The sequence below is a fragment of the Phaeobacter italicus genome (assembly GCF_001258055.1).
In the GTDB taxonomy this organism is placed as follows: Bacteria; Pseudomonadota; Alphaproteobacteria; order Rhodobacterales; family Rhodobacteraceae; genus Phaeobacter; species Phaeobacter italicus.
This window is the reverse complement of sequence record NZ_CVRM01000022.1, coordinates 115344-171408: the sequence shown is the minus strand read 5'-3', so window position 1 is coordinate 171408 and position 56065 is coordinate 115344. Positions and strand designations below refer to the sequence as shown.

57 protein-coding genes, 2 tRNA genes and 1 riboswitch (1 of these 60 running past the window's edge) are annotated in these 56065 nt (G+C 58.7%); of the genes, 30 read left to right on the top strand and 29 right to left on the bottom strand.

Annotated features, from left to right (window positions below; genetic code table 11):
* The 4 genes from NIT7645_RS09460 to NIT7645_RS09445 all read right to left on the bottom strand — a co-directional run.
* Positions 1-442 carry the start of a DMT family transporter gene (locus NIT7645_RS09460; RefSeq protein WP_050686849.1) on the bottom strand. Its footprint begins 455 nt before the window's first position, so 442 of the gene's 897 nt are visible here — the first part of the coding sequence; the start codon lies at positions 440-442; the stop codon falls past the left edge of the window.
* Positions 439-1317, bottom strand: a complete 879-nt coding sequence (locus NIT7645_RS09455) for a LysR family transcriptional regulator (RefSeq protein WP_046211581.1) — start codon at positions 1315-1317, stop codon at positions 439-441. The genes NIT7645_RS09460 and NIT7645_RS09455 overlap by 4 nt, the downstream gene beginning before the upstream one ends.
* Before the next feature lie 91 nt (positions 1318-1408).
* Positions 1409-1936 (bottom strand): prolyl-tRNA synthetase associated domain-containing protein, encoded by a 528-nt coding sequence (locus NIT7645_RS09450; RefSeq protein WP_050686847.1) that lies wholly within the window; start codon positions 1934-1936, stop codon positions 1409-1411.
* Positions 1937-2086: 150 nt separating this feature from the next.
* Complete coding sequence (locus NIT7645_RS09445) at positions 2087-3985, bottom strand: elongation factor G (protein WP_050686845.1); 1899 nt, start codon at positions 3983-3985, stop codon at positions 2087-2089.
* A 412-nt stretch (positions 3986-4397) separates the two neighbouring features.
* On the opposite strand from NIT7645_RS09445, the gene ffh reads away from it, so the two are divergent.
* The 8 genes from ffh (at position 4398) to rimM (ending at position 10026) form a co-directional block, all read left to right on the top strand.
* Positions 4398-5921, top strand: coding sequence for a signal recognition particle protein (gene ffh / locus NIT7645_RS09440; RefSeq protein WP_050674065.1), 1524 nt, complete (start codon positions 4398-4400; stop codon positions 5919-5921).
* A complete protein-coding gene (locus NIT7645_RS09435) occupies positions 5922-6530 on the top strand; it encodes a GNAT family N-acetyltransferase (RefSeq protein WP_050686843.1) in 609 nt (202 codons plus the stop codon). It begins immediately after the preceding gene.
* Between the two features lie 149 nt (positions 6531-6679).
* Positions 6680-7246, top strand: coding sequence for a GNAT family N-acetyltransferase (locus tag NIT7645_RS09430; RefSeq protein ID WP_037303045.1), 567 nt, complete (start codon positions 6680-6682; stop codon positions 7244-7246).
* A gap of 37 nt (positions 7247-7283) precedes the next feature.
* Positions 7284-7886, top strand: a complete 603-nt coding sequence (locus NIT7645_RS09425; RefSeq protein WP_008563122.1) for a GNAT family N-acetyltransferase — start codon at positions 7284-7286, stop codon at positions 7884-7886.
* Positions 7887-8009: 123 nt separating this feature from the next.
* Entirely contained in the window at positions 8010-8318 is a 309-nt protein-coding gene (locus NIT7645_RS09420) for a chorismate mutase (RefSeq protein ID WP_037303044.1), read from the top strand.
* Between the two features lie 41 nt (positions 8319-8359).
* Positions 8360-8728: a 30S ribosomal protein S16 gene (gene rpsP / locus NIT7645_RS09415; protein WP_008558971.1), complete on the top strand. Its 369-nt coding sequence runs from the start codon at positions 8360-8362 to the stop codon at positions 8726-8728.
* A 4-nt stretch (positions 8729-8732) separates the two neighbouring features.
* On the top strand, positions 8733-9374 hold the full coding sequence (gene bluB / locus NIT7645_RS09410; protein ID WP_008559503.1) for a 5,6-dimethylbenzimidazole synthase: 642 nt from the start codon (positions 8733-8735) through the stop codon (positions 9372-9374).
* Positions 9375-9522: 148 nt separating this feature from the next.
* Entirely contained in the window at positions 9523-10026 is a 504-nt protein-coding gene (gene rimM / locus NIT7645_RS09405; protein WP_046211587.1) for a ribosome maturation factor RimM, read from the top strand.
* Positions 10027-10038: 12 nt separating this feature from the next.
* Here rimM and NIT7645_RS09400 read toward each other — a convergent pair whose 3' ends face one another.
* Complete coding sequence (locus NIT7645_RS09400) at positions 10039-11121, bottom strand: phosphotransferase family protein (protein WP_242656126.1); 1083 nt, start codon at positions 11119-11121, stop codon at positions 10039-10041.
* A 13-nt stretch (positions 11122-11134) separates the two neighbouring features.
* On the opposite strand from NIT7645_RS09400, the gene trmD reads away from it, so the two are divergent.
* The 5 genes from trmD to xrtE all read left to right on the top strand — a co-directional run bounded on the left by trmD (position 11135) and on the right by xrtE (position 15489).
* On the top strand, positions 11135-11947 hold the full coding sequence (trmD, locus tag NIT7645_RS09395; protein ID WP_050686837.1) for a tRNA (guanosine(37)-N1)-methyltransferase TrmD: 813 nt from the start codon (positions 11135-11137) through the stop codon (positions 11945-11947).
* A 301-nt stretch (positions 11948-12248) separates the two neighbouring features.
* The gene (gene rplS / locus NIT7645_RS09390; protein WP_008561639.1) at positions 12249-12623 is read left to right on the top strand and encodes a 50S ribosomal protein L19; all 375 of its coding nucleotides are present in this window, start codon (positions 12249-12251) and stop codon (positions 12621-12623) included.
* Positions 12624-12634: 11 nt separating this feature from the next.
* Positions 12635-12856 (top strand): 50S ribosomal protein L31, encoded by a 222-nt coding sequence (gene rpmE, locus NIT7645_RS09385; RefSeq protein WP_008560160.1) that lies wholly within the window; start codon positions 12635-12637, stop codon positions 12854-12856.
* 202 nt (positions 12857-13058) lie between these two features.
* Positions 13059-13868, top strand: a complete 810-nt coding sequence (locus tag NIT7645_RS09380) for a division plane positioning ATPase MipZ (RefSeq protein WP_037303043.1) — start codon at positions 13059-13061, stop codon at positions 13866-13868.
* 4 nt (positions 13869-13872) lie between these two features.
* Positions 13873-15489 (top strand): exosortase E/protease, VPEID-CTERM system, encoded by a 1617-nt coding sequence (gene xrtE, locus NIT7645_RS09375; RefSeq protein ID WP_110732334.1) that lies wholly within the window; start codon positions 13873-13875, stop codon positions 15487-15489.
* A 38-nt stretch (positions 15490-15527) separates the two neighbouring features.
* On the opposite strand, the gene NIT7645_RS09370 is transcribed toward xrtE, so the two are convergent.
* From NIT7645_RS09370 to NIT7645_RS09360, 3 genes are all read right to left on the bottom strand, one after another.
* Positions 15528-15824 carry a VPEID-CTERM sorting domain-containing protein gene (locus NIT7645_RS09370; protein ID WP_046211591.1) on the bottom strand — a complete coding sequence of 99 codons (297 nt, stop codon included), beginning with the start codon at positions 15822-15824 and terminating at the stop codon, positions 15528-15530.
* Positions 15825-15969: 145 nt separating this feature from the next.
* Positions 15970-17196 carry an adenylate/guanylate cyclase domain-containing protein gene (locus tag NIT7645_RS09365; protein WP_046211592.1) on the bottom strand — a complete coding sequence of 409 codons (1227 nt, stop codon included), beginning with the start codon at positions 17194-17196 and terminating at the stop codon, positions 15970-15972.
* Positions 17197-17252: 56 nt separating this feature from the next.
* Positions 17253-17693, bottom strand: coding sequence for a MarR family winged helix-turn-helix transcriptional regulator (locus NIT7645_RS09360; RefSeq protein WP_050686833.1), 441 nt, complete (start codon positions 17691-17693; stop codon positions 17253-17255).
* A 72-nt stretch (positions 17694-17765) separates the two neighbouring features.
* On the opposite strand from NIT7645_RS09360, the gene hmgA reads away from it, so the two are divergent.
* The 10 genes from hmgA (at position 17766) to NIT7645_RS09310 (ending at position 28676) form a co-directional block, all read left to right on the top strand.
* Entirely contained in the window at positions 17766-19127 is a 1362-nt protein-coding gene (gene hmgA / locus NIT7645_RS09355; RefSeq protein WP_046211593.1) for a homogentisate 1,2-dioxygenase, read from the top strand.
* Between the two features lie 107 nt (positions 19128-19234).
* Positions 19235-20491: a fumarylacetoacetase gene (gene fahA / locus NIT7645_RS09350; protein ID WP_050686831.1), complete on the top strand. Its 1257-nt coding sequence runs from the start codon at positions 19235-19237 to the stop codon at positions 20489-20491.
* 84 nt (positions 20492-20575) lie between these two features.
* On the top strand, positions 20576-21526 hold the full coding sequence (locus NIT7645_RS09345; protein WP_046211594.1) for an MBL fold metallo-hydrolase: 951 nt from the start codon (positions 20576-20578) through the stop codon (positions 21524-21526).
* 151 nt (positions 21527-21677) lie between these two features.
* Positions 21678-23297, top strand: coding sequence for an FAD-dependent oxidoreductase (locus NIT7645_RS09340; protein WP_050686830.1), 1620 nt, complete (start codon positions 21678-21680; stop codon positions 23295-23297).
* A complete protein-coding gene (locus NIT7645_RS09335; protein WP_008562327.1) occupies positions 23294-23503 on the top strand; it encodes a DUF2783 domain-containing protein in 210 nt (69 codons plus the stop codon). Before NIT7645_RS09340 ends, NIT7645_RS09335 begins: the two co-directional genes overlap by 4 nt.
* Before the next feature lie 5 nt (positions 23504-23508).
* The gene (locus tag NIT7645_RS09330) at positions 23509-24051 is read left to right on the top strand and encodes a VOC family protein (RefSeq protein ID WP_046211597.1); all 543 of its coding nucleotides are present in this window, start codon (positions 23509-23511) and stop codon (positions 24049-24051) included.
* 67 nt (positions 24052-24118) lie between these two features.
* Positions 24119-24760, top strand: coding sequence for a maleylacetoacetate isomerase (maiA, locus tag NIT7645_RS09325; RefSeq protein ID WP_050686828.1), 642 nt, complete (start codon positions 24119-24121; stop codon positions 24758-24760).
* Positions 24761-24779: 19 nt separating this feature from the next.
* The gene (locus NIT7645_RS09320; protein ID WP_050687092.1) at positions 24780-25478 is read left to right on the top strand and encodes an NnrU family protein; all 699 of its coding nucleotides are present in this window, start codon (positions 24780-24782) and stop codon (positions 25476-25478) included.
* A 92-nt stretch (positions 25479-25570) separates the two neighbouring features.
* On the top strand, positions 25571-26926 hold the full coding sequence (hemN, locus tag NIT7645_RS09315) for an oxygen-independent coproporphyrinogen III oxidase (RefSeq protein WP_050686825.1): 1356 nt from the start codon (positions 25571-25573) through the stop codon (positions 26924-26926).
* A gap of 199 nt (positions 26927-27125) precedes the next feature.
* Positions 27126-28676 carry a cryptochrome/photolyase family protein gene (locus NIT7645_RS09310; RefSeq protein WP_050686823.1) on the top strand — a complete coding sequence of 517 codons (1551 nt, stop codon included), beginning with the start codon at positions 27126-27128 and terminating at the stop codon, positions 28674-28676.
* On the opposite strand, the gene NIT7645_RS09305 is transcribed toward NIT7645_RS09310, so the two are convergent.
* From NIT7645_RS09305 to NIT7645_RS09290, 5 genes are all read right to left on the bottom strand, one after another.
* Positions 28677-29876: an FAD-binding domain-containing protein gene (locus NIT7645_RS09305; protein ID WP_050686821.1), complete on the bottom strand. Its 1200-nt coding sequence runs from the start codon at positions 29874-29876 to the stop codon at positions 28677-28679. It abuts the gene before it with no gap.
* Positions 29876-30013, bottom strand: coding sequence for a DUF2256 domain-containing protein (locus NIT7645_RS19260; RefSeq protein WP_008560759.1), 138 nt, complete (start codon positions 30011-30013; stop codon positions 29876-29878). Before NIT7645_RS19260 ends, NIT7645_RS09305 begins: the two co-directional genes overlap by 1 nt.
* A gap of 25 nt (positions 30014-30038) precedes the next feature.
* Complete coding sequence (locus tag NIT7645_RS09300; RefSeq protein ID WP_050686811.1) at positions 30039-30560, bottom strand: glutathione peroxidase; 522 nt, start codon at positions 30558-30560, stop codon at positions 30039-30041.
* Between the two features lie 127 nt (positions 30561-30687).
* Positions 30688-31764: an FAD-binding oxidoreductase gene (locus NIT7645_RS09295; protein WP_008560746.1), complete on the bottom strand. Its 1077-nt coding sequence runs from the start codon at positions 31762-31764 to the stop codon at positions 30688-30690.
* A gap of 4 nt (positions 31765-31768) precedes the next feature.
* On the bottom strand, positions 31769-32995 hold the full coding sequence (locus NIT7645_RS09290; protein WP_050674050.1) for an aromatic ring-hydroxylating oxygenase subunit alpha: 1227 nt from the start codon (positions 32993-32995) through the stop codon (positions 31769-31771).
* Between the two features lie 117 nt (positions 32996-33112).
* Positions 33113-33320, bottom strand: a riboswitch (cobalamin riboswitch).
* Between the two features lie 283 nt (positions 33321-33603).
* Here NIT7645_RS09290 and NIT7645_RS09285 point away from each other — a divergent pair.
* From NIT7645_RS09285 to NIT7645_RS09265, 5 genes are all read left to right on the top strand, one after another.
* The gene (locus NIT7645_RS09285) at positions 33604-34098 is read left to right on the top strand and encodes a hypothetical protein (RefSeq protein ID WP_050686809.1); all 495 of its coding nucleotides are present in this window, start codon (positions 33604-33606) and stop codon (positions 34096-34098) included.
* A 181-nt stretch (positions 34099-34279) separates the two neighbouring features.
* On the top strand, positions 34280-36460 hold the full coding sequence (gene katG, locus NIT7645_RS09280; protein WP_050686797.1) for a catalase/peroxidase HPI: 2181 nt from the start codon (positions 34280-34282) through the stop codon (positions 36458-36460).
* Positions 36461-36725: 265 nt separating this feature from the next.
* Positions 36726-38150, top strand: coding sequence for a cytochrome ubiquinol oxidase subunit I (locus NIT7645_RS09275; RefSeq protein WP_050686796.1), 1425 nt, complete (start codon positions 36726-36728; stop codon positions 38148-38150).
* A 6-nt stretch (positions 38151-38156) separates the two neighbouring features.
* Complete coding sequence (locus NIT7645_RS09270; protein WP_008559668.1) at positions 38157-39167, top strand: cytochrome d ubiquinol oxidase subunit II; 1011 nt, start codon at positions 38157-38159, stop codon at positions 39165-39167.
* A 128-nt stretch (positions 39168-39295) separates the two neighbouring features.
* Positions 39296-41179, top strand: a complete 1884-nt coding sequence (locus NIT7645_RS09265; RefSeq protein ID WP_050686794.1) for a methyl-accepting chemotaxis protein — start codon at positions 39296-39298, stop codon at positions 41177-41179.
* Between the two features lie 65 nt (positions 41180-41244).
* On the opposite strand, the gene NIT7645_RS09260 is transcribed toward NIT7645_RS09265, so the two are convergent.
* The 15 genes from NIT7645_RS09260 to NIT7645_RS19510 all read right to left on the bottom strand — a co-directional run bounded on the left by NIT7645_RS09260 (position 41245) and on the right by NIT7645_RS19510 (position 51619).
* Positions 41245-42651, bottom strand: a complete 1407-nt coding sequence (locus NIT7645_RS09260; RefSeq protein ID WP_242656125.1) for an alkaline phosphatase D family protein — start codon at positions 42649-42651, stop codon at positions 41245-41247.
* A 199-nt stretch (positions 42652-42850) separates the two neighbouring features.
* A tRNA-Phe gene (locus tag NIT7645_RS09255) sits at positions 42851-42925 on the bottom strand.
* Positions 42926-43006: 81 nt separating this feature from the next.
* Entirely contained in the window at positions 43007-43189 is a 183-nt protein-coding gene (locus NIT7645_RS09250) for a DNA gyrase inhibitor YacG (RefSeq protein ID WP_008561858.1), read from the bottom strand.
* Positions 43186-44208, bottom strand: a complete 1023-nt coding sequence (locus NIT7645_RS09245; protein WP_050686790.1) for a ribonuclease E/G — start codon at positions 44206-44208, stop codon at positions 43186-43188. The genes NIT7645_RS09250 and NIT7645_RS09245 overlap by 4 nt, the downstream gene beginning before the upstream one ends.
* The gene (locus tag NIT7645_RS09240; RefSeq protein WP_050686788.1) at positions 44205-44786 is read right to left on the bottom strand and encodes a Maf family protein; all 582 of its coding nucleotides are present in this window, start codon (positions 44784-44786) and stop codon (positions 44205-44207) included. The genes NIT7645_RS09245 and NIT7645_RS09240 overlap by 4 nt, the downstream gene beginning before the upstream one ends.
* Positions 44787-44964: 178 nt before the next feature.
* Complete coding sequence (gene infA / locus NIT7645_RS09235; protein WP_005978431.1) at positions 44965-45183, bottom strand: translation initiation factor IF-1; 219 nt, start codon at positions 45181-45183, stop codon at positions 44965-44967.
* 84 nt (positions 45184-45267) lie between these two features.
* Entirely contained in the window at positions 45268-46146 is an 879-nt protein-coding gene (locus NIT7645_RS09230; RefSeq protein WP_050686786.1) for a carbon-nitrogen hydrolase family protein, read from the bottom strand.
* Between the two features lie 58 nt (positions 46147-46204).
* Positions 46205-46795 carry a GNAT family N-acetyltransferase gene (locus tag NIT7645_RS09225; protein ID WP_050686784.1) on the bottom strand — a complete coding sequence of 197 codons (591 nt, stop codon included), beginning with the start codon at positions 46793-46795 and terminating at the stop codon, positions 46205-46207.
* The gene (locus NIT7645_RS09220; protein ID WP_050686782.1) at positions 46795-47190 is read right to left on the bottom strand and encodes a ketosteroid isomerase-related protein; all 396 of its coding nucleotides are present in this window, start codon (positions 47188-47190) and stop codon (positions 46795-46797) included. The genes NIT7645_RS09225 and NIT7645_RS09220 overlap by 1 nt, the downstream gene beginning before the upstream one ends.
* The gene (locus tag NIT7645_RS09215; protein WP_008560536.1) at positions 47187-47645 is read right to left on the bottom strand and encodes an arsenate-mycothiol transferase ArsC; all 459 of its coding nucleotides are present in this window, start codon (positions 47643-47645) and stop codon (positions 47187-47189) included. The genes NIT7645_RS09220 and NIT7645_RS09215 overlap by 4 nt, the downstream gene beginning before the upstream one ends.
* Before the next feature lie 3 nt (positions 47646-47648).
* On the bottom strand, positions 47649-48128 hold the full coding sequence (locus tag NIT7645_RS09210) for a UPF0262 family protein (protein WP_008559312.1): 480 nt from the start codon (positions 48126-48128) through the stop codon (positions 47649-47651).
* A gap of 176 nt (positions 48129-48304) precedes the next feature.
* Positions 48305-49606: a histidinol dehydrogenase gene (gene hisD, locus NIT7645_RS09205; RefSeq protein WP_046211615.1), complete on the bottom strand. Its 1302-nt coding sequence runs from the start codon at positions 49604-49606 to the stop codon at positions 48305-48307.
* Positions 49607-49702: 96 nt separating this feature from the next.
* On the bottom strand, positions 49703-50179 hold the full coding sequence (locus tag NIT7645_RS09200; RefSeq protein ID WP_008559235.1) for a DUF2948 family protein: 477 nt from the start codon (positions 50177-50179) through the stop codon (positions 49703-49705).
* Positions 50179-51447, bottom strand: coding sequence for a UDP-N-acetylglucosamine 1-carboxyvinyltransferase (gene murA / locus NIT7645_RS09195; RefSeq protein WP_008560870.1), 1269 nt, complete (start codon positions 51445-51447; stop codon positions 50179-50181). The genes NIT7645_RS09200 and murA overlap by 1 nt, the downstream gene beginning before the upstream one ends.
* 7 nt (positions 51448-51454) lie before the next feature.
* Entirely contained in the window at positions 51455-51619 is a 165-nt protein-coding gene (locus NIT7645_RS19510) for a hypothetical protein (protein WP_165589500.1), read from the bottom strand.
* 85 nt (positions 51620-51704) lie between these two features.
* Between NIT7645_RS19510 and NIT7645_RS09190 the strand changes: the two genes are divergently transcribed.
* Together NIT7645_RS09190 and NIT7645_RS09185 are read left to right on the top strand one after the other, a co-directional pair.
* Positions 51705-51779 (top strand) — tRNA-Thr (locus NIT7645_RS09190).
* Between the two features lie 1118 nt (positions 51780-52897).
* A complete protein-coding gene (locus tag NIT7645_RS09185) occupies positions 52898-53518 on the top strand; it encodes a hypothetical protein (protein ID WP_050687090.1) in 621 nt (206 codons plus the stop codon).
* A gap of 89 nt (positions 53519-53607) precedes the next feature.
* Here NIT7645_RS09185 and NIT7645_RS09180 read toward each other — a convergent pair whose 3' ends face one another.
* On the bottom strand, positions 53608-55998 hold the full coding sequence (locus NIT7645_RS09180) for a DUF3131 domain-containing protein (protein WP_050686781.1): 2391 nt from the start codon (positions 55996-55998) through the stop codon (positions 53608-53610).
* Between the last annotated feature and the right edge of the window lie 67 nt (positions 55999-56065).

Below are 56065 nucleotides of genomic sequence, written 5' to 3'. Positions count from 1 at the left end.
CCCGCATCGCCGAAAGATCCCCACGAAAGATCACCCAGATCGCGCCTGCCCCGCCAATGGCCAAGGCAAGGGCCATCGGCAGCGTTGTAATTTGGCGCAACAGAAGAAAGCCGAAAACTGCGCTCAGTACCGGCGTCAGCGTGAATACCGCAGCAGCGCTGACAGGCGGGGCAGTTTGCAACCCATAGAACATGAGGACGAAGTAAACGGCAAACAAACCACCAAGCACAGCAAACCGCCACGGGGCACGAAAGTGCGCAGGCTTCAGCCCGTGGGTCAGATGGGCCGCAACACCAATCACCACCCCTGCAATGACAAACCGGATCGCATTCAGTGCCATCGGCGCGATATCGTTGGCCACCATTGATCCAAGTGAAAATGACCCGGCCACAAGGGCCGAGAACAAGAGCATCGCAAGATGGCCGCGGTAATAGGGGCTCATGCAGTCCAGGCCTTGGCTTCGGCTTTCAGAAATTTAAGGAATGTCTGAACCTTGGGTGTGCGGTGCAGGTCGACATGGGTGACAAGCCACAGATCACTGGTCCATTCCGGTAGCGGGTCCATCATGCGCACCAGATGCGGATAGCGGGCAGCCTCCCATTGTGTGAGAAAACCAATCCCGGCACCGGCGATCAACGCATCCTGCATGGACACGCCCGCAACACAGCGGAACGACAGGGCGCTTTCGGGCGCATGGGCCCGCAGCCACTTGCTATAGGGAGCACGGCTTTCGACGTCATCATTGGCGACAAACCTGTGGTTGGCCATGTCGTCCAGCCCCTTCAGCGGGCCATATTTGTCGATGTAGCCTTGGCTTGCATATAGATTGTGCTGCTGCGTCATGAATGGCTGCACAACATTGTCAGGCTGTTCCGGCGGTGCCCCTGCGCGGATTGCCACATGCGCTTCACCGTATTCCAGACGGAACAAGCGACTGCCGGTCAGGAAACGGATAATCAGATCAGGGTGCTGGTTCTGGAACTCGGTCAAGGCAGGTACCAGCAACGCGGACATCGCAGACAGGGATGTCACCACCAACTCCCCCGACACTGCATCGCCGTGCCCCTTCAACCGTCCAACCAATTGCCCGAACTGGTCGTCAGTGGCCTGCGCAACGCGAAGCAGATCTTGCCCGGCCTCGGTGGGGGTGTAACCACGCGCATGGCGTTGGAACAGTTTGACCCCCAACCGCGCCTCAAGCGCGTCTACGTGGCGGATGACCGTTGCATGGTGAACGCCCAACACTTCCGCAGCGCCACTGACAGTTCCCATTTTGGCGACCTGATAAGCGGTCCGCACCTCATCCCAGTTCTCCATGACGCAATCTCCCGTCGCATGCTTACTTGCAAACATGCACATTCCTGCACATCAGGCCAGAGAACTGTTCATTTTTGCAAGCGCGAATTGGTCAGACCCACTGGATCTCGACACCCAGACGCTCCATCACGGCCAAAAATGCATCACGGGTCAGCCCGATGGTGCGGTCATTCACCAGAGGGTGCATGTAAATGCTGTCAGCATTCTGCGCCGCCTTGTCCATGTAAAACCGCACATTATGGTCGCGACCATTGATCATGGCGAGCGGCGTCACCGCACCTGGGCGCACGCCCAGGTTCTCAAGAAGCCGATCCGCTGATCCAAACGACAGATTGCCAAGCCCGAGCTCGGCTCCGAGCGCCTTAAGATCAACATCGCGGTCTTGCTCCAGACTGATCAGATGGTTGCGCTTTTTCTTGTCACGCAGGTAGAGGTTTTTCAGCCGCAGCGCCACTTCGCCTTCTGCCATGAATGCATCCTCAACACCTTTTGCATCCTCAACCGTGCGCAACGGCACGTGCTCGTGCAGGCGATAGTCAATGCCCCAATCGTCCAGTTGCGCCAGCAACGCGTCAGAGGAAACGGGGAGACTGTCTTGATAGGCGGAGGAGGCATCCATTGTTGCGGGCTCTTTCACTGCTGAATTTGATCTGGGGGCAGATCAATCCGAAACCGCACCGGATGCAAGCCAGCTTCAGCGCCATTTGGCAACCAGATGCGACATTGTCCACACAATCGGGTGGCACGCTGATCCACTTGGCAAAATCAATCAGGCCCGCATCTCCTCATAGTGATCAAAGTCACTGGAAAACCAAGCGGTTCCCCGCGTTGCGCTGGCAAGGGAGGCCGACAGCTGATCCTGGGCCGCCACTGGCAGCAGCGTTTCGAACACATCCCAGCCTGCCGCCTCAGGGTGTGACATGAACCCAAGGATCTGGCCCTTCATCCCGCTCACCACTGGCACCAGTCCACCGGTAAAGACGGCAGGAACGTGGATCGCGACTTTCATGATGGGATGCAGGACCACGGCTCCCGCGTCCTCCAGCGCCGCTTTCACAGCAGCCTTTCCCGCTGTACGGAATGCATGATCAGAACTGTCAACCGAGTGATGTTTACCATCCTGAAGAACCACCTGCACGTCCACGACAGGGTGGCCATTCACCCCAGCTTGCAAAGCCTCTCGGACACCGGCTTCCACCGCCGGGATATAGCCTTTCGGAATTGCGCCGCCCTTGATCTCCTCACGGAAGGAAAATCCGCTGCCGCGCAAGCTTGGGGAGATACTCAGAACCACATCAGCGAATTGTCCCGCCCCTCCTGATTGCTTTCGGTGCCGGTGATGGATTGTCGCCGGACGCGTGATGGTCTCACGCAGTGCCAGGGGCACCGGCGCGTCGCTCACGTCAACTCCGAAGGAGGTTGCAAGCTGTGCAAGTATGCGCCGCAGATGTAATGGCCCCTGCACCCCCACAAGCGCATGCCCCGTCACGTCATCCTGTGCGAGACTAAGGCCCGGATCGACCTCTGCAAGGCGTTCCAAAGCAGTCGAAAGACGCGCATCGTCCCGCTCATGCAGTGGGGTGATAATCCGCTGGAAGGTCGAAGGCCGCGGCTGCGCCCAGTCCGGCAGGCCAATCTGGCCAGTGCTGTCATAGGCAAATCCCAGGTCGAGATGGTCAGATTTGACAACAGCACCGATCTGGCCCGCCGCCAAGCTCCGGCCATCCGCGCGCAGCGGCGTCAGCGTGCCAAGGGTCGTGCCGCAGACCTGCGTCCCGGTGCCAACATCATCCGTCATCGCACGCAGGACGATGGTCTTGCCAAGGTGTTTCACCACATCGGCGGCACAGCCAACAGCGATGACGCCATTCTCCGCCGTTGCGCCATCATCCAATCGGCGGACAGCCGCATCAACCGTCGGGGCTTCGTGGCGCAGCGACTTCATGAGACGCAAAATCCCGTTGCGGTGCAATGCAGAACCAAGAAGAGCTGGTATCATGTCGTTGTGGCGCAGCACGCGGGTCGCCACCTCATACACATCTTCAGCGATCGGTTTGCGGTCCTCGATGAGCTGCTCCAGCAGATCATCATCGTAGTCGGCCAGCGCCTCCAGCATTTCTCCCCTGGCTTGCCGCTCCCGCACGTGGGCGCTGTCAGGAAAGGCGACCAGCGCGGAAGGCTGCCCTTCGCGGTATTGCCAGGCCCGTTCGGAAATCAGATCCACCGCGCCAACCACGCGCCCACCCTCACGGATCGGGATCTGGCGCAGAATGATATTGTGGCGGCAATAGGTCTGCAAAGCCGCAACAATGTCGGCCACCCGCCCGTCAGCCTGATCCATCTTGTTGATAAAAAGAAAGGCGGGAATGCCCGCCTCTTCAACCATCCGCAAATAGGGGGCCGCTAGAACGCCCGATGCATCATCCGCTGGCACGCAGACGACCGCTGCATCGCTCGCTGCAAGGGCAGGACCAGCTGACGCGAGATTTTCAACGCCACCTGCTATGTCAATCACCCCCCATTCCTCTCCCTTAAAGGCAAAGGTATGAATTTGAGCGATATCGGTGGTCTTGCCCGGTGGCTGATTGTTGCCCTCCAGCGTGGCGAGCGCTGTTGCCAGCTCGCTCTTTCCCGAATGTGAGGGGCCCAGAATAGTGATGACACGCATTTTCCCTGTCCTTCTCTTGGCTCATGATGCCCGATGAAGGAATGCAGAAGGTGCCACGCACCCATTACCCGAATGTCACCGCCTCTTGGCTCTGCGCTGTTCTGACCGTTATCCCCCGACAGTGGCCAATGACGCAGGAGTATGTTCGCGCCCCGCTGCGGGCCAGTCAAGCGTTGTCGAACAGAGACAGCCAGCTCTGGATACCCCTCGGAACGGGCCGTGGGTTGACTCATCCAGGCAGAGGGCGTAACGCAGGGCCATATCCGGAAGCCAAGTTGAGTCTTCCGGTCCCTGCCCGTGCCAGGGATCGCCCCCCACCAGCGTGTTACGCCCGTGGGGGCAATTGCGCATGGGTCATTTGCTCCCTAGATGTGGGGCGCACGCGTTGAAACCGGCATAGGAGGCCGCAGGCATGTTTGAAAATCTATCCGAACGCCTTTCCGGCGTCTTTGATCGGCTCACTAAACAGGGCTCCCTGTCTGAGGAAGACGTCAAAACTGCCCTGCGCGAAGTCCGCGTCGCCCTGCTTGAAGCCGACGTCTCGCTGCCGGTTGCGCGCGACTTTATCAAGAAGGTGCAGGATCAGGCGACCGGCCAGGCCGTTACCAAATCGGTGACCCCCGGCCAGCAGGTCGTGAAGATCGTTCATGACGCACTGGTCGACACCCTGCGCGGCGAAGGCGACCCCGGCCAGTTGAAGATCGACAGCCCGCCTGCCCCGATCCTGATGGTGGGTCTGCAAGGTTCTGGTAAGACAACCACAACCGGTAAGCTGGCAAAACGCCTGAAGGAAAAAGAAGGCAAGAAGGTTCTGATGGCCTCGCTCGACGTCTACCGCCCCGCTGCGATGGATCAGCTGGCCGTGCTCGGGACCCAGATTGGCGTGGACACCCTGCCGATCGTGCCTGGCCAAAAACCTGTCGACATTGCCAAACGCGCGAAACAGCAGGCTGTCCTGGGTGGGTATGACGTCTACATGCTCGACACGGCCGGGCGTCTGCAAATCGACGAAGTGCTCATGCAAGAGGTCGAAGACGTCCGCGATGTCGTCTCCCCGCGTGAGACACTGTTGGTCGTCGATGGTCTGACCGGTCAGGTCGCCGTCGAAGTCGCCGAGGAATTCGACGCCAAGATCGGCATCTCCGGTGTGGTGCTGACCCGGATGGACGGCGACGGCCGCGGTGGTGCCGCACTGTCGATGCGCGCAGTCACCGGCAAGCCCATCCGATTTGTCGGCCTGGGCGAGAAGATGGACGCCATCGAGACCTTTGAACCGGACCGTATCGCGGGCCGCATTCTGGGCATGGGCGATATCGTTGCGCTGGTCGAAAAGGCGCAGGAAACCATCGAGGCCGAACAGGCCGAAAAGATGATGAAGCGCATGATGAAGGGTCAGTTCAACATGAACGACCTGAAGATGCAGCTTGAACAGATGCTCCAGATGGGCGGCATGGAAGGCATGATGGCGATGATGCCCGGCATGGGCAAAATGGCCAAGCAGGTGCAGGACGCCGGCATGGACGACAAAGTCCTGAAGCGCCAGATCGCCATGATCCAGTCGATGACCAAGAAAGAGCGCGCCAACCCCGCCCTGCTGCAAGCCAGCCGCAAAAAACGCATCGCGGCCGGTTCTGGCATGGAGGTCTCGGACCTCAACAAGCTTCTGAAAATGCACCGGCAGATGGCCGATGTGATGAAGAAGATGGGCAAGATGGGCAAAGGCAAGATGCTGAAACAGGCCATGAAGGGCATGTTCGGCAAAGGCGGCGGCATGCCTGACATGGCCGGTATGGATCCGTCCAAGATGGACCCCAAAGCGCTGGAAGCGGCGGCCAAGGCGATGGGCGGCGGCAAGGGCCTGCCTGGCGGCCTGCCGGGTCTGGGCGGCATGGGCGGCCTCCCCGGTGGCCTGAGCGGCTTTGGAAAGAAGAAGTAAGTGACCACCCGGACGGCATATCCTTGGGAGGCCGCGGCCTCCGGCGCGGCTGCTGCACTTGCGCAGCAGCTGAGCAGCCATGTGCCGCAGCTGGATACTGCTCGCTTGGTGCTCCGGGCGCCCCGGCTGGATGACTTCCCGGATTATGCTGGCATCCTGATGTCAGACCGCGCCCGCTTTATGGACGGCCCTTTCAGTCGGCAAAGCGCCTGGCTGGATTTCACCCAATATGCTGCAGGGTGGCAGCTGCGCGGTGTAGGCATGTGGACGGCAGAGCAACGGAAATCGGGTGCAGTGGCCGGTTTCTTTTCTGCCGGAATGGAATACGGCGACCGCGAACACGAGCTCGGCTACCTTCTCACCGCCGATTTCGAGGGCCAGGGCCTGGCAGCGGAAGCCATCGCAGCTGTGCGGGACTTCGCGCTTACCACATTGGAGCTGCCCTCGCTGGTGAGCTACGTCGACCCGGACAATCTCCGGTCAGCAAAGGCCGCCGAACGATCCGGGGCACAGCGCGACACCGATGCCGAAGCCACCTTTGAATCAAAGGTTCTGGTCTACCGCCACCTACTGCAAGACAGCGACGGCGGAATGGAGGGATACGCATGATTGCCTCTCCCACTTTCGCACCTGTTGCAGGCTATGCGCTGGCGCGCGGCTTAACCCCTTGTTTCCGCACATGTGGCATGATCTCGCAATCATCGACACAGGAACAGACTGCAACTGCGCGGGCAGCTGCAGTCAAAAAGGGTGTAGATATGCCATACACGGGCAACCGTTTCCCCAGCCTCCAGACCCGGAGGCTCCAGCTGGTCTCTCCTGCGGAGGCGGGGTTTGATGCGCATGAGGCATTCCTGCGCATTGGTGCACCGCGCTTTATTGATGCCGCCGATGACCCCGATGCGCTGTGGTGGTCCGTTGCCACCATCATCGGCCATTGGCACCTGCGTGGTTACGGCCTGTTTGCCGTCATCGAACGCAGCACCGGCCGACCCGTTGGCCTGATTGGCCCCTGGTTCCCAAAAGGCTGGCCCGAGCCGGAGCTGTCCTGGCACCTGACGGAAGACGCCCGTGGCAAAGGATACGCCAGCGAGGCCGCTGAGGTCGTTCTGGACTGGCTGTTTCACGAAATGAAATGGAGCACCGTCGCGTCCTTCATTCCTGAAGACAACGATGCCTCCATTGCGCTAGCACAACGCATCGGAGCCCGGCCGGAGCAACTGGTTTCCTTCCGGCTGGCCCCGGCTGACAACATGCGCACGTGGCGTCACTATCCGGCGGCGCGCAGACTGGAGCAGCCGAGCATCACGGAGCGGCTGCAATGACCGTTTTCATGCTACACATCCAGATGAGGGTGCTGTGATGCCGTCCTCCATCCCTGTCATCGAAACCAAACGTCTGGTGCTTCGTGGACCGGAAGCCGAGGATTACCCCGACTTCAAGGCCACGTTCAGCTCTTATCGTGCGCGCTTCATGGGTGGCCCTCTCAATACCTATGAGGCATGGATGCTCTATGCAGCTGAGATCGGTCATTGGCAGGTTCGCGGCTTTGGCATGTGGATGATCCACGACAAAATCACCGAAGAGACGTATGGGATGGCTGGCGCCTGGCAACCAGCAGGCTGGCCCGAGCGCGAGATTGCCTGGATCATCTGGCCCGATGCCGCCGGCAAGGGCTATGCACTCGAGGCCACTCATGCAGCCCGCAACTACCTGTACGAGGTTCAGGGCTGGGATGGCGCAGTGAGCTACATCGATCCCAAGAACCTGGACTCGATTCGCCTCGCGGAACGTTTGGGTGCCAAGAAAGACCACGACGCACCGACCATCGATGGCAGTGACGCGGTCTATCGCCACCCCTCTCCGGCTGCGTTGCGGGACAGTCAGCTGTCCCATGGCATTGAGATGGAAATCAGCCACTACGCCGACCCACTCTTCAAACCGAAGGGATGGGCGCTTGACTGATATGCAAAAACACACAGAGCAGCCCCCCGCACGGTGGTGTGCAGATATGCAGGTCGTGACAGGCTTTGCCTTCCCTGCTACCTGTGCCCAGCCCGCAGGGCAGTACATCTGATGGAGACCGGCATGACCACCGACAGCCAAGATCCCGTTGCCCGCGCAGCTCAGCTGCTCAAGGGGCACCGCGAAAGCATCGACCGTCTGGATGCGATCCTCGTCTATACTCTGGGCGAGCGCTTCAAGCACACCCAGGCTGTTGGTCGGCTCAAGGCCGAACACGACCTTCCCCCGTCCGATCCGACCCGCGAGGAAGCGCAGATCGCACGGCTCGAAGACCTGGCGAAACAGGCCGACCTGGACCCCGATTTCGCCAAGGCTTTCCTGAACTTCATCATTCAGGAAGTCATCCGACACCACAAGAAACACCAGGAATAACAGGGATATCCCTGAAAACGCCATCAAAGGAGACTGAACCCATGGCAATGAAAATCCGTCTGGCCCGTGGCGGCTCGAAAAAGCGCCCCTTCTACCGCATCGTTGCAGCTGACAGCCGTATGCCGCGCGACGGCCGCTTCATCGAGAAGCTGGGCACCTACAACCCGCTGCTGCCGAAAGACAGCGAAGAGCGCGTGAAAATGGACATGGAGCGCGTTCAGCACTGGCTGAGCCAGGGCGCCCAGCCCACCGACCGTGTCGCACGTATGCTGGAAGCAGCTGGCGTCCGCGAAAAAGCAGAGCGCAACAACCCCAACAAGGGTACCCCGGGCAAGAAAGCTCAGGAACGCGCAGAAGAGAAAGCTGCAAAGGCAGCTGAAGCTGCCGAAGCGGCTGCTGACGCGGAATAAGCAAATGGATCTGCGGGAGAATTCGTTTCCTGAAGATTTCCGCAGCCAGCTTGATCTGTTGATGCGGGTCCGGCGCGATGTGCGCCGGTTCCGCTCTGATCCGGTGGACGAGGCAGTGCTGCAGCGCTGCCTCGGCGCCATTCAACTGGCCCCCTCTGTTGGGCTCAGTGAACCGTGGCGGATCATTCGCATCGAAAGCGAAGCCGCCCGCTCTGCCGCTCTGGCCAATTTCGAAACTGCCAACGCAGCTGCGCTGGCCGGATATTCGGAAGAAAAAGCCGAGCGCTATGCCAAGCTGAAATTGTCCGGGATGCGCGAAGCCCCCGTGCAGCTGGCAATCTATTGCGACGATGCGACCAGCAAGGGACATCGCCTGGGCGCGCGCACCATGCCCGAAATGCGCAGTTATTCCGTTGTGACAGCCGTCACGCTGTTCTGGCTGAGTTTGCGGGCCGAAGGGCTGGGTCTTGGCTGGGTGTCGGTGCTTGACCCCGAACAGCTGAACCGAGATCTCGATGTGCCGGATGATTGGAAACTGATCGGGTATTTCTGCGTCGGGCACCCTGAAAACGTCTCAAAAACTCCGGAGTTGGAGCAGCTGGGCTGGGAACAACGCCGCCACTCTTTGCCCATTGAAACCCGGTAGCCCCAATGTGGCGGCTGATCCGGCTTGCGGTTTTCGTGATGATCGCCTTTACCGCGGGTATCCTCTATGAACGCAATTACCAGAAAGAACGCTGTGGAAACGCTGGTGGCACGTGGTCATCTGCGCGTTTCTGCGAAGGATGGACAGAATGACTGAGCAGATTTGTGTTGGCGCCATTGCCGGATCGTATGGGGTGCGTGGTGAAGTGCGGCTGAAAAGTTTCTGCGCAATCCCCGAAGACATCGAGGCCTATTCTCCGCTCAGCAATGAAGACGGCACCCAAAGCTACACGCTGGTACTGGTCCGCGCCATCAAGAATGGCTTTACAGCGCGGGTCGGCGGGGTTGAGACCAAAGAACAGGCCGACGCCCTGAAGGGCCTGCGCCTCTTTGCGCCACGCGACCGCCTCCCCAGCTTGCCGGATGATGAATATTATCACACCGATCTGATGGGCCTTGAGGTCTACGACACGGGTGGCACTCTGCTGGGGACGGTCAAAACGGTGCAGAACCACGGCGCCAGCGATCTTCTGGAGATCACTGTTCCCGGCCATAGCAGCACCATCTTGCTCCCTTTCACGCTGGCTGCGGTACCAACTGTAGATCTTGCGTCAGGTCGCATCATCGCAGATCCGCCCGAAGGATTGTTCTGACGGTTTCAGAGGTCACGCTCCGTCTTCCAACAACGCGTCCAAAACACGTAGGGCACCGGCCAAGGCATCGGCGGTGCGCCGGTGTTGATAGGATGGCCTCGCCGCCAGAGCGGACCACAGTTTGAACAAACGCCAGGTGAAGAAAAACCGGAAAAGCGGATCAACCGTCAGCCGCATGCCATATCCGTCTTCGAATGCCGCCCAATCCGCACTGGCAATACCACCGAAACCGGGCTGGCATCCGTCGGGTGCCAGGTGGTCCGGGCAGTTCGATATCCAAATATCTGCGATGTCCCGGTAGGGGTAAATTCCCTTGTGGTTTGAATAATCGATGAAGGACACATCGGTGTCGGACATCATGATATTCCGCAGATGCAAATCGCCGTGTTCTATCGCGCCGCGAAAAACCTGGCCGCGGGCCGCACGTCCTGCACGATGCAGCAACGCACATAGGCCTAGGAATTTTTTGGGTTTCGGAACTTGGAATTGCCCCGCCCGCACAGCCTCTGCCCGAGTTGAAACCTGTTTCAGGAATGGCTTGGGCCAAAACCTTTGATCTCCAACATCCGACACACGGTGAAGCGCAGCAACAGCATGCCCTATCCGCCGAAGCACCTCTGCCCGCTCAGCCAACCCGTAGTCACTTAGCGATAGTGCGCGGTATGCCGTGTCACCCTCCGCGAACTCCATCAAGACAACACCGCTATCCCGATCACGCCACAATATCGAAGGTGATGACACACCTGGGACGGCTCTTAACCTCTCTGACGCCTGTTGATGCCTGTCCAGAGACTTCAACTGCTTCGCGGCGTTGATTTCATCAAATACGGCCCTCATTACATAGCGTTGCCCGGTTGCCGTCTGAACCATCTGAACGCTACGGACATGCTGGTACCGGCTATTGACCATTAGCTGGCGGAACCGGGCACCTTCGGCAGCCAGACCAAGGTCCGATGCAATACGGGGCCAGACCGCTTTGGCACGCGCCTGCACCGCATCAACTGCGACCTGATCCTCATGGCCAGCTACGATTGGGGACATTCCCGAATTCATCCAAACACCAAAGCTTTTTATTGCGTGGAATTCTGACTGCACTAAACAGCACCGTATGACAGCACCAAACAAATCTCACGGCCGCAAGGCCATTCGCCCCTCGTTCAAACCGCGCGAGCTGATGACGCCAACGCCGGATTTGGTGGGCGTCTGGAAGGCCAAGATCATGACTTTGTTTCCGACGGCCTTTCCCGGTGTCCTTGGCGAAAGCCTGACCGGCAAGGCGCTGCAGGAAGGGCTGTGGCAGATGGAAACCGTCGATCTTCGCCAGTTCGGTGTCGGCAAACATCGCAATGTCGACGACACACCAGCAGGCGGCGGTGCGGGCATGGTGCTGCGCCCCGATGTTCTGGGCCACGCGATCGAACACACGATGGCGGACACAGCAGGCAAATGGCCACTGATCTACCTGTCCCCGCGTGGTCGGCGCATGGATCAGGCGTTGATGCAGGATCTGGCCCAATGCGATGGCGTGACCCTGCTGTGTGGCCGGTTTGAAGGCGTAGATGAACGAGTGCTCGAACACTACGGCATCATGGAGGTCTCGCTTGGCGACTTTGTCATGACAGGCGGCGAAATCGCGGCACAGGCGCTGATTGACGCGACAGTCCGCCTGCTTCCGGGTGTCCTGGGTAACCAGGCCTCCACCGAGGAAGAGAGCTTTTCATCGGGCCTCTTGGAACATCCGCAATATACGCGCCCTGCCGAATGGAAAGGCCGCAAAATCCCCGATGTTCTGATGTCGGGCCATCACGGCAAGATCGAAAAATGGCGGCAAGACATGAGCGCAGAGATCACAAAGGCGCGCCGCCCCGATCTTTGGGCTGCGCATGAAGCCAAGCAACAGGACGGGTCTGATAAGGACTGAGGCCAAAACAGTTCTGTCGCCATGAAAATAAGGGGCAGATACGTGTCACAGCCCTTGATTCACACATAAGGCGGGCGTAAAAGGCCCCGGTCTGGATTCGCATCTGCGTCTTTGGACTTTTGTGCTGTTGTATCACACACCTGAACACGTCTTCTTCGACGCATTGGGGATCGCGGCACAGATCAAGGAAAGAACGGGGTGATCTCTGGCGGGCTGCACATGCGGGACCCGGTGAAGACCAAGAGCTCTCGCGACCGCGCAAAACTTCGTGGAGCAACCACGAGCAACATAGGAGACGATCATGGACCTGATCGCACAGCTGGAGGCGGAACAAGTTGCCGCCCTGGGGAAAGACATCCCCGATTTCAAAGCCGGTGACACCATCCGCGTCGGCTACAAAGTGACCGAAGGCAGCCGTTCGCGCGTGCAGAACTACGAAGGCGTCTGCATCAGCCGCAAAAACGGTTCCGGCATCGCCGGTTCCTTCACCGTTCGCAAGATTTCGTTTGGCGAAGGCGTGGAGCGTGTGTTCCCGCTGCACTCGACCAACATCGACAGCATCACCGTCGTTCGCCGTGGTCGCGTTCGTCGCGCCAAGCTGTACTACCTGCGTTCGCGTCGCGGTAAGTCCGCACGTATTGCAGAAGATACAACCTACAAAGCCAAAAAAGCCTGAGGAGTGGTATCATGAAAGCAGACACCCATCCCGAATACCACTTCATCGACGTCAAAATGACCGATGGCACCATCCTCAAAATGCGCTCCACCTGGGGCAAAGAGGGTGACACTCTGTCCCTGGACATCGACCCGACCGTGCACCCCGCATGGACCGGTGGCACCACCCGTCTGATGGACGCCGGTGGCCGCGTATCCAAGTTCAAAAAGAAATACGAAGGTCTGGGCTTCTAATCGCCGTCCTCCGCATTTTCGGGAAACGCCGTCCATTTGGGCGGCGTTTTCTTTTTCATGCTTCGCCCCCGTCTATGTTGCGAAATAGAGCCTAACTCAGAGCCTAACCAAGGGATTTGACGGCTTCCCATAGAATCGAGCGGGCAGTATACTTGACCCAAATATGCGCGAAAATTCGCGCAAGGTTCTGGGGGAAGTAGACGTGGCGCATATCATTGTCGTCGGGAACGAAAAGGGCGGTGCAGGCAAATCAACCGTCTCCATGCATGTCGCAACCACCTTGGCCCGTTTGGGGTTCAAGATTGCTGCGCTGGATCTGGATCTGCGGCAACGGTCCATGGGCCGTTATCTGGAAAATCGCAAAACCTTCATGCAGCAGGCTTCGCTGGACCTGCCGCTGGTTGAACTGCATGAACTGCCAGAAATTGATGCCGACAGCCTACAGCCCGGCGAAAACATCTACGATCATCGCCTGTCGGCCGCAGTGTCCGAGCTGGAACCCAACAACGACTTTATCCTGATCGACTGCCCCGGTTCGCACACACGGCTGAGCCAGGTTGCGCATTCGCTCGCCGATACGCTCATCACACCGCTGAACGACAGCTTTGTGGATTTCGACCTGCTCGCACATACCGATCAGAAGGGCGAGAAGATCACTGGACCCTCTGTCTACTCCGAGATGGTATGGAACGCCCGCCAGCTGCGCGCCCAAGCCGGCTTGAAGCCCATCGACTGGGTGGTGATCCGCAACCGTGTCGGCACCCAGCGGATGGTCAACAAGGAAAAGATGGAGCGCGCCATCAACATGCTGTCCAAGCGGATCGGCTTTCGGGTGGCGCCTGGCTTTTCCGAGCGTGTCGTCTTTCGCGAATTGTTTCCGCGCGGGCTCACCCTGCTCGACCTGAAGGACATCGGCGTCAAGCAGCTCAATATCTCCAACATCGCCGCCCGCCAGGAACTGCGCGACATGATGAAGGCATTGAACCTGCCGGGCGTGGATGTCGACATCTGAGCACATGACACCTGCTGGGGGCATCTCTGCCCCCAACAGGATTGGCGCGCGCCGTCTGTTCTTTGTGCTCGCCATTGCAGTGGCAGAGTTGATGGCCGTGATGGTCGCCTACCAGCTCATTGCAAATGTGCACTGCAAGTTTACGGGGGCAGATCTTGCCTGTACCAGCGTACGCTCGATTGCCGGGCGCCTGATTGCAGCACTGACTGTTCTTGGTCTTTATCTTGTCCTGGTGCGGAGCGCCTATCACCGGCTCGTCCTCGCGATCGGCGAGGCACCAAAACGCACCTCGGCGCTGGCGTTGAATGCAGTCGGCGTGCTGATCGCCTTTGCCCCACTCGCCCTGTTTGGGCCCAGTGGGATAAATGCCTGGATCTCTCCCACTCTGATCCTGATCTGTCTTGGCGGCGCCATTGCTGGCGCTGGCGGTCTCTTGGCTTTGATGCCTTTCGCCCGCTGGCTTTCCTGGCTTCGCGAAAGCGGCCGCACGCTCATCCTTGCGCTTCTCGTCGCGCTCATCATGCCGGACATCACCCGCATGATGGAGCCGCTCTGGAATATCGAGGCCCTGACCAGCGTGACCTTTTTGCTGGTTTCCACTGTGCTCAAAGCAACAGGCGCATCCGTGTGGACCGACGCGAGCGAACATCTGATCCGGGTTGATGGGTTCCTCGTAGAAATCGGCGAGCCTTGCTCAGGTGTCGAAGGCTTCGCGTTGGTAACGACCTTCATGGCGCTTTATGCGCTGCTCATGGGCCGTGATGTCCGCCAGAGCCGCTATTGGCTGATCCTCTTTCCCGCAGCGCTCCTGCTGAGCTGGACCTTCAACATTGCTCGTATCGCCATCCTGATCCTGATCGGGGCGTGGGTTGCGCCCGAACACGCCGTCAACGGTTTCCACAGCTATGCCGGATGGCTGATGTTCACCATCCTGGCGCTCTTGGTTCTCGCGATCGCCCACCGTTCCCGCCTGCTGCAAAGCAATCCCGAAGCTGTCGCGGCCGCCTCAGCCGTTTTGCCGCCCGTGCGGGCAGATCTGCTCTTGGCCTCAATCGTGCCGTTCATCGTGATGATGCTAAGCGGCGTCCTTGTGGCGGCCCTATGGGCAGATCCCGCCGACGGCTACCCGTTGCGGGTCGGCATGATGGCAGCCGCATTGCTGGTTTTCTGGCCAGCGCTGTCGCGCCTTCGCTATCGCCCGCAACCCTTGGATATTGCCGCCGGGGCGGGGATTGCCGCTGTCTGGATCCTGCTGTCCGCCCTGGATGTGACCCGCGGCGTGAGCGACGATCCTCGTGGCCTGTTCTGGATCGGATGCCGCCTGCTTGGGACCATTGTTTTGGTGCCCGTCATCGAAGAGCTGTTTTTTCGCGGATACCTGTTGCGCCGCATTGCAGGCGAAAGCCAACCCTTGGCCCGGGCTTTGATCGGGTTGATCGTGACATCGGCGCTCTTTGGTTTGATGCATGATCGGTTCGCTCTTGGCATGGCGTCCGGAGCGATCTTTGGTGCGCTTTATCTGCGCGGCGGGGGGCTGCCTGCGGCGATCGTCGCCCATATGGTTGCAAACGCTGCTATCGCCTATATGGCCCTCGCCACCGAAAACTGGGCCCTGATCTAGATCCTGCTTCCTCGCTTGCTCGTTTACGGTCGGGTGATTCAGGCCATCCGGCGTCGACGCAGTTCCCATGCAAGCAACAGCGCAGCAGCAACCGCCGCAAGCGCCAACATGCCAGCGCTCACATCAATCTCGGGCACAGTCTGGCTTCCGCCGTTGCCGTTTCCGTTGCCGTTCCCGCCACCATTGCCCCAGCCGTTTCCCCAACCATTGCCATTCCCGTTTCCAGGGCGGCCATTGTCCTGCGGCCATTCACCGGCTGCAAAAACCACTGGCGCGGTTACGGCCCAGGCCACAATACCGGCAGTAAACGTCCCAAAGCGGGAGAAAAGGGTCATCGATCTGCTCCAAATCTGCTCATGACCCGATATTGGCTCGCCCATAGCCCGGAAATGCGGGCAAGGTGGAATCGGGTCTTGAGCCAGATCTAGTGGGCAATATTGGGCAAATTAAGGCAAAATTAACCCTAGTTTTCGGCCCGAGTTATCCGTCGACCTCACTGTCGTAGATTGTGAACAGTTCAATCGGCTCTGCGACACCGCGCAACATGTAGCGCCCCAGAGACACAAGATCTTGCGGACAAGGATGTGCGACCTTCTGGACGTATTCCGACACGATGATGCTCCGCCCAACAGAGGCATGTAGTCCTGAAATTCGTGCGGTCTGGTTCACCGTCGGGCCGATCACGGTGAAATCAAGCCGGTTTTCCGACCCGATATTGCCATAGAGGATCTCGCCCGCATGTAGGGCGAGCGTAAAATCAGCTATGGGCAAACCGTCGGCAGATCGCTCTCGGTTGCGCTGCCGGATCTGACGTTGCAATTCACAGGCTGCGGAAAGGGCCGCGTGCGCATCTTCGGTGACGCTGCCCAGGTCGAACATCGTAAGGATGCCGTCGCCCATGAACTTCAGTATGTTTCCGCCAAATTTCTGGATCGTCGCAACTGCGACGCCGAAATAGTCGTTCAACATCTCGATCAGCTCGGTTCCGGGAATCTGTTCCGCCAACTGCGTAAAGCCCTTGAGATCGAAATAGCAGATCACAGCGTCGATTTGCCGTGACGAACCGCGTGTGATCTCTCCCGACATCACGCGACGCCCTGCGTCCCGACCCAGATAGACCTGCAACAGATCCTTCGCCATCTGCTGGGTCGATGCGGCACGCATCGCAAGCCCGAGGTGCGGATAGGTCTGGCGGATCAGGTTCAGATCAGACTCGCTGAAACCGTCCCGCGCGTCGGTTGTCCACGAAGACAAGATCCCCTCTCCAGGGCGGCGGGGATCAAATGGGGCGTCAATGAAATCCCCAAAGCGCAGGATCATCGACAGATAATCGGTACCACCGCTCTTGCGAAATTCGGCCAGGACGGGAAAGCGGTCTAGCGCCGGGCCTTCCAGCCTGCTGCGAAATTCAGGCACGTTTTGATCCAGCATGTAATAGAAAGGGCTGCGCAGCCATTCATCGCGGGGTGTGTCGCTATGCTCGAAATACTCGTGGTAGACGCCGCCATCGCGGGTCCAGGTAAAACCCGTTCCCCCGTATTTGGGGTGAAACGCACGCTGCGCCAGATGGAACCGTCGCAAGGGAACACCCGCGTCAGCAAGACGCTCCGCGTAGCCTTGCAGCATTTCTTGGCGGTCCGTGTCCTGTAGTCCGGCCGAGGTAAGCCACTGAACGATCGCTTTGCTGCGCGGGTCATCATCCGTCATCTGACTGGCCCTGTTCCCTTTTTATCCGTTCCTCGCCAACTCTCGACGTCGGGCGTCTATTGGTCAATCCCTGCCAGCTTGCGCAGCATGTGACGCAGCGCCTCGCTTTCGCCTTCGCTTAGCCGGGAGGCCAGCTGGCAGTCGTAGATGGCGGCCTGCTCTCGCAGGTCCCGATAGGCAGCCTCTCCCTGTGGGGTCAGCTCCAGATGTTCGGCACGCCTGTCCTGTTCATCCCGGTTGCGCACGACAAATCGCCGCTCGGCGAGTTTGGCGACAGCCCGGCTGATCTTGGTTTTGTGGATCTTGGCGCGTTGACCAATCTCCGTTGCGGTCATCCGACCGTAGTTGCCCAAGTGAAACAGAACCCGCCATTCATTGCGCAGCATCCCGTAGCGGTTTTTATAATGCTGCTGAAATTCGAGCGAGCTCTCTTCCGCAGCGCGATTGAGCAGATAAGGCAGAAAATCCTGCAGAGTGAAGTCATCTTTTTCGGTCATGCTGCCGACCTATGCCTTGTTAGTTACAAAATCAACTATTACCGAAACTGAGAACATGAAAAGGAGCGCGCCATGAATCGCAAAGTCGATGCCCACGAAATGATCCAGGCCCCGTCCCTCGCCGGGCCCCACGAGGGGTATATGCCCGGATTCGGCAATGACTTTGAGACCGAAGCCCTGCCAGGCGCACTGCCACAAGGCATGAACAGCCCCCAGAAATGCAACTATGGCCTTTACGGTGAGCAGCTGAGCGGCACCGCCTTTACCGCACCAAGCCATCAGAATGAACGCACCTGGTGCTATCGCATCCGCCCTTCGGTCAAACACTCCCACCGTTACACCAAGATCGACCTGCCCTATTGGAAGTCCGCTCCAAACGTGGACCCCGATGTAATCAGCCTGGGTCAATATCGGTGGGATCCCGTGCCACATGGTGCAGAGGGGCTGACCTGGCTCACCGGCATGCGCACGATGACAACGGCAGGTGACGTGAACACGCAGGTCGGAATGGCTAGCCATATCTACCTCGTCACGGAATCAATGGTGGACAGCTATTTCTACTCTGCGGATTCCGAACTGTTGGTCGTCCCGCAGGAGGGCCGTCTGCGGTTTGCAACGGAACTTGGGATTATCGACCTGGAGCCACAGGAAATCGCGATCATCCCGCGCGGTCTGGTTTACCGGGTGGAAGTCCTGGAAGGGCCCTGTCGTGGCTTTGTCTGCGAAAACTACGGCCAGAAATTCGAATTGCCGGGCCGCGGCCCCATTGGCGCCAACTGCATGGCAAACCCGCGCGACTTCAAGGCGCCTGTGGCGGCCTTTGAGGACCGCGAGACGCCCTCGACCGTGACCATCAAATGGTGCGGCCAGTTCCACGAGACCCAGATCGGCCACTCGCCGCTTGATGTGGTTGCCTGGCACGGGAATTATGCCCCTGTGAAATATGATCTGCGCACCTATTGCCCGGTTGGTGCGATCCTGTTCGACCACCCGGATCCGTCAATCTTTACCGTGCTGACAGCGCCCTCGGGCCAGCCCGGCACCGCAAACATCGATTTCGTTCTGTTCCGTGAGCGTTGGATGGTGGCAGAGGATACGTTCCGCCCGCCTTGGTATCACAAGAACATCATGTCCGAGCTGATGGGCAATATTTACGGCCAATACGACGCCAAGCCGAAGGGCTTTGTTCCCGGTGGTGTCAGCCTACACAACATGATGCTGCCCCACGGTCCCGACAAGAACGCCTTTGAAGGCGCCTCTAACGCCGACCTTGGGCCAGAGAAGCTGGACAACACCATGTCCTTCATGTTCGAGACCCGCTTCCCGCAGCACCTGACTGCCTTTGCCGCAAATGAGGCACCGCTGCAGGATGACTACATCGATTGCTGGGCGGATATCGAAAAGAAATTCGACGGCACCCCGGGCAAGAAATAATCCAGCAGGGGGCGCTGCCCCCTCTGCGGCCTGCGGGCCGCATTCACCCCCGGAGTATTTCGGGAAAGATGACGAGAGCAGCGGCTCTCAAACGTAAAGGATCACCTATGCCTTTGATGAAATCCTGGGTCACTTCCGCCAATAGCGCGACCCACCCGTTCCCGCTGAACAACCTTCCCTACGGCGTTTTTTCCGTAGATGGCGACGAGCCCCGCTGTGGTGTGGCAATTGGCGACATGATCCTGGACATGCAGGCCGCAGAGGAAGCAGGCCTTGTCCAGCTGACGGACATGCCGCTGTTTGATGTGCCTTATTGGAACGATCTGATGGAACAGGGCCCGGCTGTCTGGACCGCTCTGCGCGAGCGGCTGACATCCCTTCTGGCCGAGGGGGCCGCTGAACAGGACAAGGTCGAGCCACTGTTGGTGTCGGCCTCCACCGCAGAACTGCACATGCCGTTTGCAGTGAGCGAATACACCGATTTCTACGCTGGCAAAAACCATGCCTTTAACGTCGGTACGATGTTCCGTGGGCCGGAAAATGCATTGCCCCCCAACTGGCTGCATATTCCGATCGGCTACAACGGACGTGCCTCTTCCGTTGTGGTGTCCGGCACCGATGTCCGTCGTCCCTGGGGACAATTGAAAGGCCCCAACGATGACGCGCCCCGCTGGGCGCCCTGTGCCCGGTTCGATATCGAACTCGAACTGGGGGCGATTGTTGGCACATCTTCGGAAGGGCCGATAACGGTGCAGCAGGCGGATGACCATATCTTTGGCTATGTGCTGTTGAACGACTGGTCCGCGCGCGACATCCAGGCCTGGGAATACCAGCCGCTTGGCCCGTTCCAGGCCAAGGCGACCGCCACCTCGATCTCTCCCTGGATCGTGACCAAATCCGCACTGCATCCGTTCCGCTGCAACACGCCGGAACGCGAGGTAGAGCTTCTGGACCACCTGAAGGACTGCGGGCCGATGCTTTATGATATCGACCTTGAGGTCACCATGGCCCCGGAGGGCAAAGAGCCCACGACCATTGCACGGACGAACTACAAGGAAATGTACTACTCCGCTGCGCAGCAGCTGGCGCATCACTCCACATCCGGCTGCCCGATGAATGCAGGCGATCTCTTGGGATCGGGCACCATTTCAGGCCCTACCAAGGAAAGCCGTGGCTCGCTTTTGGAGCTGAGCTGGGGCGGTAAGGAGCCACTGACCCTGGACACCGGCGAAGAACGCTCCTTCATCGCGGATGGTGACACGCTGACCCTGAAGGGCGCAGCCAAGGGCAAGGGCTATACGATCGGTTTTGGTGACTGTACCGGCACCGTTCTGCCCGCGCTTAACGATCCGTTCCAGAGGTAAGCCACGCTTTTCCTCTCGCCTCAAATATCCCCGCCGGAGGCTCCCGCACTTGCCTCCTGCGCACCGCTCAAAAGGACCGAACACATGGCTAAGGCATTCGCATCCCAAGGGGACATGACCGAAAAGAAAATTACCTTCGACGAGATCGGTGAGGGGCTCTATGCCTTCACCGCCGAAGGTGACCCGAACTCTGGCGTGATCATCGGCGACGACAGCGTGATGATCGTCGAAGCGCAGGCCACCCCGCGTCTGGCCAACAAGGTGATCGAATGCGTCCGCTCGGTGACAGACAAGCCGATCACCCATGTGGTGCTGACCCATTATCACGCTGTCCGCGTCCTGGGGGCCTCTGCCTTTGGTGCAGGCCAGGTGATCATGTCGGACAAGGCGCGTTCAATGGTTGTGGAGCGCGGTCAAGAGGACTGGGACAGTGAATTCCAACGCTTCCCACGCCTGTTCGAAGGCCACGAGAGCATTCCGGGCCTGACTTGGCCAACAACCACGTTTGGCGACTCGATGACCGTCTACCTCGGCAATCGACGTGTCGACATCAAACATCTGGGACGGGCGCATACCGCAGGTGATGCCGTAATCCATGTCCCCGATCAGAACGTCATGTTCACCGGCGACATCGTGGAATACCACTCTGCCTGTTATTGCGGTGACGGCCATTTCAGCGACTGGGGCCAGACATTGGACAACATCAAGGCCTATGATGTGGACGCCATTGCGCCGGGTCGGGGTGACGCCCTGGTTGGCAAGGAAATGGTCAATGCGGCCATCGAAAACACCCGCGATTTCGTCGAAAGCACCTATCGTCCTGCGGCCAAGGTTGCGGCCCGCAATGGCTCCTTGAAGGAGGCATGGGATGCGGTGCGCGCGGAATGTGATCCAAAGTTCGCAGACTATGCGATTTACGAGCATTGCCTGCCTTTCAACGTCGCCCGCGCCTATGACGAAGCCCGTGGCATCGACACCCCGCGGATCTGGACTGCGCAACGCGACCTGGAAATGTGGGAGGCCCTGCAGGGCTGAGCCCGGGGCAATTTTTGCGACCGGGGCGGTTTGATTCAGATCGTGTCGCCCCGGAACAACCTATGAAATGCTTGATCAGATCCCCGACACATCCATGTCCGGGGCCCGGTTGGGCTGTGCCTGACGGCAGGCAGATTTGGGAGGAGACCAGATGAACAAGATCTTTGAAATTCCCTTGTATTCGTATCAGCGCAGCGACGATCAGGACGCATCTTCACCGGTGCGTCACCCGGTCGTCGTGATCGGCGCTGGTCCTGTTGGCCTCGCTGCCGCCATTGACCTTGCCCAACAGGGGGTTGGCGTCGTGGTTCTGGATGACAATGACAAGGTCAGTTTTGGCTCTCGCGCCATCTGCTTTTCCAAACGGACGCTCGAAATCGCCGACCGGCTTGGTTTGGGTGATCCGCTTGTCGACAAGGGCGTTCAGTGGAACCTTGGCAAGGTGTTCTTTGATGACCGCAAGGTTTACGAGTTCAACCTGCTGCCTGAAGAGGGCCACAAGCGGCCTGCCTTTATCAATCTTCAGCAATATTATTTTGAAGAATACATGGTGCAGCGCGTCCGTGACCTGCAGGAACAGGGCGCGCCAATTGAAATCCGCGGCCGCAACAAGGTTTCCGCTATCGGCACCCATGACGATCACGTCACGCTGGAAATCGACACGCCCGAAGGATCCTACAACCTCGAAGCAGATTGGCTGATCGCCTGTGATGGTGCAGGCTCGCCCACCCGGCAGATGCTCGGGCTCGATTTCGTGGGTCGGGTGTTTGAAGACAACTTCCTGATCGCAGACGTGATCATGGAGGCCGACTTCCCGACTGAGCGGTGGTTCTGGTTTGATCCGCCTTTCAACAAGGGTCAGTCCGCGCTTCTGCACAAGCAGCCCGACGGGGTTTGGCGGATCGACCTGCAACTGGGTTGGGATATCGACAAGGAGCGCGAAAAACGGCCCGAAAACGTAATCCCGCGCATCCGGGAGATGCTGGGCGAAGACGTCAAGTTCGAACTGGAATGGGTGTCCATCTACACCTTCCAATGCCGCCGCATGGAGAAATTCCGGCACGGTCGGGTGATCTTTGCGGGCGACGCGGCACATCAGGTGTCCCCGTTTGGAGCGCGCGGGGCGAATTCTGGCCTGCAGGATACCGATAACCTGTGCTGGAAGCTGAAACTGGTTCTGGATGGGCAGGCCGACGAGAGCCTGCTGGACACATACGACGTCGAACGGATCCACGGAGCGGACGAAAACATTCTGAACTCATCCCGCTCAACCGATTTCATCACTCCGAAATCCGAGATGAGCCGGGTCCTGCGGGATGCGGTTCTGGATCTTTCGGAACAGTATGAATTTGCCCGCCCTCTGGTGAACTCTGGTCGATTGTCACTGCCCTGTACTTACGAGGGGTCCCCATTGAACTCCGCGGATGCCCTGAATGGCCCAGAGCGCAGCGCACCGGGCAGCCCCTGCCCTGATGCACCGCTGGGTGATGGATATCTGCTGCCGCAATTGGCGGATCGGTTCACGTTGCTGACGATCAATGCCGACGCGCCCGACAGTTTTGAGGAAGCAGGCATTACGGTGCATCGCCTCGCGCTATCGACCCAGGACGACAAGACCCGCGCGCTGCGAGAGCGTTACCTGGGCGACAACGACAGCGCCGTCTACCTGATCCGGCCCGACCAGCATGTCGCTGCGCGCCGGCCCTCTTTTGATGACAGTCAATTCCGCGCAGCCCTGCGTCGCGCGATCGGAAAGGAGCATTCGGCATGAACCATCAAGACCAGCTGATACTGACACCGAATATCGACCGTGCAGATGACTTTTATGCAGATCTGCTCTCTGCCCATGAGGGGTTGAGCAAACCGGAAAGCGATGCGTTGAACGCCCGATTGGTGCTGGTGCTTGCCAATCACATTGGCGATCGGGACGTGCTGAAACAGGCCTTGGCTGCGGCCGCGCTCAACAAAGGGGAGTGAAAGCCATGAAAATCGAACAGATCCACCACGTAGCCTATCGCTGCAAGGACGCGAAAGAGACCGTCCAGTGGTACAACAAGATGCTGAACATGGATTTTGTCCTGGCCATTGCCGAAGATCATGTTCCATCGACCCATGAACCTGATCCCTACATGCACATCTTCATGGATGCGGGGAATGGCAACGTCCTGGCCTTTTTCGAACTGCCGACCAAGCCGGAGATGGACCGTGATCGCAACACCCCCATCTGGGTGCAGCATATCGCCTTCAAGGTGAAGGATCGCGCCACCCTGATTGAGTTCAAGGACCACCTGGAAGCCAATGGTGTTGAAGTCCTGGGTGTCACAGATCACTCGATCTTCCACTCCATTTACTTCTTCGATCCAAACGGTCACCGGGTCGAACTGGCCTGTCCCGATCCGGAGGAAGAAGCCCTGCTGCAGAAACTGGATGCCGTGAAATGGGAGATGCTGGAAGAATGGTCAAAGACCAAGAAAGCCCCCAAACACGCAGACTGGCTGCACGCCAAAGAACTGCAGAAAACCTGATCCCGGGTCTGTCAGGGGTCGCCGGATCGGACCGGCGACCTCGTTTCTATAAGATGGGGCTGTGGCCATGACTGACGTGACATTGTTCGACTACTGGCGCTCTTCGGCCAGCTACCGGATCCGGATCGCACTGAACCTGGCCGGGATCGACCATGATTGCGTGACCATTGATTTGGTAAAGGGCGATCACCGCAGTCCTGAGCATTTGGCGCGCAATCCGCAAGGATTTGTCCCGGTTTTGGAAATCGATGGTCTGCGGCTGACGCAGTCGCTTGCCATCCTCGACTATCTTGACCAGACCCGCGATTTGGATCTGTTGCCAAGGGAGCCGTCAGCAAGGGCGCAGGCACAGGCTCTCGCGCATTCCATTGCTGTTGATCTCCACCCGGTATGCAATCTGCAGGTCGCCCGGCATGCAACGCTGCTGGCAGACGGTGCAGGAGACATGCCAGGAGACTGGATGCGGCATTTCATCCGACCAGGGCTGCTGGCTTTTGACGCGTTGCTTGGCGCCTATCCACCTGCGCCCTATTGCATCGGCCACAGCCCCAGTCTCGCAGATATCTGCCTGATGCCGCAGCTCTACAATGCCCGCCGTTGGGGTGTCGATTTCTCCGACATGCCTCGACTGCAGGCGATTGAAGCAACCTGTGCAGAAAACATGGCCTTTGCACGCGCCCACCCGGATGCAGTACACCCGGCCAGCTGAACACCAAACGGAGCGCAAGATGGTCGGGCAATGGACAGAGTTCGCCGCAGCAATGGCGGTTTTTCTCGCGAGCCACTTCATCCCCCGTCTTGGCCATCTGCGCGATGGACTGATCGGGCTTTTAGGACGACGGCTCTATTTCAGCGCCTACGGTATCCTCTCTATAATCCTGCTTGGCTGGGTGATCCACGCTGCGGCCCAAGCGCCCTACATCGAGGTCTGGGCGCCCGCGAACTGGCAGCGTTGGGTTCCCATGCTGACACTGCCCGCCGTATTTGTTCTGGCTGCAATCGGTATCGGCGTGGAAACACCCTTCACTTTAGGAGGAAGGCGCACCGCTTCAGTTAGCCCTGCACCCGAAGGGCGGGTTGAACTCAGCCGCCATCCCCTGCTTATTGCTCTGCTTATCTGGGCGGCGGCGCATCTTGTGGCCAACGGGGGTTTGGCTCATGTGATCATGTTCGGCCTGTTTGCGGGCCTGCCGTTGGTTGCAATTCCGGTTTTTGACGCCAGCGCTCGCAGAGAGCTCGGCCAAGGAGCTGCCGGGCTCTACTTTTCTGGCGCCCCTTTGTTTTCGCTGAAACCGCTGATGCAAGGTTCATGGCGCGCCAAACACCTGCGCCCTACGTTGCGCCGCGCCGCGGTTGGCCTTGTGCTCTGGGTTGGCGTCCTGCACTTGCATGAGGCGGTTATTGGCGTCTCGCCTTTCCCGTTTTGACCGGGCTACCCTGGCAAGATTTGATGCGCCAAAAAGTCAGGATTTGATTTGGCGCAAAGTCGCCGCGGCCGGAATCATTCATATCTGCCCGCATGCAACAGATCGAACGCCTTCGCGCGCTGGGACTTTTTGACAGCCGCGTGCCCCGCTACACCTCCTATCCGACTGCACCGGTCTTCAGCGCTGCGACAGGCAATGCGTTTCAAGCCCGCGCGCTTGCCTCGCTGGATCCGGCCGTGCCTGTCTCCGTCTACATCCACATTCCGTTCTGTGAGCGGCTTTGCTGGTTCTGTGCCTGCCGGACACAAGGCACGCAGACCCTCAACCCGGTCGAGAATTACATCGCGACAGTTGAACAGGAACTGGCCCTTCTGGCTGAAACCGTGCCAGCAGGTCTGCGCATGGGGCGGCTGCACTGGGGCGGCGGAACACCAACGATCCTGCCCCCTGCCCTGATCCATCGCCTCGCAAAGGCGGTCAAGGCGGCTATTCCTCCCGCTGATAACTGGGAATTTTCGGTGGAAATCGATCCGACCCTTGTTGATCGCGACAAGATCGCGGCGCTGTCAGCGGAGGGGATGAACCGGGCCAGCATTGGCATTCAGGATTTCGACCCAGAGGTTCAAGCCGCCATCGGACGCACCCAACCCTACGAGGTGACGGCCGCCTGTGTTGCAGATCTGCGCGCCGCTGGCATCCGGTCTCTCAATACCGATCTGGTCTATGGCCTGCCCCATCAGGACGCGGCACGCATTGCTGATACAGTGGACAAGGTGCTGAGCCTGCGGCCCGACCGTGTGGCGCTGTTTGGCTATGCGCATGTGCCCTGGGTGGCCAAGCGTCAGAAACTGATCGACGAAGCCGCTCTGCCAGGGGACGAAGAGCGTTTTGCACTGGCCGAAATCGCCGCCGATGGGTTTCGCTCGGCCGGGTTTTCTCCAATCGGGATTGACCATTTTGCACTGCCCGGAGACGGCTTGGAAAAGGCGCTGCAGACCGGTCACCTGCGCCGCAACTTTCAGGGCTACACCGACGATCATTGCCCGACTTTGATTGGGGTCGGCGCCTCGTCGATCTCGCGGTTCGCCGATGGTTATGTGCAAAACGCCCCGGCAACCGCAGCCTATTTGCAGCGGGTCGAAGCAGGTGAATTCTCAGGAACCCGCGGTCACGAACTGACCCAGATGGACCGCCTGCGCGGACGGGCTATCGAAATGCTGATGTGTGATTTCGTGCTGGACCGAAAGGAACTCGCCAGCCGGTTCGGCGCTCTTGCCGCACAACTCAATAGTGACATCGCCGAGGTCGCCGAGACCTATGGTGATCTGGTCACGCTGGACGAAGACAGCCTGTGCATTCTCCCTGCCGGGCGGCCGTTGACGCGGATCATTGCCAGCGTGTTTGATGCCCACAAACCTGACGGTGTTCGTTATAGCCAGGCCTCCTGACGCGCTCAGGGCCCAGCCAGACTGACAGGATGTGACGGCATCTGGCCGCTGCTGGAAGAGGAGCCAGCGGCGGCCCTTTTGCATTTTAGACCCTAAACCAGTGATTTTCGCACAGGTGACACGCTCCTGTTGCCTCCCAATCTTGCAGTCCTACCTCCCACCAGCAGGAGAGACAGAAACAAGAGCGATCCGCATAGATATGAGCGACCAGACACCTTCACAGGCCTCCCCCGGCAATATCATCCTCATTCTGGGCGATCAGCTTTCGCCAGACCTGCCCTCTCTGAAACAGGGGAATCCTGAACGGGATCGTGTCTTGATGGCCGAAGTTGCGGATGAGGCCTGTTACGTCCCGCACCACAAGAAAAAGCTCGCCTTTGTCTTTGCCGCAATGCGCCATTTCGCAGACGAGCTACGCGAGAATGGCTGGTCCGTCACCTATGTGCGGTTGGATGACAGCGACAACAGCGGGAGCCTGCCAACGGAACTTGACCGGATGCTGAGCGAGACACCGGACTGTTCGGTTCTGATGACAGAACCCGCCGAGTACAGACTACGGACTGCGCTCACATCGTGGGCAGAGCAGCGCGAGATTGATCTGACCCTCCTGGAAGATAGCCGCTTCATCGCGACCCACGCCGAATTCCAGGATTGGGCAAAGGGCCGCAAGCAATTGCGGATGGAATATTTCTATCGCGAGATGCGGCGCAAGACCGGGTTGCTGATGCAGGGAGACGAACCCGAAGGCGGGCAGTGGAACTTTGACGCCGAGAACCGAAAGCCCGCGCAGGATGACATGTTCATGCCAGGCCCCTTCGAGGTTGAACCCGACGCCATCACCAAAGAGGTCCTTGCGCTTGTCGCCGATCGCTTTTCTGAAAACTTCGGCACGCTGGAACCGTTTTGGTTTGCAACAACCCGGGCTGATGCGCTCCGGGCGCTGGATCACTTCGTTGATCGCGCTTTGGCCAGCTTTGGTGACTACCAGGACGCCATGTTGGAAGGACGCCCCTTTCTCTACCATTCCGTCCTTGCCCAATACATCAACGCGGGCCTTCTGAATCCGTTGGAAGTCTGCAGGCGGGTGGAGCGTGCCTATTATGACGGCGACGCACCACTGAACGCGGTGGAGGGCTACATCCGGCAGATCATCGGCTGGCGCGAATACGTCCGCGGGATCTATTGGCTCAGAATGCCGGACTATACGAAGCAGAACTTTCTTGATGCCTCGCGGGAGCTGCCGGATTTCTATTGGACCGGCGAGACGGACATGGCCTGCATGGCTGCAGCCATCGGCCAAACCCGAGACGAAGCCTATGCCCATCATATCCAGAGATTGATGGTGACTGGTAATTTCGCGATGCTGGCGGGTGTTGATCCGCATCAGGTCCACGAATGGTATCTGGCAGTGTATGCAGACGCCTATGAATGGGTCGAAGCGCCGAATGTCATCGGCATGAGCCAGTTCGCCGACGGTGGCTTGCTGGGATCAAAGCCTTACGCAGCGAGCGGGAATTACATCAACAAGATGTCAAACCACTGCGCAACCTGTGCCTATGACGTCAAGAAAAAGACAGGCCCAAAGGCCTGCCCCTTCAATTCGCTGTACTGGGATTTTCTTCACCGCAACAAGGAAAAGCTGCGGGGCAATCCGCGTCTGGGGCAACCCTATAGCACTTGGGGCCGGATGTCGGACGACCGGCAACAAGAGTACCTGGACAGCGCCGCAACCTTCCTGAAGCGGCTCTAATCAAGGGATTTTCAACTGCTCCAGCAGCTGGGGTATCTTTTTCTTCAAGGCAAAGAACCCCTTTGACGCATGCGGCCAGATCACCGCGTCATAGGCCCGTTGAACGAAATGCAACGTAATCCCTTCCCGTGAAAGGGCCTGCCGCAGGTTGGCCAGACGATCTGCGTTGGGCCCGACGGGTGCAAACGACGTCACGACATCTCGCACCCCCAGCGATTGCGCGCGTGAGACGATGTCATGTTCTGAACTGAGCGAGTGGCTCTGATCGTCAGCCCAGCGCAACGCAGCGTCGCTCAATGCGGCGTTCCGGAACGACTGTGCAACCGGTCCAGTCGCCAGAGGAGAGCCTCTTTCCGCCGCTCCCAGGACCAATGTGTCAGCAGGCGGAGACGACAGAGAGGCCGCAAATTCCAGATCATCCTCTGTCAACAAAAGGAGAAAGGGCGAAGCAGGCAGCGGATCGCCCACTGACAACCCGGTCAAGCGAGGGTGTTCGCATCCCTCTTCCAATGCCGGTGCCTCCTCGCTCAATTGTCCTGCTGGATTGAAACGACCATCCGTAAACTTGGCAATGTTGTCCGCCCGCGCGATATAGGTTTTGCCCTTGGTATGCAGCCCACCCACCCAACGCCAGCTAAGCGTGTTTGACGCGGGATCGCCGTCCATCAAGTGGCGCAGAAAGAAATCCGCCCCCAGCTGCCAAGGCAGACGCAGGGTGAAAATCCAAATGGAGGCAAACCACATTCGCGCATGATTGTGCATGTATCCCGTCTCAACCAGCTCGCGCGCCCAATGGTCAAAACAGTCGATACCGGTTCGCCCCTCAACTGCATCCCGGTAGTCGGCAGAGCTGCAATGATGGTCAATCAGGTCCGGCAATGCCTCATGATAGGTGCTCCACACTGTGGGGTGGTGCTGTAGCCATCCCTTGAAGTAGCCACGCCAGAAAACCTCCTGGACGAATTTTTCGCTGTTCTGCAGCGGCCATGAAGACAGCACCTGCTGCAGGATCTCATGCTCGGTGATCAGCCTGTGCCGAACCCAGGGCGACAGGCAAGAAACGGCCGAGGCGTGACGGCCATCATAGTTGCGCAGACGCGCGTAGGTCTGCGCTGCGTGGGGCAGAAAATCCTGAAGGCGCTGCAGACCAGCCGCGCGTGTCGGCTGCCACGTAAAGGCGTTTTGGTGCTCTCCATCCATCACGAGGCCCTCCGGCAGCGTTGCGAGCAGTAGCGTACGTCATTCCAGACCTTCTCCCATTTCTTGCGCCAGCTGAACGGCCGACCACAGGTCGCGCAGATCTTCTGCGGCAGATCGGACTTTCGTTTCATCTTCATCCTAGAGCCTCCTGCCCAAGCGGTTTCAGTTCAGGAACGCATCAATGCGATCGGTGATCTTGGGGGACATGGGCGCGACGCGGGATCCAAAGGTGGCTGCCACCTCTCCGTTTGGATCGATCAGGACCTTGTTGAAATTCCAGCGCGGCACAAACCCCGTTTCGGCCTTAAGCGACGCATAAAACGGGTGCGCGCCTGCGCCTCGCACCTTGGTGATCGAGGTCATTGGATGATCCAGACCAAACTGGACCTCACAAAACGCCTTCACCTCTGCCTCTGTCGCGAGCTCTTGGTTGAAGTCATCCGAGGGGACAGACACCACCACCAACCCTTGGTCTCGGTAGCGATCATAAAGCGCCTGCAGATCCGCGTATTGCCGCGTGAAGGCACATTGCGATGCAGTGTTCACAACAAGGATGGGCCGCCCTGCCCAATCATCCAGCCGCAATTCACCGCCGTCGATTGAAAGAAATGGCGCCGACAGATCGACGGCCTGTACCGGGATGCCAAAGACGGCAAACACCACTGCATAGATGAACTGACGCATATGACCTCGCACGTTTTATTTTGGTACGCACGTAGGCCGGGAACAGATCAATGACGCCGATGGGTAAAGAAAAGGCCGGGGAAAACCCCGGCCAGTAAGAGTGTACGAAAATCGGTAAATTGGCTGGTCACACCTCGACTTCGACCTTGCCGATCGGATGAGAGCAGCAGGCGAGGATATAGCCGTCCGCAACGTCGTCATCCGAAATCCCGCCATTGTGGACCATATGCACCTCGCCGGAGGTTTTGCGCACTTTACACGTGCCGCAGACACCAAAGGTACAGCCCGACGGGATATTGAGCCCTGCCGCCTTGGCCGCCGCCAGAACGGTGTCCGTCTCAGCGCATTTGTGGCTGATGCCGGATTGGGCAAAATGGATTTCAGAGGTGCTGTCTTCTTCAAGAACGACATCATCCAACTCGGGCAGATCGCTCTCGCTTTCGACTGGCGCGTGAAAGCTCTCCTGGTGATAGCGGTCCATATCAAAGCCAAGCCCGGCCAATGCCTCGCGGACCGCCTGCATGAACGGCTCCGGTCCGCAACAATAGACCTCACGCTCCAAATAATCCGGTGCCATCAGACCCAGCATCAGCTGGTTAAACATGCCCTGGTAACCTGTCCACGGGCGGTAGGGATCCGGTTCTTCGACAACAAACTTCAGATCAAGCCCCGGCGTGCGGCTGGCCATATTTTCCAGTCTCTGCCGAAACAGGATTTCGGACGGGCGTTTTGCGCAGTTGATAAAGACGACATCGAGGGCCTGCCCCTCATCCCACATACAGGTGGTCATCGACATCATCGGCGTTATGCCGGACCCCGCAGAGATGAAGAGGTATTTGTTCGCCGTGCTGTCAGCATTGGTGAACAATCCCGCCGGCCCAAAGGCTCGCAGCCGCGAGCCCGGCTTTAGGTTGTCAAGCATCCAGCGGGTGCCGATGCTGTCAGCCTGCGCTTTAGCCGTGATGGTGATCGAACGCGGCCGCGACGGCGATGAAGAGATCGTATAGGTCCGATGCACCGTCCCGCTTTCCGCCGGGATTTCTAGCGTCAGGAACTGCCCCGGTTTGTAGTCGAACAACGCGCCAGACGGGGCGCAGAATGTGAACGACGCCGTATTTGGCATTTCCGGAACGATAGAGACACATTCCAGCATCTCACTGTCCTGCCAGACCGCAGCCCGAGCCGGTTGGGAAATTGCGTTCATGGGTTCACTCCGCCGCCATAGGTGTCTGGCCAACAGAGGCCCCGAGGGTGTCGCAGTACCAGTCCACGAATTGGATCACCCCGCTTTCCTGCGTGGGAGAGTACGGCCCCGGCTGATAAGCGGGCGAATTGATACCATGCTGATTGTCTTCCACGACTCGGCGGTCCTCGTCATTGGTGGCGACCCAAACCTCGGTGAGGCGCTTGAGATCGTAGTCCACGCCTTCAACGGCATCCTTGTTCACAAGCCATTTGGTGGTGACTTCGGTTTCCGTTGGGCTGATCGGTGTCACCCGGAACACAATGGAGTGGTCAGCAAGGAAATGGTTCCAGGTGGTCGGATAGTGGAACTTCAGCAGCGTACCGGCATCCGCAAACGGGGCCCGGCCCAGCCAACGCGACACTGCGGACTTGCCATCGAGGGTATAGCTTTCGGCCCCTTCGTTCAGCGGCATCCGCGCCAGACGATATTGACCATCTCCATGCAGATAGAAGGCCGAAGGAAGACCAGCGGCTTCACAACGATCGAAGTGCGCTTGCAGTTTTGCCGGTGTTTCGCCCCCCTCGATGCCTGTGACAGACGGGTCATCCGGGAAGGTACGGCAGAGGGAGGGGTGGTTGCCGCCACAGTGATAGCACTCGCGGTTGTTTTCCCACACGAGCTTCCAGTTGCCGTTTTCAATGATGGAGCTTTCAAACGCGACCTTGGCATTTGCCAGATCATGCGGCTCCAGGTAGGGGCGCGCGATATTGGCAAAGGTGTCAAAGTCCGGAGCCTCATCTGCGAGGCAGATGTAAACCAAGCCCGCGAGTTCGCGACAATGCACCGTTTTCAGCCCATGATCCGCCGGGACAAAATCCGGCCCCATGTCACGCGCCCACAAAAGCGAGCCATCAAGTTCATAGGTCCACTGGTGGTAGGGGCAAACGAGTTTGGGAGAGTTACCCTTGGCTGCCGTGCACAAGACCGATCCGCGATGGCGGCAGGTGTTGTGGAAGGCTCGGATCACATTGTCTGACCCACGCACAATCACCACGCCGTATGCGCCAACCTTGTGAGTGACATAGCTGCCGGGCTTTTCCAGTTCGCAGGCGGGAATGGCAAACAGCCACTGGCGATAATGGATCGCCTCAAGATCAGCAGCAAAAACTGCCGGATCGCTATAGAACGCCTGCTCCAAGGCATGACCGGGGCGACGGCGGGCCAACAATTCCCGGATAAATTCACTCATTCTGGCTCTCCTGCCGCACAGGCGGCGATGCTGGAGCGGGCACAGGGCATGGGGCAACCATCGGGTGCCGCCAGAGAGAGGAGCCACACCCGTTCGATCGCCCACACCGCCACCCGCGGTTTGACGTAGTGCAGGGCTGGTTTCCGGACTTCGAAGGGGCATGGCCAAGCTGCGACGCCTTCCCGGGAACCTCTTTTCCCAGTGGCCTGAATTTGTCGCAGTGCGTCCTTCGCTACCGTTGCGGGGGCAGTGCCGGGCTTTGACCGGCTTCCCAATTATCCGAACCTGCAACCACAGATCCGGCACCTTGCGCCGCCAGCATTAGAAGATTCCCCAAGCGGTGAATTTCAGTTTGCGACACCTGCAGCGCTGGAAAAGACCTCTTAAAAATAGGGTTTGGCAGGCCATTTCGCGAATTCACCAATAGGTGTCGCTATTCGTCAACGCTCTGTTTTTTGTATGCTTTGGTGTGCTGGAAACGCTCTGGCAAACTGTCAAGTGAGCAAATCCAGCCGCTTTTCCCACCAAGGTTTGTTTGCCCGTGCCACACCCGGCGCGGTAGCCTCTGACAGCATTTCATATGACGTATTGAGTTGAGGAAGTTTCCGATGTTTCACACCTCGCGCGCCCACCGGTTGGCTCTCGCATTCCCATTGATCATTGTGGCAACCAGCAGCAACGCTGGCGACTTTTGCGAAAGGGACCGCAGCACATTGTTCACCTGCACCTTCAAGGGCGCTCAAAAGAGTGTTGAGGTCTGCGATGCTACCTGGCTCGCCGGGGATATGGCGACCTACGGTTTTCTTGGCGCCACCGGGACTGTCGAAAAGGAAATCGTCACCGACAAGGCGTCGCTGAGCTATATGCCGTGGAACGGCATTGGCAACTACATCAGTGAATCCGTCACCTTTTTCACAGATGACGGATACGGGTACGAAGTGTTCTGGACAGCCGAACGTGGCGAGGGTTCAACGGAAGATGGCGGCATCAACGTCCTGAAGGACGGCGCGGTCATCGCATCCCTGCAATGTGATACAGGCAGTGTCCGCCAGGATCTTGCCGCCCTGATCGACATGATCGACACCGCGCAACTTTCCCCGTGAGGGAAGAACCGTCTCAGTCGCGCGCGCACTCCCGGATTTATGATAACTTTATCCTATCAAAACTTTTAGAAGACAGAATTGGGATTTATGCAATCCCGGTGCTACTTCAGTGTCATTACCAGGCGTCACCGTCCCCGCACGGGCCGCGCGCAAAGAACACACTAAAGTGGGAGATGATTTCATGGACGGAAACAAGATCGGAGCCTCTGGCGGTTGCCCCGTGATGCACGGCAGCGCAACAGATGCCTCTAACACACCCACCAAATGGTGGCCCAACGCGCTGAATATCGACATTCTCCATCAACACGGCGCCCGCACCAATCCGATGGACGCGGACTATAACCACCGCGAGGCCGTGAAGGCATTGGATTTTGACGCGGTGAAGGCTGATGTCAAAGCCCTGATGACAGAGAGCCAGGACTGGTGGCCCGCAGATTGGGGGCACTACGGTGGCCTGATGATCCGCCTTGCCTGGCATTCTGCCGGGTCCTACCGCATGCAAGACGGCCGTGGCGGCGCCGGATCCGGCAATATCCGCTTTGCGCCTCTCAACTCCTGGCCAGACAACGCCAGCCTCGACAAGGCCCGTCGCCTGCTTTGGCCGGTCAAAAAGAAATACGGCAACGCGCTGTCCTGGGCCGATCTGATCATCCTTGCGGGCAACATGGCCTATGAATCGATGGGCCTGAAGACATTTGGCTTTGGCTTTGGTCGTGAAGACATCTGGGGCCCGGAAAAAGATGTCTATTGGGGATCTGAAGGCGAATGGCTTGCCCCCTCCGAGAACCGTTATGGTGATCTCGAAGACGCATCCACTCTCGAAAATCCGCTTTCGGCAGTCCACATGGGCCTGATCTATGTGAACCCAGAAGGCGTGAACGGTCAGCCCGATCCCGCACGAACCGCGCAGCATGTACGCGAAACCTTTGCCCGTATGGCCATGAACGACGAGGAAACCGCGGCCTTGACCTGCGGTGGCCATACGGTCGGAAAGGCGCACGGCGGGGGCGGTGCTCATGATGAAATCGGCGTAGAGCCAGAAAGCGCCGGGATCGAGGCACAAGGGTTTGGCTGGGCCAATCCCGGTCATGCTGGCAAGGCCAGCAACGCCTTCACCTCTGGCATCGAAGGCGCCTGGACAGCGAACCCGACCCAATGGGACATGGGTTACTTTGACTATCTGTTCAATTACGAGTGGGAGCTAACCAAATCCCCGGCAGGCGCCAACCAGTGGAAGCCCGTGAACATGCCGGAAGAGGCGAAACCCGTCGATGCTTCTGATCCGTCGGTTCGTCGCGAACCCATGATGACGGACGCCGACATGGCGATGAAGGTTGATCCAATCTACAATGAAATCTGCCAGAAGTTCATGGCGGACCCCGAGTATTTCGCCGACACCTTTGCCCGCGCATGGTTCAAGCTGACCCACCGCGACATGGGGCCGAAAGCGAATTACCTGGGACCGGATGTTCCGGCGGAGGATTTGATCTGGCAGGATCCTATCCCGGCAGGCAGCACCAGCTACGACGTCGAGGCAGTGAAAGCCAAGATCGCGGCAACGGGTCTGAGCAATGCAGAGATGATCGCCACCGCTTGGGACAGTGCCCGTACCTTCCGTGGGTCGGACAAACGCGGCGGCGCGAATGGCGCCCGCATTCGTCTGGCACCGCAACGCGACTGGGACGCAAACGAACCAGAGCGGCTGAACAAGGTGCTGGCAGCGCTGGTGCCCATCGCAGCAGAAACCGGCGCATCCATTGCAGACGTGATCGTTCTTGCCGGAAACCTGGGTGTAGAAGCCACCGCAAAGGCGGCAGGGTTTGACATCTCCGTTCCATTCAGCGCGGGGCGCGGCGACGCAACTGCGGAACAGACCGACGAAGAGAGCTTTGACGTGCTGGAGCCGCTGGCCGATGGGTTCCGGAACTATCAGAAGACCGAATATGCCGTGAAACCCGAAGATATGATGCTGGATCGCGCCCAGCTTCTTGGTTTGACCGCCCAGGAAATGACGGTCCTTCTAGGAGGTTTGCGTGTCGTCGGTGCCAATCATGGCGGCAATTCGCACGGTGTGTTCACCGATCGCGTGGGACAGCTGACCAATGACTTCTTCGTCAACCTGACGGATATGGCAAATTCTTGGCACCCGGTCGAAGGCGGCACTTATGAAATCCGCGATCGCGCGAGCGGAGCCGTGAAGTGGACAGCAACAAGCGCCGATCTGGTGTTTGGCTCCAACTCTATCCTGCGCGCCTACGCAGAGGTCTACGCACAGGATGACAACCAAGAGAAGTTCGCACGCGACTTCGCTGCCGCATGGGCAAAGGTCATGAACAACGACCGCTTTGACCTGCAGGCGTGACAGGCGCGAAATAAGAAACCAGATCAAGGGCGCCAAACCGGCGCCCTTTTTCATGTCGGCCCCGTTCGACTGGCGCGCTTTCCGATCGCCTTGCTGCCAAGATCCTGCGTCAATCTGCGCAGTGACATCGGGGCCAATGCCGCCGCGCGAATTGCCGCAAGACCCTTAACCCGGCGGCGTCCCGGCATAGATCCTGACCAAACAGATCCTGTTTTCGCCAGGCTGCAAGTCGGCAGAGCGAAGACGCTGACGCAAGGTGTTACACATGGAAGCACTCGACACATTGATCCTGAGCCGTATCCAGTTTGCGGCCAATATCTCGTTCCACATCCTGTTCCCGACGATCACCATCGCACTGGGCTGGGTGCTGTTGTTCTTTCGCATCCGCTTCACTCAGACGGGAGATGACAAATGGATGGCGGCCTATCGGTTCTGGGTAAAGATCTTTGCCCTCAGCTTTGCGATGGGGGTGGTTTCCGGGATCACCATGTCGTTCCAGTTCGGCACAAACTGGCCTGGTTTCATGGAAACCGTCGGCAATATTGCGGGGCCTCTTCTGGCCTATGAGGTGCTGACAGCGTTCTTTCTGGAGGCCGTTTTTGTCGGCATCATGCTGTTTGGCTTTTCGCGGGTCCCACGCTGGCTGCACACGCTGGCAACGGGGTTGGTTGCCTTTGGCACGACTGTTTCGGCCTTTTGGATCATCGTTCTGAATTCCTGGATGCATACCCCTCAGGGATTTGAAATGATTGACGGCGTTGCCCATGCCACAAGCTGGTGGGAGATCATCTTTAACCCCTCCATGCCCTATCGCTTTGCCCATATGCTGATGGCCAGCTTCCTGACCGTTGGCTTCCTTATCGCAGGGGTATCTGCATTCCGATGGGTTCTGGGAGATCGCTCTCGCGAGGTGCGCAGCATGCTCAAGACGGGGGTGCTGATTGGAGCAGTCCTGATCCCGCTGCAGATCCTCGCTGGCGACAAACACGGGCTGAACACGCTTGAATACCAACCCGCTAAGGTCGCCGCGATGGAAGGCAACTGGGACACCCAGCCCAATGTCCCGCTGCTGCTGTTTGCCCTGCCGGACGAAGAAACACGCGAGAACCGTTTCGAGATCGGCATTCCAAATGTCGCCTCGCTTATCCTCACCCATTCCTTTGACGGAGAGGTGCCCGGTCTCAACGACTTTGTTGCAGAGGATGGAACCGCCCTGCACCCACCTGTGCTGCCAGTGTTCTGGTCGTTCAGGGTTATGGTTGGCACCGGTGTTGCCATGCTTCTTTTGTCGTGGAGCGCGGTCTGGTTCATGTGGCGTCGTCGCAACCGGCACCAAGGTCGCAGCAACGCTCACAGGCTCGCTGTTGAAGGGCTGCCAAAGGTGCTGGTGTGGGCGATGGTCCCGATGGCGTTTTCTGGCTGGGTCGCCACCCTTGCGGGGTGGTACACCACCGAAATCGGGCGACAGCCCTGGCTGGTGCAAGGTGTCATGACCACTGAAATGGCCGTGGCCGATGTGCCCTCTCCGATGGTTTTGGGCACGTTGCTAACATACCTGGCGGTCTACGCTGCACTGTTGTCGGCCTATATCGGCGTCATCATCTACATGGCCCGCAAAGCCGCCGCCGGCGAGCCGCAAACACCAAACACACCATTTGCCAATGACAACGTCATGACGGCTGCGGAGTAACCACAAATGCCTGACTTCTCAAACCCGGCAGACTGGCTGCCATGGGCGTTTGCCTCTCTCATGGGGCTGTCCATCCTGATCTACGTCGTCCTTGACGGATTCGACCTTGGGGTTGGCCTGCTCTTTCCGATGGCAGACCGAATTGAACAGGACCGCATGATTGGTTCAATCGGCCCGTTCTGGGACGCCAACGAAACCTGGCTGGTGCTGGCGGTGGGGCTCTTGCTCGTTGCCTTTCCCACTGCGCACGGTGTCATTTTGTCGACACTCTACCTGCCAGTGTTTGTCATGCTGATCGGCCTCATACTGCGCGGGGTTGCTTTTGAGTTCCGCGCAAAAGCGCGAGATCATCACAAGGCATTGTGGAACCGGCTGTTTTTTGTTGGCTCATTGATGACCGCCCTCTCGCAGGGCTTCATGCTGGGGCTCTACATCATGGGTCTGGAAAAGACCTTGGCGACCTATGCCTTTGCCTGTCTGACAGCCGTTTCTCTCGCTGTTGGCTACAGCTTCATCGGCTCTACCTGGCTGATCCACAAAACAGAAGGCGCGCTGCAATTGAAGGCGGTGACATGGGCGCGACGCAGCCTCTGGGGCGCCGTGATCGGGGTTTTTGCCGTCTCCGCGGCGACGCCGCTGGTCAGTGACCGGATCTTTGGCAAGTGGTTTGCCTTTCCCGAAATCCTCTGGCTCGCCCCTCTGCCACTCTTGTCCGTGTCGGTTCTGGTCCTTCTGTGGCGCCTGCTGCAACGGATGCCGATGCAGGATGACCGCCAGAACTGGCTGCCGTTTCTGATGTCGACCGCATTGTTCGTCATGGCCTACCTGGGGCTGGCCTACAGCTTTTATCCGTATGTCGTGCCAGAGAAGCTGACGATCTATGCCGCAGCGGCGGCGCCGGAAAGCCTATGGATCATTCTGGTTGGCGCATTGTGCGTGGTGCCAGTGATCATCGCCTATTCCGTGATGGCCTATTTCATCTTCCGCGGCAAAGCGACGGACCTAAGGTACGAATGAAACACCGACGGCTGTGGAAAATATGCACGTGAAATGCTTCTTTCTCGGTCATTTTCCCATGCCCCTAAGTAATCCTTAGCCATTTTACGCGATCGTCCCGAAAACCAGTAACCAGGGACAAATGCAAAATGCCAAACTTTCTGTTCAGATTGCCAGCCAGGATCTATGCGATGTCAGGGCTGGCAGTTGTTCTAGCCGTTGCACTGACGTTCATGCTGCTGTCTCAATCGGTGCAGAACGCCTATGATACGCGCGAGAAAAAGCTGCAGGAATTTGTCGAACTCGCCACGGGCCAGCTGTCTGTACTGCAGGCGCAGGTCGAACAGGGTTCGCTCACTCTTGATGAGGCCAAATCCCTTGGCCGTGAGCGGCTCAACACCATGCGCTACGGTACGGCAGGCTATTACTTTGCCATGGACCTCGATTATATCATGCAGGTTCTGCCGACAAAGCCTGAACTGATCGGCGCCTACCGTCGTGATATCGAGGATGTGAACGGCTTCCGTCTTTATGAGGAAATGGGAAACATCGCGCGCACAACAGGCGACGGTTCCTTGATGTATCATTTCCACAAGCCCGGCACCGATGAGATCGAAGCAAAGATGAGCTATGTCGATCTGTTTGAGCCTTGGGGCTGGATCGTCGGAACTGGCGCCTATGTCTCTGACATTGACGCAGATCTTGCGTCCATGCGGATGCAGGCCCTTGTCATTCTGGCAGTCAGCCTTGGGGTTCTTTTGCTTGCTGCCACAGCAATCACCCGCGGTATCACAGGGCCGGTGAACCGGCTCAAGGCCCGGATGGCGGAACTTGCTGATGGCGATACCGATGGCGATATTCCAGCCACTGACAGCAAGAGCGAGATCGGGGATATGGCCCGCAAGGTTGAGATCTTCCGCGAGTCGCTGATCCGCCAGCAGATGCTGGAGCGCGAACAGCAAACCCGCGAGGCAGAGCAGCTGGAAGTGGTCGAAACACTCAGCAAGCACCTTTCGATGCTTTCGCAGGGCGACCTCAGCACGCAGATCACCCGTACCTTCCCCGACGGCTACGAGGGATTGCGAAAGGACTTCAACACATCCGTTGAGAACCTCAATGCAACGGTTTCTCAGGTCGTCTCGTCCGCCGCAAGCATCCGAAACGGCGCGTCGGAGATCAATCAATCCTCCAGCGATCTGTCCAGCCGGACCGAAAGCCAGGCAGCCACCCTTGAAGAAACCGCCGCCGCGCTGGAAGAACTCACTGCAAGCGTGAAATCCGCCGCTGATGGTGCGCGCAGCGCCGAACAGGTGACCCGCGAAGCCCGCGACGAGGCAGAACAAAGCGGCGAGGTCGTTCAAAGTGCCGTAACTGCCATGACCGAAATCGAGAGTTCTTCTGAGAAGATCTCTCAGATCATCGGTGTGATCGACGATATCGCGTTCCAAACCAACCTTTTGGCCCTGAACGCAGGCGTCGAGGCCGCCCGCGCAGGCGAAGCTGGTCGTGGCTTTGCGGTTGTGGCGAGCGAAGTTCGCGGTCTGGCACAACGCTCCTCTGACGCGGCGCTTGAGATCAAGACATTGATCGAAGACAGCTCAAGGCAGGTTGAAAGCGGCGTGCATCTGGTCGGACGTGCCGGAGATGCGCTGACCTCCATCGTTGGGCGGGTCAACCATATCTCGAAGCTGGTCACCGACATCGCAGAAAGCGCCGCGGAGCAATCGACTGGTCTTGGCGAAATCAACACTGGCGTGGTGCAGCTTGATCAGGTGACGCAACAGAACGCGGCAATGGTCGAACAGTCAAACGCCGCGGCTCAACTGCTTGACAACGATGCAGCCAAACTGGCCCAACTGGTGGAACATTTCTCCATCAAGGGCGGGAACGTCACGCCAATGCGCCAACGCGCAGCTGCACCGCCGCCAGCCGCAAACCCCACACCGACAAGCCATGGCGATGACTGGGATGTTCCGCCCCCAACCAAGGCTGCAGTCAACACCAGTGCAGCAGGACTTTGGGAAGATTTCTGACCTGAACAGGGCCCGGTCTCATAAGATCGGGCCTGATCCGTTCCTGGCCTGCTAAACGCGGCATCTTACACGGGCAACGGGGCTGTCTGGCCGGACTGCTCCAGGTCCCAGATTGCGCCCCACTCACCGTCGACCCGGCGAAGCGTCAGGGTGTTGCGCTCTGCCACGTAACGCCTTCTCTGACCCGGCAGGCGCTGCATCCGGATCGGCGCACCGCTCAGCGGGCTGTCCCCCAAGACGGCAAGCCAGCCCAGAACCCGCGCCCAGGCATTCGGAGGCGCGCGATGTGCAACACCCGAAGCGATCAGCTGATGCAGGACACGCCCCTGCCCCAAAGGCATGGTGCCGCGTGCCGCCAGATGGATCTCTCCCGACACGATGGTGATATCGGTTTGCCCCAGCTCTGAGATACCGCGCAGCAGGTCCAGCATCCGACGCCATTCGCTCCGGTGCGCTCTGCTTTGCCATTGATCCCGGAGATCATCCTCGTATTTCTGCATCTGCGGAATTGCTACCATCACGGCCTCCAGAATGGACAACCGTGGCCCCAACAGGGGCACCGACGACACCACGATCAGCCGTCGCGTTGGCGTTGCATTCAGCAGGTCGTCCATCATCTCCCAGCCAATGCGTCCCATAACCTGCCTGCGTGTTCGCTCAGAGCGCAGATCAGGCGCCACGATCCTCAGATCCGGCAGGTCAATCCTCCAGCTCAGGCTCAACCCTTCCGGGTCATGAAACCGCCCCGGCAGATCCCCGTCCACACAGGCATGTTGAAACAAAAGAGCGGCCTCACGCGCCACGTCAAAAAGGGTCTGGCCGATCGGAGAATAGGTCCTTGATCTGCGCAGCGACCCCCACCCGTCACAAATGTCGTGGTCGTCCCATTGGCACAGGGATGGCACCGTCGCGGCAAGCGCCAGCATGTCAGGACAGCCGAGAAAGAATGAGACATAGCGCTCAAAGAACCCCCGTCTCAAATGCGCCCGCAGATCCTCAAGGCCCTCGCGGGAGGGATCTTTGGGCAGGTGGTCTGGCCAGTCCTCGCTCAGCGGGTGGCCCTGTGTGACCTCATCTGCATAGATCTGGTCTCCCCCATGCAGCAAGAGATGAAATGGGCGTACCTTATGCTCTCGCAACAGGCGGGCCCACATGACATTTCGCTCTTCCGGATCACGGTCAAGATCTCCGTGTTCCTCTCCATTGCAGGACGCGAATGCGATATTCAGATTGCCACCAAACGCTCCGGCCAGCTCATATGTCGTTCCCAGTGCACTGTAGCGGATCGTGCTTCTGGCCTCCCCCCGAAACCTCGCCCGCATCACCCGCCAGCCCGCTTCGCAAGCCAGTTCCCGAAAGGGATGCGCCGCCCCATCATCGCAAATCAAAGGCGCAAGATCACCATCGTCGCGCGTCAAAACAAGAGCGCTGAGCCAGACCTGACCGTCGCGAATGTCGTCAAGAAAAAGCACTGGACCCAAAACACCAACGCCCACTGACCCGCCGTTCAAGTCACCCAAGCTACCACTATCTCCCCCTGCCCGCTGCACATGCCCCCCGATCTGCCAGAACCCGGCGATTGCCCACCGCTGTGATCAGACATAGGGGCAAAAACAAAAAATGCAGCAAGCCAATCGGCGCTGCATCACATTTTTTTCACTCTAGGTAAAATGGTGCCCGGGGGCGGAATCGAACCACCGACACGAGGATTTTCAATCCACTGCTCTACCCCTGAGCTACCCGGGCACGGGAAGGCTGTTTGCCTTGGGTGAGGGCCTTCTATGACGTGGGGGTGGCGGTGTCCAGAGGCTTTTTCAAAGAAATTCGCTAATGTTTGGTTTCTTGCGCTTTTTCTGCTTCTTCCAGAGCGATTTCAATGTCTTCGGGGTCGGTGCTGGGGGTGGCATAAGCGCCATTCAGCCATTTTGCGAGATCAACATCAGCGCAGCGGCGAGAACAGAAGGGGCGGTATTCCCTTCTGGTTTCTTCTCCACAGATCGGGCAGCTCATGACAGCACCTCAGACAAGGGAACCCGGCCCCGTTTGCGCTGCAATTCAAAGTGACCAAGGTTGGTCCAGCCAACCAACGTGGTCTCTTCGCTGTCGGTGCGGAAACTGGCGCGCAGTGCGGATTCGAAGGCGCGGCGATCCTTTTTCGGCATCGGAGCAAGATCGATCACGATCTGGCCCCCCAGCCCCCGCAGCCGCAGCGCACGGGCCAGCCCCTTGGCGCAGGCCATGTTTGCCTTGGTGCCCGCAGCGAGAGAAGTATCCGAACCGGTGTTAACGTCGACAGCCACCAGGGCACGGGTCGGCTCGATAAACAGGAACGCCCCGCCGCTCAGCGGCTCGCGAATCGTCTTCACCTGATCAAGCGTCTCCAGAACACCGTGGTGTTCAAAGCCGCCCGGTTTCCGTTCCACATCTGCAGGATCGGTCCAATCGCGCCACGCCAGCAGATGCGGAGTATCGCCTTCTGCCAGGACTTCGGGGCCTGAACCTTCGTCGTGCAGCACCTGATCCGCAAGCGCGAGCATCGCGAGAATGTCTTCCTCGATATCTTCTGCGTCGGCACCGTCACAGGCTGAACGCAGGATGAGCCCGTAGCTGCTATCGCCCATTGTGCCGTGGGCGATTTCCAGGAGCCGATCACGTTCGTCTTCGTCGCGGATCGAGCGGGAAATATTGAGCCCCGGCGCCTCTGGTGTGACAATCGCATAGCGACTTTTGAAGAGGAGCTTTTGCGTCACGGGCAGCGCCTTGCCCGTATCGGCGTAGCCTGTCAGCTGGACCAGAAGCTCCTGACCGGGCGCCAGACCCTTGACCTGACGCAAAAAGGCGGGGCCGTCCGGTGTGGTGAGAAACATGCCCCCCTGCCCTTTTACCGGACGATCCGCCTTGGCGCGATAGATCGTGCCGGGAGTTGGCGCATCGCTGTCGATCAGGAAATCCTCAAGAACCCCATCAACAACGAGTGCGGCGGCTTCCCGGCCTTCAATATGGTCGAGAATGATCGTACGGCCCTTCATGCGGCAGTCTCCTTGTTCTGTGTCCAGCCTGCTGCGCGCAGCAATGTGGCGGTTTCGGCCAGCGGCAGGCCAACAATTCCGGTGAAAGATCCGTTGATCCACGGAATCAGCGCCCCGGCAGGCCCCTGAATGGCATAGGCCCCTGCCTTGCCCTGCCAATCGCCAGTCGCGAGATAGGCATTGAGTTCTTCATCCGACAGCCGCTTCATTTTAACAGCGCTGACAACGTCACGGGTCCAGAGGCGATCACCGCGCCGCACCGCAACAGACGTAATCACCTGATGACGGCGCCCAGACAGGGCAAGCAGAAACTCTGCCGCCTCACCAGCGTCCGCGGGTTTACCCATGATGCGGCGCCCCAGGGCGACGGTGGTATCCGCGCAAAGCACCAGATCATCCAGCTCTGCGGCGATTGCTTCGGCCTTTTCCCGCGCAATCCGGGCACAGTACAGGCGCGGCTGCTCACCCCTCTTTGGGGTTTCGTCGATGTCCGGTGGACACACCGCATCCGGGGCAATTCCCAGCTGAGCCAGCAATTCCAGCCGACGGGGGCTGCCAGATCCCAGAATGAATGCCATTTCCGTCCCTCTCGGTCATATGGTGTTTTCTGCAAGCGTCTCAGGCACAGCGCAGGTCTGGCCTGTCTTACTGGCTCTTCCGGATCTGGGGAAGCCCAACACCGCCAGAGGCAACAGATGCGCAAAACAAAAGCCCGGCGGGATGGCCGGGCTTTGATCGTATGAAGGATCTCTTTGCTTACTTGAAGCGGTAGTTGATCCGTCCCTTGGTCAGATCGTAGGGTGTCATCTCGACCTGAACCTTGTCGCCAGCCAGAACGCGGATGCGGTTTTTGCGCATCTTGCCTGCCGTGTGTGCGATGATCTCATGGCCGTTTTCCAGCTCGACCCGAAACGTCGCATTGGGCAGGAGTTCCTTCACGACACCGGGAAATTCGAGCGTATCTTCCTTGGCCATGTTATCTCCATAATGATGGTTTCCCGCGAGTCTGCGGGACGTGGGCTTAAATGAGCGCTTTTTCCCTGATTTTCAAGGGCGCAATCACCGCATGGGACATATTGTGACGGTTTTCCCCGGTTCGGGGCGTTCTTGCCAATGGCTCCGGTTGCGAACGATGCCATCCCGACGCACATGGGCAATGGCCTCAAGGTCCACATCAGCATAGGTCCAGCCCGGTTCGTTCAGCTGTCCTTCAGCCAGCACACCGGTCGCCGGAAAGCCCGTGTCCGGAGGACCAAAGATGCCCCCCATGCCGGTATTCTGGTCAACTGCCTCTGACCATTCCGCTGGGCCAACGATAGAGGACATGACGGAAACGCACTGGTTTTCAAGCGCGCGCGCCATGGCTCCGATACGCACCCGCCAATATCCAGCAAGCGCCTCCGTACAGGAGGGGACAAGCAGGATATCGACATCGGCCAATGCTCGGCCCAGCAGCGGGAATTCACTGTCATAACAGATCAGGATGCCGATTTTTCCCAATTCAGTATCAAACACTTTGAGCGGACATCCCCCTGTCACATCCCAGGGGTCGCGCTCGAACATCGTCATGATCTGTTTGTCCTGAAAGCCCTTCTGCCCATTCGGGGCATAAAGTGTTGCGCGGTTAACAGGACGGGTGCCACCGTCAAAAACCGGTGCAGATGCACCGAGGATGTGAACGCCAAACTCAGCCGCCAGCTTCAGATGAAGTGCATCCACATCCGGCATGCGGCGGGAAACCGCGTGCAGGGACTGTTCCAGATCCCCGGCGACGTCAGCCCCGTCCAATGTCGACAGCTCCATCGCGGCATATTCCGGGAACACCAACAGGTTCGCGCCGTTGTCTGCCGCATCCTTCACCCAGCGTGTGATTTTCGCCTCATAGGCGGACCAGTCATCGAACCAATCAAGAGGGTAGGCTGCAGCAGCGACTTTCATCAAAGAATCCTATGCGTTGAGTGCGGGCAAATATGACAATCGGGTCGCAAACCTTGGCTTAGGTCAAGTTCCGTGACCAAAACTGCAGAGGCTTGCGGGTTTCTTCCGTATCCCCGACGTCGCGCCAGGAAAAACTGGCCACCACGCCCGGCATGGGCTGATACCCGCGCTTGCGCCAGAAATCATGCAGATCGCGGTAATTCTGCGGTTTGGCCGGATGGTCGTCAGGGCGCTGGACGCTACAGAATGCGGACACGGCAAAATCCAGTTCCTTCGCGTGGGCCTCGCGCAGATCGAAGAACCAATGTCCAAGCCCCTGCCCGCGATACTGGGGCAGCAGAACCGATTCAGCGCAATAAAACACGTCCTCCAACGCGAGACCTGCACCTTTGAACGCAGAAGCAAAATCCTCGGCATGATCGGCAAGGGGGGCCCCTGTCGAGGCACCAACCAGCTCATCGCCATCAAAAGCACCAACCACCACAGAGCGTTCGCTCTCCAGATAACTTTGCAGATAGCTCCGTTCATAGCTCAGGTCGCCATCGTAAAGATAAGGCCAGTCCCGGAACACGGCGATGCGCAGACGCGCAACATCATCAATCGCCCTAGCCAGGTCTTCGCCCCGCAGAACATCCAGCCGCAGCCCCATCAGGCAGAAACCTGCGCCGTCCAATCCGCGAGATTGTAATAGGTTGTCACCCGCGTGATCTTGCCATCCTCCAGGTCAAAGAACGACCCAGCCGGCAAACGGTACGTCTGCTTGCGCGCCTCTGGCAGGCCTGCATCGGTTTCAAGATAGACGCCATTCACGATGTATTCGGCAGCGGCACGGGTGCCCTCTTCGTTGGCGAAGATCACCATATCGGTGAGGTTCTCATCGTAGCAGCGGCTCATGTGCGCGCAAAACTCTGCGAACAGCGCCTTGCCGACACGGATTTTGCCCTCGTTCACGTGGTGAGCCACATCATCGGACAGGCAGGCCAGCATGGCATCAGTATCTTTTGCGTTGAACGCCTCAAAGTAGCGAGTAATCGTGCTGTTCATTTTGTCTCCAACGGGTTTCCCCAGCGCTCTGTCAGGCGCTGGATGATCTGGGATCGGGTTTGCCTGTAGCTGTCTAGCTTGGCTTCACGGGTTTCCCCCAGTCCAGTTGGGTCCATAATTGGCCAATATTCGACATCGAGATGAAAAAAACGGGTCAGTTCCAGCGCTCGACGCTGACTGGCAGGGGACAGCGCCACCACCAGATCAAAGGACGACAGATCGTCCCCCCATTGTTCCATCTCGTCAAACGACCGCGAACGATGACGTGACAGCTCCACACCAATCTCTTGGCAGACCGCGATGCAAAAGCCGTCGATCTCCATGTCGTTCTTGACGCCGACGGACTGCACATAGGTGCCTGAGCCGTAGAATTGTTTCATGATCCCCTCTGCCATAGGGGACCGGACCGCGTTGTGGTCACAGCAGAACAGGATCGACTGCGGCAACTCGCTCACGCCTTAACCTCCGAAGTGCAGAACGCAGATCAGTGTGAAGAGCCGGCGAGCGGTATCAGTATCGATCTCCGCCTTGCCCTCCAGCCGCTCCTGAAGCACCCGGCTGCCTTCGTTGTGGATCCCGCGACGGGCCATATCGATGGTCTCGATCTGGCTAGGGGGCAGCGTCTTGACCGCAGTAAAGTAGCTCTCGCAGATCTGGTAATAGTCCTTCACCACCTGCCGAAACGGGGACAGAGAAAGGTGGAATTCTGCCGCTTTGTCGCCGCTCTCGGAGGAGACGTCGAAAACCAAACGCTTATCACGGATCGCCAGCGCCAGGTGATATGGCCCATCCGGCACTGCGCGCTCGTCTCGGGCTGGCAAGGAAAAGCTGTTGTCTTCGATCAAATCGAAAATGGCGACGCGGCGCTCCTGCTCAATCTCTGGCGTCGGCGGAGGCAGATTACGGTCGTCCAATTCGATTTGGCTGATGCGGCTCATGGGTCAGGTCTCTATGCGCAGGTCACATTGATACCTGAGTAGCCGAACCCTGTGACAACGGCAATGAGCAGCAGCGCGAAGTTCCCTCACGATGCGGTGCAGCCACCATCGGGACGAAAAGAAAAAGGGGCGGTGCGCAGAACGCCCCACCCCGAATTGCGCGCCGTGTCAGCCAATCACCGGTTGAGACGATCAAGCCGCGCCCGAATGGACAGCCCATGGGCTTGCAGGCTTTCGCTCTTGGCAAGGGTCTCTGCTGCCGGACCGATGGCCCGCAAAGCATCCGGCGTGATTTGGCTCAATGTGGTGCGTTTGAGGAAATCCATTACCGACAAGCCGGAGGAAAACCGCGCAGACCGGGCCGTCGGCAAAACGTGGTTCGGACCACCAATGTAGTCCCCGATTGCTTCGGGAGTGTACTGGCCGAGAAAAATCGCGCCTGCATGAATGGTCTTTTCACTCAGGGCGCGAGGATCCGCGACGCATAGCTCCAGGTGTTCGGGGGCGATGCGGTTAGACAGCTCTGCCGCCTCGTCCAGATCCTGCACGGTGATGATGGCGCCGAAATCGCGCCAGCTCGGCCCGGCGATCGCGCTGCGCTCCAGCATCTGCAGACGTGCGTCAACCGCATCGGCAACAGATCGACCGAACCCCTCATCATCGGTGATCAGGATAGATTGCGCGCTTTCGTCGTGTTCGGCCTGGCTCAGCAGGTCCAGAGCGATCCAATCCGGGTCGTTGTCCTTGTCAGCGATCACCAGAATTTCGGAGGGGCCTGCAATCATGTCGATGCCGACCTTGCCGAACACCCGGCGTTTCGCCGCCGCAACAAATGCGTTGCCGGGACCGGTGATCTTGTCGACGGGCGCAATGGTTTCGGTGCCGTAGGCCAACGCGGCGACTGCCTGCGCTCCACCAACACGATAAACCTCGTCCACACCTGAAAGACGCGCGGCCAACAACACCAGCGGATTGACCTGGCCATCTGGGGTCGGGACCACCATTGCCAGCCGTTCAACTCCGGCAACCTTGGCCGGAATCGCGTTCATCAGAACAGAAGACGGATAGCTCGCCAGCCCGCCCGGCACATAAAGCCCTGCCGCCGAAACAGCAGACCAACGCCAGCCCAGGGTCGCGCCGGTGTCATCCTGCCATTCATCATCCGCCGGCATCTGCCGCGCGTGGTAGGCCCGGATCCGTTCCGCCGCCAGCTCCAGCGCCGCGCGCTCTTCTGCTGAGACGTTTTCGATTGCGGCATCAATCTCAGCTTCGGAGATCTGCAACCGGTCCGCCGTCAGGCTCATCCGGTCGAATTTTTCGGTCAGTTCAACAAGCGCGGCATCACCGCGGGCGCGCACATCCGCAATGATGTCCGCAACGATAGCATCGACATCGGGACTGTCTTCGCGCTTTGCCCCGAGAAGGGCGGTAAAGGCCTGTTCGAAATCGGCATCAGCGGTATTGAGAAACTGTGGCATTCGGCTCTCCTTTGCGCCTGCAATATAGGGCAAGCCGCGCAGTCTCAAGCCGTATGACGTGCGATGCCCCCATGCCGCACATGGGAGCATGAGGTGTTATGCGCCGTGGTCGGGCGCAGCCCCAGAAGGGGCCTTGTAAGGGCGTGTCACATCCCGCAACGTCACCTCAAGCGCCTCAACATGAAGGCGGATTGCCCCGTCACCTGCAAGGGTGAGCAGAACATGGCCTTCACCATCGTCGCCAGGTTCAAACGTGACCGACAGAAGGGACAGCACGAGGTCGCGATCCTTGCGATTAATCCCCTGCGAGGCAACACCCAGCACTTGATCCACCACAAGCACGCATTGAACCCGTTCATAGGGCCGACCACGCCGTTCCGCTGCGGTTTTATCCTCCCAGCGGAACCTATTGAGAAGGATGGCAAATCGCCGCTCAGACGGGCGCCAGGTGATTTCTGTCACCGGGAAAACGGCATCCTGTGCAAGCGAGGCGATGACCTGCAGGTCATCCACCTCAAAAGCACCAAGGTTCAAAGGCGCCTCGCGCCCGTCATCAAAGCGTGCGTCTGCCATCATTCCTCCTTGATGCGCTCAATCTTTGCGCCAACTGCGGACAGCTTGCGCACCACATGCTCGTAGCCGCGATCAAGGTGGTAGACACGGCTCACCTTGGTCTGCCCCTCAGCAGCAAGACCAGCAAGGATCAAGGACACCGACGCCCGCAGATCCGTCGCCATGACTGGCGCGCCTTTCAGCTTTTCGACGCCCGTTACGGTCGCATGGCCGCCATGCACTTCGATCTGAGCCCCCATGCGCACCAGTTCCGGCGCGTGCATAAAGCGATTCTCGAAGATCTTTTCTTCCAGAACCGAGGTGCCTTCCGCCGTGCACATCAGCGCCATCATCTGCGCCTGCAGGTCTGTCGGAAAACCTGGGAACGGCTCTGTCACCACATCGACTGCCTTCACCCGATTGTCACCTCGGCGCACTGTCAGGCTATTGTCGTTTTCGATGATCTCGACCCCGGCGGCTTCCAGCTTCGCACAGAAGCTCTCAAGCAGGCTGCGACGACCGCCAAGCAGCTCCACTTCACCACCGCAAATCGCAGGCGCCAACATATAGGTTCCCAGTTCGATCCGGTCAGTTACCACCTGATGCGTTGCACCATGCAGTCGGTCAACGCCCTGAATGGTGATATCGGGCGAACCGTCACCTTCGATCTGCGCCCCCATCTTGCGCAGGCAATCCGCAAGATCGACGATCTCAGGCTCGCGCGCCGCGTTTTTGATGACGGTGGTCCCCTTGGCAAGCGTTGCCGCCATCATGATGTTCTCGGTGGCGCCGACCGAAGCAAAGCTCAGTTCGACAACTGCCCCTTTCAACCCGTTCGGCGCCTTGGCGTGCAGATAGCCATCTTTCAGTTCGATTTCCGCGCCCAGGGCTTCCAGCCCGTGGATATGCAGATCCATCGGTCGCGCACCAATGGCACAGCCGCCCGGCAACGAGACAACGGCCTGCCCGAGCCGCGCCAGCATCGGCCCCAACACCAGGTTGGACGCACGCATTTTGCGGACGATGTCATAATCGGCAACATGGCTGGTGAGGTTGTGGCTCGACAAGGCCAGCACCTGACCGTCCTGCAAGCTGGAGACCTCGGCACCCAGCGATTGCAGCAGCAGCGTCATTGTTTTGATATCGCTCAGACGCGGCGCATTGGTCAGCGTCAGCGGTTCCTCACTCAGCAAGGTCGCCGGCATGAGGGTAAGGCAGGCGTTCTTGGCCCCTGCAATCGGAATTTGTCCCTTGAGGGGGCCATTCCCCGTCACCAAAATCGAATCCATCTGCTCTTTACTCCTTGGAACTGCTTGTTGCGGGGGAATCGCTGTCGTCACTGACCGCACGCGCCTTGGCCTGCGCCTTGCGGCGGGCCATATTCGCCTTCAATGCGGCCTTCAACCGGTCTTCCCGCGTCTGCGCAGACCCTTTGTTTTTTGCTGTTTTCTTCTCTGCCATAGATCTTCTGTACCGGAGAGTGAAAAAACCGTCCAGAATGCTCTTGCACCCCCGAGAGTTTCCCCCTAAAAGCCCCTTCACCGGCGCTGCTGTAGCTCAGAGGTAGAGCACTCCCTTGGTAAGGGAGAGGTCGAGAGTTCAATTCTCTCCAGCAGCACCAGTAAAAAAATCCCCAAAAATCAAAGCCTAAGATCACATCTAACCCTATTTGATGTCCGGGTTGGCGGTTTTCTGCTCCTTTCGGCGTATCTACGGCCGTTAGGCGTGATGCTCAGATGTAGCGGCGTGGTTCAAACACTCTGAGCGTGTAGGGATTCGGCACCGAACGGGCAATTTTCGATTCGTTTGACTAGGAAACCGCAGCAGTCGCCACCAAGGGCGCAACTGATGTTTCTGCCTCGCAAACAAACACCCCAAAAGACGTAAAACTGTCGGCGGTAACCTGCCGTTGAATCAAATTGCTCTCATTATGAGTGATCCGAATCGCTCCATTTTAACGTGGTTTAAGATTTGTCAGCCTAACCTCTCCGCATCGAGCAGTGAGATTGCCCCCAAAAACGGGTGCTTCACTGGCAATACACCCGCAACCAGGAGGTGGGAATGACGCCGTCGAACAGTTCTTGTTCTCGCCATTGCAGGCGCGGGATTTCGCGTAATCCAGCCATAGGTTGGCCACAGGACGCTGCATCAGCGCATTGTGAACGATACAAAAAATTAACCCACCCTCTGAACGGGGCTGCGCCCCTTGGTGGCGCTGATTTCGTACAGGCATGTGCGTTGCTACATACACCCGTTCGCAAAGGCGGATGGTTTCAGGCTGCGATTTTCTTATGGGCCACGAAGGCTGCCAACCGTGCCGCCGGGGCAGACATCTTTGTCGCCCTTCGCCGACGACGGCGACGATGTTCGAATATCGCACAATAAGTTTGACCAAAAAATCAAGCTCTCACGCAAAACCAAACTGACGGATTTCCGCCGATAGCTGGGTGAATTTCTGCCCAGACACGCTGCTGTGCTTTGTGTCAGGCCCCGCACATGGTGTACCCGCTTTTCCCCAATCGGAGGGGTCAGCGGCCGGAGATCCTTTTGATGGCAGGACACATGCTCCCGGGGGGCGTCCTGAACAACCGTAGATGAGAGCGATAAGACGCCTGACAGGGCCTTTTGAACCAACTGATCCGAATGCCGGTCTGCTCCGGTCCGGATCTGTCCTGTCCACGGCGCGCTGACCCGCTGTCAGCCCCCCAACCCGAGGCTGCCCTCGACAAGGAATTGAGCATGTCGAAGATCCAAAACTCACTGATCCGCAAATCCACCATTGCTGCTGCGGCCCTGGCTATCACAGGCATCTGCGCAGGTATGTTGCCCGCTCAAAGCATCAACAACAACATGAAAGCCCAGCTGAAACGCTATGTGAAGCAAGGCACGGAAGTCCGTTTCGAAGGCTACCTGACCGGCTACAGTTACTGGGACAACACACCACCGGGAAGCGCAGCAATCGCCCGCCCCGTTCTGCGCCAACAGGCCGGCGGCACCGGAACATACAACGATCCGATCACAATTGCCGTGGGCCATGCGATCCGCGGCGGTCACCAAACGCTGGATTTCCCCCCCGGCACCCGTTTTTACATTGAACGGCTGCGCAAATACGCCATCGTCGAAGATGTCTGCGGGGATGGATATCAGCCCCAAAACGGCCCCTGCTACACAGGCAAGAACGGGCGGCCTTGGCTCGACATCTATATCGGCGGCAAAAACAGCAGCGTTCGCGAGACCGAGCAGTGCATGTATCGGCTTACCGGAATGCAGCCCATCCGAATGAACCCACGTCGAGGTTATCCTGTTACCCGTGGCGAGATTTCTGAAAGCGGCTGTCAGGTATTTGGTCCCGTCGGCTAATCACACCCGTCACCGGACCCCATGATATCATGCAGCACAGCCCAGCCCGCCCTGCGGGTTGGGCACATAATCTGACAGTGATCGGCGCGTCACGACCGGCGTTTGATATGGGCGAGAGCCTGCAAAACGATGCCATTTGTGTTCAGGTCAGCATGGTTTTGCATCTGACCATAGCCATCCAGAAACAGCCCGCTGCTCATTCCAAACCCCTCTATGCGGGCACGGTTTTGCGCCAGCTGAAGCATCTGTCTGGTGTAGGCACAGGGGCGCACGGCATACCAGAGATATGCCGCCTTGGTTGAATAGATGCCAAACTCACTGCTCTCGACCGGGTCGAAAAACACCTCACGACCCCGGCGATAGCTGACATTCCAGCGGGTCGCATGCCCCAGATCGAAGCCCTGGTAGACAAACCAGGGGGCCGTATCGATCGGAGTTTCTGACGGGGCGAGGATTTGGCCTGTTTCGTCAAAATGGTGCTTCATCGCGCCCAAGAAAACGTCACTCAAAACAGAGCATTCTGCAGAGGGCCCCAACTCGACGTATTCAAGCAGCAACGGTTCTGTTGGTAAAATCCCGATCTGATCCACCGCATACAGCAGGCTCACAGTTCGATCTGCAAGCGTTTCGCCCACAAAAGCCTCTCGATAAGGCGAACGCATCTCGGCATAGCCAAGCATTGGCAGCACCCGCGCCATGTAGTGGGCGCAATGCGACAGGTAGGAAGACTGTGTCCGGGTCTGCAAGATGTTGATCAGGGCGCCATCCTGAATGAGGCCTCCAACCTTCCATTTCCCGATCAACTGGCTTGCCGCCTCGGCCAGGTCAGGGCGTTGTGCGGCACGCGTGACCGCACTGCTGAGGCGCCCAAAGTCGCATGCATCAAACCCGTCCCGTTCAATCGAGGCATCCCGCACATTGATCAGCGTCGGGGGATAGGCATGGTCTCCGTCCTGGATAACCGGCAAGCTGCGCATGATTTTGCGGATACGGGCATAGGCTTCACGTTCTGGTACAAGTCCCAGGTCAGCCGCAGCCAGAAGCCCCAGTATCAGGCTGCCCACATCCCACATTGTGATTTCGGCATTGTTGAACGACTTGCCGTTGATCTGCTTGCGCACAGTGAGCGCGAGCCCAGTGGCCGACATCTCTGCCTGCTCAAGATACGAATAGGCCAGTTCCGCATCTGCCGTCAGCCCGTCATCAAAACGCACCTTTTCTGAAGCAAGCGTCGACTGGCTGAGCGCCTGACGCGCCTGCAGAAACAACTCATGGGCCGGATCCACGATTGTCACGGGATAGTTCAGGCAAATCCCGTTTGATGGCGGCACCTTTGAAGCGACTTTGCCCGCCGCTTCGGCCCGGTGCAGAAACACAGCGTCCGGGTGGCGGATGTCCCCCCGTTGCGGGGCAACCTCGTCCGCCAGAAAAAGCGGCCCCTCAACCGGCACGCCATCGGGCGCAATGCCCGGCGCCCCCAACCGATGGGTTTCGCCGTCTCGCGTCCGGACCCAGAGCGCGCCGTCCGTTCCGGTGCCGCCCCCGCTGACGAGGGTGACGCAGTCCACATCAAGAAGAGCCCGCGCCTGTCCAAGCATTCGGTCATAAGAGGCTCGATCATCCGGCACCTCAGGCAAAAGGACGAAATGGCGGGAATGATTGGGCAGGAAGGCACAACAACGTTTGTAAATCTCCCGCGGCAACACTGACAGCAGATAGCTGGACAACCGCGCCCGATTAACCGATGCGGCAACCCGCTGGCCGATTTCATAGGCCCGGGCCGGATTGATCGGCAGCTCCTGGACATTGATGGCCAAGGCCGTGCCGTCCCCTAGCCTGTCAAACAGTGTCGGCGTCATCTGCTGAACCGCATCCGCCAGATCCAGCCGCGCTTTGAGCGGAACCATCAAGACCGCTGCAGGCCCCAGCAGCGCCTCCTGTTCGGGGCTATCGACTGCGTCGTAAATTACAGTCGTGCAGCCACCAGTGCGCAGCCCGTCCTGCCGCAGGTCGGCATCCAATAGACCGGTTGAGACGGTCGAAAAATGTGCTGTCTGGGTTGCTTCGCTCAGGGCACCGGGCAGCAATTGGTTGATCTGATTACGAACCCGCCACAAGTGCCGCGCCTTGAAATACCCTGTCTGCCCCAGCAAGCCGGGCATGGCCGGGACAATCTCGACAAAGGTCCTGTTTCGCGCCGACGTTTCATTCAACATCGCCAAAGTCGGGTGCAATGCGTCCGGCGTATGTTTCGCAAAGGCCTCGAAATCCACCTCGACTGAGACGGCGACCCCTTGGGACAAAAACGCAAAAATCAACGAGCCAAGCGCATTTTCTGGCAGCGAGGGATGCACACCGGTCAGCAGCACGGAAAAGGCCCGGATCCCCTCCACGCGCGACGTCTGAGCCAACGACGGATATGCCGCGCTCATCAGGCCAGAGGTAGCCAAACCCAGAAATTCACGACGTTTCAACGGCATCGACCCTGTCCAATGTTCCGGTTCCGGCTGGTGTTAACCTAAACTCTCAACAAACCGGTGCCCACCT

Coding starts and splice junctions, on each gene's coding strand:
- rimM (WP_046211587.1), top strand. CDS start 9,523: ATGACTGAGCAGATTTGTGTTGGCGCCATTGCCGGATCGTATGGGGTG.
- NIT7645_RS09455 (WP_046211581.1), bottom strand. CDS start 1,317: ATGGAGAACTGGGATGAGGTGCGGACCGCTTATCAGGTCGCCAAAATG.
- NIT7645_RS09425 (WP_008563122.1), top strand. CDS start 7,284: ATGCCGTCCTCCATCCCTGTCATCGAAACCAAACGTCTGGTGCTTCGT.
- NIT7645_RS19510 (WP_165589500.1), bottom strand. CDS start 51,619: ATGGCAGAGAAGAAAACAGCAAAAAACAAAGGGTCTGCGCAGACGCGG.
- fahA (WP_050686831.1), top strand. CDS start 19,235: ATGCCTTTGATGAAATCCTGGGTCACTTCCGCCAATAGCGCGACCCAC.
- NIT7645_RS09275 (WP_050686796.1), top strand. CDS start 36,726: ATGGAAGCACTCGACACATTGATCCTGAGCCGTATCCAGTTTGCGGCC.
- infA (WP_005978431.1), bottom strand. CDS start 45,183: ATGGCCAAGGAAGATACGCTCGAATTTCCCGGTGTCGTGAAGGAACTC.
- NIT7645_RS09180 (WP_050686781.1), bottom strand. CDS start 55,998: ATGCCGTTGAAACGTCGTGAATTTCTGGGTTTGGCTACCTCTGGCCTG.
- NIT7645_RS09345 (WP_046211594.1), top strand. CDS start 20,576: ATGGCTAAGGCATTCGCATCCCAAGGGGACATGACCGAAAAGAAAATT.
- rpsP (WP_008558971.1), top strand. CDS start 8,360: ATGGCAATGAAAATCCGTCTGGCCCGTGGCGGCTCGAAAAAGCGCCCC.
- NIT7645_RS09300 (WP_050686811.1), bottom strand. CDS start 30,560: ATGCGTCAGTTCATCTATGCAGTGGTGTTTGCCGTCTTTGGCATCCCG.
- NIT7645_RS09290 (WP_050674050.1), bottom strand. CDS start 32,995: ATGAGTGAATTTATCCGGGAATTGTTGGCCCGCCGTCGCCCCGGTCAT.
- NIT7645_RS09250 (WP_008561858.1), bottom strand. CDS start 43,189: ATGAGCTGCCCGATCTGTGGAGAAGAAACCAGAAGGGAATACCGCCCC.
- NIT7645_RS19260 (WP_008560759.1), bottom strand. CDS start 30,013: ATGAAGATGAAACGAAAGTCCGATCTGCCGCAGAAGATCTGCGCGACC.
- NIT7645_RS09245 (WP_050686790.1), bottom strand. CDS start 44,208: ATGAAGGGCCGTACGATCATTCTCGACCATATTGAAGGCCGGGAAGCC.
- NIT7645_RS09225 (WP_050686784.1), bottom strand. CDS start 46,795: ATGGGGCTGCGGCTGGATGTTCTGCGGGGCGAAGACCTGGCTAGGGCG.
- maiA (WP_050686828.1), top strand. CDS start 24,119: ATGACTGACGTGACATTGTTCGACTACTGGCGCTCTTCGGCCAGCTAC.
- NIT7645_RS09295 (WP_008560746.1), bottom strand. CDS start 31,764: ATGAACGCAATTTCCCAACCGGCTCGGGCTGCGGTCTGGCAGGACAGT.
- NIT7645_RS09360 (WP_050686833.1), bottom strand. CDS start 17,693: ATGACCGAAAAAGATGACTTCACTCTGCAGGATTTTCTGCCTTATCTG.
- NIT7645_RS09305 (WP_050686821.1), bottom strand. CDS start 29,876: ATGGATGGAGAGCACCAAAACGCCTTTACGTGGCAGCCGACACGCGCG.
- ffh (WP_050674065.1), top strand. CDS start 4,398: ATGTTTGAAAATCTATCCGAACGCCTTTCCGGCGTCTTTGATCGGCTC.
- rplS (WP_008561639.1), top strand. CDS start 12,249: ATGGACCTGATCGCACAGCTGGAGGCGGAACAAGTTGCCGCCCTGGGG.
- NIT7645_RS09320 (WP_050687092.1), top strand. CDS start 24,780: ATGGTCGGGCAATGGACAGAGTTCGCCGCAGCAATGGCGGTTTTTCTC.
- hisD (WP_046211615.1), bottom strand. CDS start 49,606: ATGCCACAGTTTCTCAATACCGCTGATGCCGATTTCGAACAGGCCTTT.
- NIT7645_RS09370 (WP_046211591.1), bottom strand. CDS start 15,824: ATGACCCTTTTCTCCCGCTTTGGGACGTTTACTGCCGGTATTGTGGCC.
- hemN (WP_050686825.1), top strand. CDS start 25,571: ATGCAACAGATCGAACGCCTTCGCGCGCTGGGACTTTTTGACAGCCGC.
- hmgA (WP_046211593.1), top strand. CDS start 17,766: ATGAATCGCAAAGTCGATGCCCACGAAATGATCCAGGCCCCGTCCCTC.
- NIT7645_RS09330 (WP_046211597.1), top strand. CDS start 23,509: ATGAAAATCGAACAGATCCACCACGTAGCCTATCGCTGCAAGGACGCG.
- NIT7645_RS09185 (WP_050687090.1), top strand. CDS start 52,898: ATGTCGAAGATCCAAAACTCACTGATCCGCAAATCCACCATTGCTGCT.
- NIT7645_RS09420 (WP_037303044.1), top strand. CDS start 8,010: ATGACCACCGACAGCCAAGATCCCGTTGCCCGCGCAGCTCAGCTGCTC.
- NIT7645_RS09335 (WP_008562327.1), top strand. CDS start 23,294: ATGAACCATCAAGACCAGCTGATACTGACACCGAATATCGACCGTGCA.
- NIT7645_RS09310 (WP_050686823.1), top strand. CDS start 27,126: ATGAGCGACCAGACACCTTCACAGGCCTCCCCCGGCAATATCATCCTC.
- katG (WP_050686797.1), top strand. CDS start 34,280: ATGGACGGAAACAAGATCGGAGCCTCTGGCGGTTGCCCCGTGATGCAC.
- trmD (WP_050686837.1), top strand. CDS start 11,135: ATGACAGCACCAAACAAATCTCACGGCCGCAAGGCCATTCGCCCCTCG.
- NIT7645_RS09270 (WP_008559668.1), top strand. CDS start 38,157: ATGCCTGACTTCTCAAACCCGGCAGACTGGCTGCCATGGGCGTTTGCC.
- rpmE (WP_008560160.1), top strand. CDS start 12,635: ATGAAAGCAGACACCCATCCCGAATACCACTTCATCGACGTCAAAATG.
- NIT7645_RS09265 (WP_050686794.1), top strand. CDS start 39,296: ATGCCAAACTTTCTGTTCAGATTGCCAGCCAGGATCTATGCGATGTCA.
- NIT7645_RS09430 (WP_037303045.1), top strand. CDS start 6,680: ATGCCATACACGGGCAACCGTTTCCCCAGCCTCCAGACCCGGAGGCTC.
- xrtE (WP_110732334.1), top strand. CDS start 13,873: ATGACACCTGCTGGGGGCATCTCTGCCCCCAACAGGATTGGCGCGCGC.
- NIT7645_RS09365 (WP_046211592.1), bottom strand. CDS start 17,196: ATGACGGATGATGACCCGCGCAGCAAAGCGATCGTTCAGTGGCTTACC.
- NIT7645_RS09200 (WP_008559235.1), bottom strand. CDS start 50,179: ATGGCAGACGCACGCTTTGATGACGGGCGCGAGGCGCCTTTGAACCTT.
- NIT7645_RS09450 (WP_050686847.1), bottom strand. CDS start 1,936: ATGGATGCCTCCTCCGCCTATCAAGACAGTCTCCCCGTTTCCTCTGAC.
- murA (WP_008560870.1), bottom strand. CDS start 51,447: ATGGATTCGATTTTGGTGACGGGGAATGGCCCCCTCAAGGGACAAATT.
- NIT7645_RS09285 (WP_050686809.1), top strand. CDS start 33,604: ATGTTTCACACCTCGCGCGCCCACCGGTTGGCTCTCGCATTCCCATTG.
- NIT7645_RS09340 (WP_050686830.1), top strand. CDS start 21,678: ATGAACAAGATCTTTGAAATTCCCTTGTATTCGTATCAGCGCAGCGAC.
- NIT7645_RS09230 (WP_050686786.1), bottom strand. CDS start 46,146: ATGAAAGTCGCTGCTGCAGCCTACCCTCTTGATTGGTTCGATGACTGG.
- NIT7645_RS09220 (WP_050686782.1), bottom strand. CDS start 47,190: ATGAACAGCACGATTACTCGCTACTTTGAGGCGTTCAACGCAAAAGAT.
- NIT7645_RS09445 (WP_050686845.1), bottom strand. CDS start 3,985: ATGCGTGTCATCACTATTCTGGGCCCCTCACATTCGGGAAAGAGCGAG.
- NIT7645_RS09210 (WP_008559312.1), bottom strand. CDS start 48,128: ATGAGCCGCATCAGCCAAATCGAATTGGACGACCGTAATCTGCCTCCG.
- bluB (WP_008559503.1), top strand. CDS start 8,733: ATGGATCTGCGGGAGAATTCGTTTCCTGAAGATTTCCGCAGCCAGCTT.
- NIT7645_RS09240 (WP_050686788.1), bottom strand. CDS start 44,786: ATGGCATTCATTCTGGGATCTGGCAGCCCCCGTCGGCTGGAATTGCTG.